Genomic DNA, 56,376 nt, shown 5'->3' with positions numbered 1-56,376 from the left:
TCGCGGCCGACGGGCGGATGCTGCACGGCGCGTCCGGCATCGCCGGGCACCTGGGCCACCTGCCGAGCCCCGAGGCGGCCGGGCTGCCCTGCACCTGCGGGGCCACCGGCCACCTGGAGGTCATCGCCTCCGGGCCCGGCATCGCCGCCCACTACGAGCGGCTGACCGGCGGCCCCGTCGACCGTCTGGAGACCGTCGCCGCGCGCGCCGCCGAGGGCGACGCCCACGCCGTCACCGCGATCACCACGGGCGCGTCGGCCGCCGGCCATGTGCTCGGCGGGCTCGCCAACGCGCTCGGCCCGGACCGGGTCGTCGTCGGCGGCGGGGTCCCGCGCATCGGCCCGCTGTACGGGGACGCGCTGCGGGCCTCCTTCGCCGCCGAGCTGATGGGCCCGCTGCGCGGGCTCGTCCCGCGCGCCCCGCTCTTCGGACAGGACGCGGCCGTGCTCGGCGCGGCGGCCCTCACCCTCACCCTTCCCCTCCACCACCCGGGAGCCCTCCGATGAACGCACAGGAACTGTCCACCACCCTCCGGGGCAAGCTGATCGTGTCCTGCCAAGCGCCCCCGGGCGACCCGATGCGGGACACCGCCACGCTGGTGCGGCTCGCGCGGTCGGCGGTCGCCGGCGGCGGCGCGGCGGTCCGGGCCAACGAGCCGGAGGTCGTCGCCGCGATCACCGCCGCCGTGGAACTGCCGGTCATCGGGCTGTGGAAGGAAGGCGACGTCGGCGTCTACATCACGCCGACCGTCCGGCACGCCCTCGCGGTGGCCGAGGCCGGGGCGGCCGTCGTCGCGGCGGACGCCACCGACCGGCCGCGCCCCGACGGCTCGACGTTCGCCGAGCTGGTCGAGGCGGTGCACGCGGCCGGCGCGCTCGTCATGGCCGACGTCTCCACCCTGGCCGAGGGCGTCACGGCCGCCCGGCTCGGCGCGGACTTCGTCTCCACGACCCTGTCCGGCTATGTGCCCGGGCAGCCGAAGCAGACCGGGCCCGACCTGGACCTGGTCGCCGCACTCGCCGCCGCGATCGACGTACCCGTCGTCGCCGAAGGCCGTATCCACACCCCCGAGGACGCGGCCGATGCCCTGGCGCGCGGCGCGCACAGCGTCGTCGTCGGCACCGCCATCACCGCGCCCACGGCTCTCACCGCCCGCTTCGTCGCGGGCATCGCCCAGCGCTGACCTGCCCCCACTTCGCGGGGCGGCTGTTCAACGACGAGCAGCGTCCCGCATCCTGGAGTCACCGTGCACCACACACCCCCCACGCTCCCCTGGTACCGCCAGGTGAGCCGCACCCAGTGGAAGTCGTTCTTCGCCGCCTGGATCGGTTACGTCCTCGACGGCTTCGACTTCGTGCTGATCACCCTCGTGCTGACCGAGATCAGTGACGACTTCGGGCTGACCACGGTGCAGGCGGCCAGCCTGATCTCCGGCGCCTTCATCACCCGCTGGCTCGGCGGCGCCGTGCTCGGGGCCCTCGGCGACCGCTACGGCCGCAAGCTGTCGATGGTGGCGAGCATCCTGCTCTACTCGCTGGGCACCTTCGCCTGCGGGTTCGCGTGGAACTACCACAGCCTGTTCGCCGCCCGGCTGGCCATCGGCATGGGCATGGCCGGCGAGTACAGCGCCAGCTCCACGTACGTGATGGAGAGCTGGCCGCCCGCCCTGCGCAACCGGGCCAGCGGCTTCCTGATCTCCGGCTTCTCGGTCGGCTCGGTGCTGGCCGCCCAGGTGTACGACTGGGTGGTGCCCTCGCTCGGCTGGCGCTGGATGTTCTACCTCGGGCTGATCCCGATCGCCATCGCGCTGTGGATGCGGCGGGCGCTGCCCGAGGCGGAGGAGTGGACGGAGTCCGTGGCGGACGAGGGCGCGAAGCCCAACCCGTTCCGGCCGCTGTTCCTGACCCCTCGCCGGGCGACCGTCAACACGGTCCTGGTGGCCGTCGCCACGCTCTCGCTGTTCCTCGTCTTCACGCCGGGCGGCGCGGGCATGGTGCCGGTGCTCTCGGTGGTCGCCGGGGTCTCGCTGGCCGCGCTCGCGGTGCAGCTGGGCGGGAAGCGCGGCTGGGTGCTGTACCTGTCGATGATCGTCACGCTGTTCTTCGCGTTCCTGTACTCCTGGCCGATCCAGGCGCTGCTACCGACGTATCTGAAGACGGAGCTGGGCTACTCGACGGACCAGGTCACCGACGTCCTCTACTTCGCGGGCTTCGGCACGATGGCCGGCTGCTGGGCGGCCGGCTTCCTCGGCGACCGGATCGGTACGAAGAAGGCGTACGCGCTGACGCTGCTGGCCTCGCTCGCCTTCGTCTACCCGGTCTTCGCGGTGGAGGACAACCTGCTGCTCCTCGGCGGCCTGCTCTTCCTGCTCCAGGCGACCAGCTTCGGCATCTCCGGGCTGCTCCCCCGCTACATCGGCGGCCACTTCCCGACCCGGAGCCGGGGCGCGGCGCTCGGCTTCACCTACAACGTGGGCGCGCTCGGCGGGGCGGTCGCGCCCGTGCTCGGCGCGCATCTGGCGTCGGGGATGAGCCTGGGGCAGGCCCTGGCCGTGCTGACCTTCGCGGGCACGGTGATCGTGGTGCTGCTGGTCGGCTTCGACGTGCCGGCCCGGCTGAACCGGCTGACGGACCCGGACGCGGAGGACGACCACCTGGCGGCGGGGGCGGTGGCGGACGAGCGGGCAACCGCGGACCGGTGACGTCCCTTCACGCGTGATAGAGGACCCGCACGACCATGGCGTCGCCGGGCAGTGCGTCGAGGCAGGCGTTGAACATCCGCTCGTAGTCGGGGCCCCCGCCCTCCACCCACCGTCCGTCGGGCGTGAGCAGGGCCGGGGTGGGCAGCACCGCGGCCACCCGGCGGGCCACGTAGGCGTCCCGGTCCTCGTCGAAGTGGAGCACCGGGTCGGAGGTGAACCGCTCCTCAAGGGCGGGGTCCGCCTCGATGGCCCGGATCAGCGGCTGCGCGCGGAAGGCCGCCACCGCCGCCTCCCCGGGCTCCGGGGTCCTGGCCCGCTCGGCGAAGTGGTGGAACGGCAGCGCGGGCGGGAAGCGGTCGGCGAAGGCCCGGTACGCGGTCCACGTATCGCCCGCCCTGCGGGCCTCGGCGGCGCGCGGCGCATCGAGGTCGAGGATGCCGCGCGGGCCGCCGTGGCAGCGGGAGGGCGGCAGGTCCCCGGGGCCGTCGTCGGTCCAGTCGTCGTACCGCACCAGTCGGGGGTCGTCCTCGTGACCGGGCAGCACGTCGAACAGACAGCCGGCCCCGGAGACGAACCAGTGGCTCCACTCCCCCACCCAGTCCGGGTGGGGGCGGTCCTCACGGTCGTACCAGAAGGGAGACATGGCCCGTCCGATCGCCTGCTTCAGCCCGTCGGGGCCGACGGGCGGCAGACAGACGGTGATGCGCTGTTTGCCCATGGTGTCCCCTTGTGGTGCGGTCCGTGCGTGGTCGTGTGGTGCGGTGTGCGGCCCACCCTGGCAGGCCGCACCGGTCAGGCGGTCGGCGGGGGGCCGCAGGAGACGACGACGTCGTCGCAGCCGCGTTCCAGGGTCTTCCATCCCTCCCAGATGAACGCCAGGTCGCCGAGAATGCCGGCGCCGTTCATCAGCTTGCCGCCGAGACCGCCGCCACCGCGCTTTCCGCTCCCGGTCTCCCCGCTGCCGCGGCCGCTCTTGCCGGTCCCAGTCCCTGGGGCGTTGCCGCCACGGAAGCCGCCGGAGGCGTGGGTGTCGAAGAAGACCGATCCCGGCTTCCCGTCTCCGGCGAAGATCACTCGGACGTTGGCGTTGCCGACGAACCGGTCCCGGACCGCCTCGGCCTGTTCCAGGCTGTGGGCGACGAAGACGACCTTCTGGCTCTGTTTCTTGCCCTCGATGTCGAGCTTGTTGTTGATGGTCTTCTCGATGCCGTCCACCGACTCCTTGCTGACGGCGCGCGTGGACTCGTTGGCGTCCCAGGTCTCCACGTCGACGATCTTGCCGTTCTTCCAGGTGACCTTGATGAAGTCCGCGGTGGCACCGGCCACACGGTGGTTGCCGTTCGCGTCGTGGACGAGACCCTTCTTGGTGATCACGGCCTGGTCGTCCTGCCAGAGGTACTCGCTGCCGTTGCCCGTCTTCGGGTCGTACAGGTCGAGCGAATTGCGCAGGTCGTCGTTCATGAACTCGATGGCGACGCGCTCCGACTTGATCTTTCCGGGTGAGCCCACGGTGTGCGGGACGCCCCGGTCGTCGTAGATGACGCGGTAGGTCTTGTCGCCCTGGGTGACCTTTGTGTCCGTGAGGGCCTTGGCCGGCTTCACGTGGTCGTTCTTGACGCTGATGATGCGTCCGCCGCGGCATACCGCGATGCCTTCCCAGCACTCGATGGGCTGGAGTCCGTCGGGGTCACTCTTGGTGACCGGGTTGTTGTTGGCGTAGGCATAGCCGTTGATCTGGAGCGGATCCGCGAAGTCGACCACGGGGTCGGCGGACAGGAACCGGCCGGTCGACTGGTCGTACTCGCGGGCGCCGAGGTGGGTGAGTCCGGACGTGGTGTCGTCGATGCCGGTGCCGAGGTAGCCGCGCGCGTTGGGCCAGGAGTCGGGCCGGGTACCGCGGACCTCGCCGTACGGCTTGAAGGAGCGGCGGGTGACGGGCTGGCCGGTGCTCTGCTCCACGGAGGTGGTGGCCGTGCCGACGGTGTCGTTGAGCAGGACGCTCAGGACGTGCGTGGCGGAACCCCCCTTGCTGACGCGGACGACGGAGGGGGCACCGGGGTGCTGGTAGATCCGGCTGGCCTTGAGGAGGTTGCCCTTGGGGTCCGTGGTGACCTCGGTCTCGCCGAGGAACAGGGTGGTGCCGGCCGCCGACTTCTGCAGGATGCGGTTGCCGCCCGCGTCGTAGACGTACGTGGTGCGGTCGGCGAGCGCCCACTGCTGTGCGGGCCCGGCGGCGCACGCGGCGACCTGGAGGTCGGTGTTCTCCGCGTCGGTCGCGCCGGGCACGGCCAGGCACTTTCCGGTCGCCGCGTGCACGAACGCCTTGTCGGAGGCGCGCAAGGTGAACTCCTGCGCGGCGCTGCCGTTGCAGGCGGCGATCTGGACGAGCGTGCCGTTGACGGTGGCGCACTTGCCGCGGATGCGCAGGGTGTCGCCGGTGGTCTGCCACGCCTGCGCGGGTGTGCTGTTGCAGGTGTGGAGCTGGAGCGGGGTGCCGTCGGTGAGGGAGTTGCTCTGGAGGTCGATGCACTTGCCGCTCAGGCCGGTGATCGGTCCGGCGCCGTCGCCCGCGCCCGTGACGGCGGCGAGCTTGTTCTCGGCGTTCCATTCCAGGGTTTGGTCGCCGCCGGCGAGGTGGCGCTCGGTGGTGTTGCCGGTGGCGTCGTTGACGTAGGTGGGGTCGGTGCCCGTGGGGCGGTCGACGCTGGTGAGCAGGTGGGGCTGGGTGAGGGCCGGGGTGCCGGAGCCCGTCACGGTTTTGCCGTAGCCGTAGGTGGTGCGGAGGTCCAGGGCCGGATTCGCCGGGTTGTGGTCGGTGAGCGAGGCCCGGTTGCCGACGGCGTCGAAGGTGAACGACTGGTAGTAGGAGTCGGCGGCGGCGGAGACCGACCCGGCGGCGGGAGCCGCGGCGTCGAGGGACGCCTTCATCTCCGCGTCGGGCGCGGCGGCGTCGGAGGCGGAGTCGGGCGCGGCGGCGTCGGAGGCGGAGTCGGGCGCCTCGGCAATGGGTCCGGCGCTGCTCTGGCCGTCGCTGCGGTAGCCCCAGGCAGTGCCGGAGGCGGACTTGCAGCCGGTGGCGGCGGTCACGGCGAGGCCGGAGGTCCAGGCATGGACCAGCTCACCGAGGTAGTCGTAGGTGAAGCACTGGTTGTCCCAGGTGGATGCGGTGCCGTCGGTCTGCTTGCGGGCCGCCGACGTGAGGTTGCCCGCGCGGTCCCAGGAGTAGTAGGAGTCGGAGATCCGGTGCGAGGACGCGGTCTCGCGGTCCCAGACGGTCCTCTGGAGGCGACCCGTCTCCTGGTCGATGAAGTTGGTGGTCCACACCCGGTAGGGCTGGGGCCCGCTGACGGTCCGCAGCGGCTCCCCGTACGGCGAGTAGGTGACGTCGGAGGTGTACCAGCTCAGTCCGGAGGTCGACTCGGCCAGGCCGTCCTCGTTGTAGCGGGTGATGATCTTCTCGGCCGCCAGGCCCCCTATCGCGGGCACGCTCACGGAGAGTTGCTTGCCGCTCTCCGTATACGCGTAGCGGTAGGTGTAGGTGCCGGCGAGCTTCGGTCCGGCCTGGGACGGGACGACGATCTCGCGGCTGATCGGGCGGTACTTGTCGTCGTAGGCGGTGATCCGGTCGGTCCAGTCGGCGCCGGCCTCATGCCGGGTGGAGCCGGCCGCCTTGCCGAGCGCCCCCGGCAGGTCGTACGTGAAGGACTTGACCGGGTCGGCGGTCGCCGAGCCCTGACGGACCTTCAGGACACGCCCGATGGCGTCGTACTCGGTGTACGTGGTCTGCCGGCGCGAGTCGGTGGCGGATGCCTGCCGGCCGAGTGCGTCGTAGGTGAAGGAGGCGCTGCCGATGTCGGGGTCGGTGGCGGAGGCCAGGAGCCCTCGGGTGTTGTAGGTGTACGTCCAGACGTTGCCCGCGTGGTCCTCGATCCGCCGCGTCCACGCCAGCCCGATCCGGGCCCGGGTGGACGGGGTCTGGAAGGCCATCGACACGGATCTGCGCCGGGTGAACGGCGGTTGGGCGCCCAGGGCGACCAACGTGGGCATGGTCTTCTCCGGCGGCGCGGGCATGCCGTCGGGCGCACAGGGTGCCAAGGGCTCCGCCGCCGGTGCCGGTGCGGACGAGCGGGCCGACCGCTCGGCCCCGAGCCGGAAATCCCTGCTGAGCACCGCCGCCACGGCCGCCGCCAACCCGTTGGTCACGCTCACGGTGGACGGTCACGACATCGTGCTGACCTGGCCGGACGCTGTACCGACCCCCATCATCGACGGGCCACGCGCCCTCTACCCGGAGATCCTGCCCGGTGCCGACCTCGTCCTGACGGCGGCCGATGGCGGGTTCGCGCAGCTCCTCGTCATCAAGAACCGTCAGGCCGCCACCGACCCGCGGGTGACCCGCCTGGTGTACGGCCTCAGCTCCCCCGACCTGAACTTCGCGCTGGATCCGGTCACCGGCATCGTCTCGGCCATCGACACGAAGGGTGCCGACATCGCGGAGGCACCGACCCCGCTGATGTGGGACAGCGCCGGCACACCGACCCTCACCGACGGCCAGGCGGGCAGCAGCGCCTCACCGCCCCCCCCCCCCCCGAGGTCATCCCCTCCGAGCCTGAGGCCACCGGCACCCCGGACGAGGAACCCTCCGCATCGCCGGAGCCGACCGACGAGATGGCGGACACCGACCAGGAGGACCCCACCCCGGAGGTTCTGCCCGCGGCGACCGACGAGGCCGCCGATCCGTCCGTGATCGCCGAGATGGAGGGCACGTCACCGCCCGTCCCGCCGGAGCCGGCCCCCCTGCCGTCGCAGACGGGCGCCGCCGCCACCCTCTCGCTGCCCGGGGTCAACGGCCCGCAGCCCGACTCGCACGGATCGCTCGTCGACGTCGATCTGGACGCCGGCAGCTGGATGTTCAGCCCGGACCGGACGTTCCTCGCCGACCCGGCTACGGAGTACCCGGTCTTCGTCGACCCGTCGGTCAAGAAGCACACCAACGACTGGACGACCGCCTACAGCCGCCACCCCACCGCCACCTTCTACAACGGCAAGAACTTCAACCGGGGCGGCACCGACGAGGCCCGCGTGGGCTTCGAGTCGGACACCTGGGGCACCTCGCGGTCCTTCTTCAGCATCGACTGGGACGCCGACCTCAAGGGCTCCACCGTGCACAGCGCCAAACTGCGCGCCCTGGAGACGTACTCCTGGTCGTGCAGCGCCCGCAGCATGACCGTCCACCTCACCGGAACGATCAGTTCGAAGACGAACTGGAAGAACGCACCGGCCATGAACAGCGGCAACAAGATCGGCGGGGGCAGCTTCGCACACGGCTGGAAGTCCGGCTCGTGCCCCGACGAGTACGTGGTCTTCGACGTCAAGGACAGTGCGCGCAAGGCCGTCGCGGGCGGGTGGAAGACGATGACGATCGGCATGCGCGCCTCGGACGAGAACTCCCAGTACGCGTGGAAGAAGTTCCAGGCCAACGGCGGCAACGACCCGTATGTCGATCTCTCGTACAACCGGCCGCCCGCCGTCCCGAGCAGCCTCGACCTGGACCCGGACCTGAGCTGTGACACCACATCGCCGTACATCAACGTCGGTGCCTCGTCGCTGACCTTCTGGGCCAGCAGCTCGGACAAGGACGGCAATCTCGCCTCCGTCGGCTTCGAGCTGTGGCCGACGGGCGGCAGCACGAAGAACCTCCTCGGCAGCAAGGGCAAGGTGTCGGTGGGCAGCCAGACCGGCTCGGCACGGGTGCACACCGACCCGTTCGCGACGGGCAGCACCGGCCTGAAACTGGTCAACGGCGCCACGTACTCGTGGCGTGCCAAGTCCGTCGACAAGTACGGCGCCGCCTCCGCCTACTCGCACAGCAAGATCCCTTGCCGTTTCGTGTACGACACCTCGAAGCCGTCGCCCCCGCTCGCCACCTCGGCCCAGTTCCCGGACGCCGACGCCTCCGACAACGGCTTCGGGAACGATTCAGAGGACTCGAAGTGGAGCACGGCCGCTTTCGGCACGGCCGGCAGTTTCGCCTTCCGGGCCCGGCAGACGGACGTGGTCCGCTACGAGTACGGCTTCAACCAGGCGTCGTACCCCTTCTCGGTCAGCCGCGCCAACGGCGCCGCGACCACTACGACGACCACTGTGTCGAACGTGAAGCCGCCGCTCGCCGGTCCCAACGTGCTGTACGTGCGTGCCGTGGACGACGCCGGAAACGTGTCCCAGCCGCTCAAGTACTTCTTCTACGTGACCCCGAGGGACAAGGCCGACGCGCCAGGCGACTTCACCGGTGACCGGCGCCCCGACCTGATGGTGGTCGACGGCAACGGGAATCTGCGCCTCTACCCGTCCGAGTCCACGACGGACCTGGCCAAGGGCACCGGCGATCTCGACTACTCCATGTCGGGCGCCTACCGCGGCAACCCCGCCAAGGACCCCAACGGGGACGACGGTCTTCCTCCCTACGCCGCCGCGCCCTCCGGGTACTGGAAGAACACCCTGATCACCCATCTCGGAGATTTCTACGGCGGTGACGGGCTCCAGGACCTCGTGGCCGTCCGCGAGAACGCGATGTGGGTGTACCCGGGCGACGGCTACGGCGCCGTCAACATCGACAAGCGCCAGCGGGTGCTGTTGCCGTCGAACGCGCCCGCCCCCTCGACGATCACCCAGATCGTGGCGGCCGGGGATGCCACCGGTGACGGGAAGACCGACTTCTTCCTCACCGTCGGTGACGCGATCTGGGCCTTCACCGGCTACAACGGCGCCAGCATCGAGCAGGCCGTCCGGCTCTCCAGTTCGCCGTGGACCGAGCGCGACATCGTCACCGTCCAGGACATCACCGGTGACGGCATCACCGACCTGATCTACCGCACGGACATCTCCAACCGGCTCCTGCTGCGCACCGGAAAGCCGGCCGCCTCCGGCGGCGGGGTCGACCTCGCCTCCCTCTCCGCGGCCGTCAACTCCGCCAAGGGCGTGGACGAGCAGTACGGCGCCTCGGGCTGGGGCAGCAACAACATCCGTCTCCTGTTCGGCACTCCCGACGCCAGCGGCGACGGCATCCCGGACATCTGGACGCTCCGCGTCGACGGCGCGGTCCGCTTCTACGCCGGTTCCCGGGGCGAGATGGCCGGCTCCGGTACGGAGATCGTGAGCAACAGCGGAGGAGGCTGGGTCAACAAGAAGGCGATCGGCTGAGCCCAGCGCGCGGCGGTTTCCCGCGCCCCTCGGCTCTCACGCCGTCACGCGCTCGAAGACCGCCGCGAGGCCCTGGCCGCCGCCGATGCACATCGTCTCCAGGCCGTAGCGGGCCTCGCGGCGGTGCAGCTCGCGGGTGAGCGTGGCGAGGATGCGGGCGCCGGTCGCGCCGACGGGGTGGCCCAGTGAGACGCCGGAGCCGTTCACGTTGATCCGCTCCTCGTGGTCCTTCTCGCCGAGGCCCATCTCGCGGGTGCAGGCCAGGACCTGGGCGGCGAACGCCTCGTTCAGCTCGATCAGGTCGAGGTCGTCGAGGGTGAGCCCGGCGCGGCCGAGCGCGGCCCGGGTCGCGGGGACGGGCCCGAGGCCCATGGTCGCGGCGGGCACCCCGGCGCGGGCGAAGGAGACCAGCCGGACGAGCGGGGTGAGGCCGAGGCGTTCGGCGGTGGCGGCGCTCGTCACCAGGCAGGCGGCTGCCGCGTCGTTCTGGCCGCTGGCGTTGCCCGCGGTGACGGTGGCCTCCGGGTCGGACTTCAGCATCACCGGGCGGAGCGCGGCCAGCTGCTCGGCGGTGGTGTCGGGGCGGGGGTGCTCGTCGGCGGAGACGACCGTCTCGCCCTTCCGGGTCTTCACGGTGACGGGCACGGTCTCCTTCTCGTACCGGCCCTCGGCAGCCGCCCGTCCCGCCCGCTTCTGCGAGCGCAGGGCCAGCGCGTCCTGGTCCTCGCGGCTGATCCCGTAGGCGCGGCGCAGGTTCTCGGCGGTCTCGATCATGCCGCCGGGGACCGGATGGTGGACGCCGCCCGCGGTGACCCGGCCCCGGGCGAGCGCGTCGTGGAGCTGGAGGCCGGGGCCCTTGATGCCCCAGCGCCCGTCGTGCGTGTAGTACGGGGCGCCGCTCATCACGTCGACGCCGCCCGCGATGACGACCTCGCTGAACCCGGCCCGGATCTGCATCGCCGCGTCCAGGACCGCCTGGAGCCCGGAGCCGCAGCGGCGGTCGGTCTGGAGGCCGGTCACCGACTGCGGGAGCCCGGCGTCCAGGGCGGCGACCCGGCCGATCGCGGGGGCCTCGGCCGACGGGTAGGAGTGGCCGAGGATCACCTCGTCCACCCGGTCGGGGTCGATGCCGGTCCGGGCGACGACCTCGGCGATCACGCGGGCCGCGAGGGCGGCCGGCTTCTCCCCGGCGAACACCCCGCCGAAGCGGCCGATGGGGGTGCGCAGCGGTTCGCAGATCACGACATCGAGGGCGTCGGGCACGGCGGGGCCTTTCCGGGGGACGGAGTGCGAGGGTCTGGAACGACCCTCGCACCCGGCGGCGTGACCGGTCCAATACCCAGTTTCCCCGGAACCGAGACGCCCGGCGTCTCAATCCCCCGCCGCCGCCTCAGGCGCGGGCCTGCGTCGAGAGCATCAGGCGCAGGGCGCGGGTCACGGCGTTGTCCGCGCCGAAGTCCACACCGGCGGGCACCTCCACCAGGTCGCCGTGGGCGAGGACGAGGACGCCGCAGGAGCCGGGGCGGGCCGTGCCGGTGCCGTCGAGCCATTCCCGGTAGCCGCCGGACGTGGTGTCCAGGTGCTCCCGGCTGCGGCGGCTGACCTGCGCCATCAGGTCGGCGACCCCGGTCAGCCCCTCGATGGAGGCGAACGGGACGGTCACCACCGGTTCCTCGACCAGGCGGACGCGGGGTTCCTCGTCGCGGCCGGGGCCCTCGGGGGCCTCGGGCATCAGTCCCCGGCCGAATCGGGCGTGGTAGAGCAGGGTGTGCGCGGCGTCGATGCCGCCGACGAAGGGGCGGTCGAAGCTGGTCCTGCGGAAGCCGGCACTGTATGCGCGCGGGATGCGGGGGTCCTCGGCCTCCGGCCAGTGCACCTCGCCGGACCGGCGGTCGCGCCAGGGCACATAGCGCCGGATGTCGTCGGAGGCGGAGGTGGGCAGGAGGTCGACGCCGAACCGGTCGGGGTCCTTGGCGACGATGGAGCCGGGGGTCAGCGCGAACAGGCCGATGCCCGCGGTCGTCCACAGCTTCTCGTGGTGGTGGAGGAACTCGTACGTCTCCAGCGCCTCGTCCCGGGTCTCGCCGGGGAAGCCGGTGAAGCCCATCATCTGCGCGGCGATGCCGTTGCGCGCCAGCTCGGCCAGGACGTCCGGGACGGCGTCGATCCTCACCCCCTTGTCGATGAGGTCGAGGACCCGCTGGCTGCCCGACTCGTAGCCGAAGGAGACCGCGACGCAGCCGGACGCCGCGAGGAGTCCGCCGACGGCGCGCTTGGGAAACGTCCGCTCCAGCCGCAGTTCGGCGGACCACCGCAGGTCGAGGGAGGATGCGGCGAGGGCGGCGGCGAGGGTGCGCAGATAGCGCGGGGACATGGCGTCCACCGCGAAGTAGAGCGTCCTGCCGTAGCGGCTCACCTCCCGCAGGTCGTCGAGGACGGCGGCGACGGGGCGTTCCCGGGAGGGCGAGGTCGGCCGGTCGGTGTTGAGGCCGTAGTCGCAGAAGGTGCACTTGTTCCAGTAGCACCCCCGGGTCGGGCTGTAGAGGATCACCGGTTCGGGCGACCAGTACCGGTCCCAGTCCCACACGTCGTACGCGGGGGAGTCGAGCGTCGCCACGCTGCTGTACGCGATGACGGGGTCCGGCCGGCTCCTGGTCATCACGCCGCCGATGCGCTCGAAGGCGTCACCGCCCCGGACCGCGCCGTTCCCGACGGCGTCGAGGATGCCGATCAGGGCGCTCTCGCCCTCGCCCGGGACGATCAGGTCGGCGTCCTGGAAGACCCGCCACGCCGCCGCCGGGTCGGATGCGTACTTGACCACGTCGCCGACCTCGGTGCCGCCGAAGACGATCACCGTGTCGGGCAGCACGGTCCGGACCAGGCGGGCCATCCGCAGGGCGACGGGCAGCTGGCTGGTGTAGTTGACCGAGAGCCCCACCACCGCCCAGGGGCGTTCGCGCAGCTTCGGGACGAACTCGTCGGCGAAGTAGCCCTCGAAGGGGCGGGCCACGGCCGCCGGGACCTCGGGGTCGGACAGGTCCGCCGTGCTGCACAGGTTGACGGCGGACTTCACCCGCATCGAGAAGCCGTCCGCCGCGCCGGGCGGCATCTCCAGGGCGATCAGCTCCCACCACCGGCTCGTCACCGCGACCGCCTGCGCGTAGGTCGGGGGGTGGTAGAAGAGCTCGGGGTCCTGGAACACACGGATTGCGTCGCGCGCCGAGGTGGCGGTCAGGCCCTCGGCGGCCAGGGCCTGCCGGTAGCGGATCTCGTCGTGGCGGCGGGGGGCGCCGGACCTGGCCTCGATCTCGGTGCGCAGGGTCCGGGCGGCCGTGAGGGCGGCGCCGAAGCGTACGGGGTCGGCGAGATAGGTGAAGGCGTCGAGATTGGCGTCCACGCAGGCGTACTCGGTGTGGCCGGCCGCCCTGGCGGCGCCCACGAGGTACGGGATCGAGTGGTAAGCGGTCGTCGGGTCGGTCACCGGCGGGTTGATCAGCAGGTACGCGGTGTCGCCGGTGCCCCGGCCCGGCCGCGGGCCGTGGTCCGGCCCGTCCTCGAACCGCGGGCTGCCCAACGGGACGAACACGCTCATCGCTGTGACTCCTGACTGTTGTCCTGCCCTGGATGCGTGGAGCGGGCGGCCGGCGCCCCGGCGGGTACGGGGACCGGCGGGGCGTACTCGGTGTCGGCGCGGTGCTCGCGGAACACCCGCTGGGTGAGCGCGCCCAGCACGGTGAGGGCGATGGCCCCGCCCGCCACCGGGAAGAAGGGGGCCGCGCCGAGATGGCGTACCCCGAAGCCGGCCACCGCGACGGAGACCGGGAAGGTGCCCATGACGGCCAGCATGACCAGGCTCATCACCCGGCCGATGAGCGCGGACGGCGCCCAGACCTGGAGCATCGTCACCACGACGATGTTCTGCCAGCCGCTGGCCAGGGCGTACACGCAGACGCACACCGCGGCACCGGCCAGGCCCCCGGCGTACGGGACGGTGGCCAGGGCGATGCCCATGACGACCGCGAGCGCGGCGAACAGGTAGGCCGGCGACTGCATCGGACGGCTGCGGGCGGCGACCAGGGAGCCGGCCAGACCGCCCAGGCTCAGGCAGGTCAGCAGGATTCCGTAGCCGGTGGCGCCCATGCCCTGGTGGGCCAGTTCGGGCAGCGCCACCTCGATCGTGCCGTTGAAGGCCAGGTTGCAGACGAGGGCCACCACCAGCACGACGTGCAGCAGCCTTCCGTGGCGCAGCAGTTCGGGAAAGGACACCTTGCGGACCGGGGCCTCGTCGGTGGCGTCGGGCCCGTCGTGTTCCGGCGCGTCCGCGCCGGTGCGTATCCGGGCGAGGACCAGCGCCGACACGAGGAAGGACGCGGCGTCGACCGTGAGCGCCGGGCCCGCGTCGAAGGCCGCCACCAGGGCGCCGCCCGCGGTGGGTCCGAGGAGCCCGCCGACCTGGTTGACCATGGTCGACAGGGCGTTGCCCCGGCCGAGGTCCTCCTTGCGCAGCAGGGCGGGCAGGAGGGTGTACGAGGCGGGGATGAACATGCCGGAGCAGGCGCCCAGGACGACGGCGATGGGGGCGAGCTGGCCCAGGGTCGGGGTCCCGGCCGAGGCGAGCACCGCGAGGATGCCGACGGCCGCGGCGCGCACCAGGTCGGCCATGAGCATGACCCGCCGGCCGCCGATCCGGTCGGCCACCACCCCGCCCAGCGGAATGGTGACGACGCGGGGGATGCCGTAGCAGGCCAGAACCGTGCCGAGCAGGACCGGGCCGCCGTCGCCGGAGAGGATCAGCCAGGGCAGCGCGACGGCGTAGCAGTAGTCGCCGACCGTGGAGGAGAGCTGTCCGGCGAGCAGCAGCCGGAAGCCGCGCACGGACATGGGTCCGCCCGTCAGTGCCGTACGGAGCCTCTGTCCGGCTGCTGCCACGTCTCCTCCTTCTGCTGGTGGGTTCAGCCGCCGAGTGGGCCGACCGGCATGTCCAGGAACTCGCCGATCACCGCCGTCACGGTAGCGGGCGGCGGCAGCCCGAGGTTCTTGCGCACGTCGCCCGCGGCGATCTGCCAGCCGGCGGCGGGCACCGGGTCCACGACGGCGTGGCCGTCCGCGCGCAGCCGGTCCACGTTGCGGCGGACGGCGGGGCGCTCCCACATCAGGCTGTTCATGCTCGGGAAGAACACCACCGGGCGTTCATGGGCGAGCAGGGCGGAACTGAGGAGTCCGGAGGCGAGTCCGTTGGCGGCCTGGCCGAGCATGTTGGCGGTGGCGGGCAGGACGACGAACCGGTCCGCCCAGACGGCGGGGGCGACATGACCGATCGTCAGTTCGTCCTCGCCGTCGCAGTAGACGTCCCGGCACAGCAGCCGCATGGTCGCGGCCGGGATCAGCGCGGCGGCGGAGCGGGTCATGGCCATGCGGATCTCGACGCCGGGTCCGAGGCCGGTGCGCAGGGCCATGAGGTACTGCGGAACGGCGAGTACGTTGCCGGAGCCGCAGACCCCGATGAGCAGCCGGCGCGGGGCGTCCGGGCCCGTCTCCGCCGTCATCACCGGGCCCCGGCGGGCTCACCGGCCACGCGCAGACCGCATTCGGCGGCGATGAGGTCGAACCGGTCCTGGACGTTGTACTTGTAGGAGGGGCAGGGCGGATGGCCCTCTTGCCACGCCTTGGGGCAGGAGCCGCCGCAGGTGGGCATGAAGACGCAGCCCTTGCACCAGGTGGTGCCCTCGGCGATCTCGTCGTTCCAGCCGTCGAAGGGGCCCAGCGGCCGGACCGGTTCGGTGCCCGCCCGGTCGATGTGCGTCAGCGCGAGGGTGCGCTCGGCCTCGGGGACGAGGGGGTACTCGCTGCACGAGAAGATGTTGCCGGTGCTGCTGATGATCTCGGACGAGCGGGTCGTGGCGGGGCACAGGACCTTGTGCACGTCGGTCGGCAGCAGCTGCGTGTGCAGCCCGTGCTCGGTGAGCAGCCTGAGCCACCCCGTCTCGCGGTCGGCGAAGCCCTGTTTGGACACCTCGATCGCCGATACGTCGTTTCCCCACGAGTGCACGGGACGGATCGAGAAGGAGACGCGCGGATGGCTGAATCCCAGCTCCGCCATCAGCTCGACATAGCGGGGAACGGAGTCCTGGTTGTGCACATCGACATTCGTCCGGAACGAGAAATGCGTGGGGCCGAGATCCGGTTCGTCGAGTACGGAACGCACGGCGCGCACGATGTTCCAGAAAGATCCGCGTCCGCTTTTCAGCGGCCGGTGTTCGTCGTGTATTTCCGGCGGCCCGTCGATCGTGATCTCGAAATGGGTGACGCCGCAGGAGCGGATGAGCGTGTTGATTTTCGCGGGGGTGAGGAGGGATCCGTTGGTGACGATCACCGAGGAGTAGGCGACCCCGCGCTCGGCCGCGGCGGCGACGAACCGGGGGGCGAGGTCGCGGATGACCGCGTAGCCCATCATCGGTTCGGCCCCGAACCAGTCGATGCGGGCGCTGCGGGTCTCCGGGGCCGTCACGGCGCGCAGTACGCGGTCGTGCACCCGGCTGCGGTGGTTGCGGGAGAGGCCGCCCCGGGTGTGCTCCTGGCCGCAGTAGGCGCAGCCCATGTTGCAGTAGGAGGTCGGCAACAGGGCGATGTGCACCGCCGAACGGTCCGCCGAGGCGCGCCGGTTGCGGTCGAGCACGGTGGCCAGCTCGTCCTCGCCGGCCGGTACGAGCAGCCCGGCCGCGCGCAGGGTGCCGGTCCAGGCGGGGCTGATCGCGGCGGCGTCACCGGCCTCCAGTGCCCGCGCGGTGTGAAGGTCGACCGCCACGGTGCTCGCGGTGCGGGTGCCGTAGGCGAGCCGTACCGGGACGCCGGTGGTGTCGGCGTACGCGCGGTCGCTCAGCACCAGGTATCTGCTGACTTGGTCCATCTTCACGCTCCACTGGGTGTCCGGACGCACGGCGGTCGGGCGCGTCGTCTCCGGTGGGTCCGGCGGCCGGTGCCGCCGGACCCACCGGAGCCGGTATCAGCAGAGAACGTTGACCTGGTTGTCGTTCACCTGGCCCTCGACCGCGGCGGACACGGCGTTGAGCCGGGCCTGGATCGAGCCGAGGACCGCGACCTCGTCCGGGCTGAGGCCGTTGAAGATCTCGCGCTCGGAGTCCGACAGCAGGTCGACCGGGGTGCCGGCGCTGCGCAGGGCGTCGAGGGGTGCTTGCGACATGGGTCACTCCTTCGTGGAGACGGTCACGGGCTGGTGCAACGGCAAGGCTGCTCCGGCGCTCCCCGGCTTCACATCCCTCGATCGACTATGAATCCGGTGGGCGGGAGATCCCGCTCAAGGCGTTCTTGTCCGGAACATGACCCGCAGCTACTCTGACCCCGGGAGTGAGGAAATCCCCGTGCCGGCCCATGCTTTGCTCACCGAAATGAGGGGTAAAGGGTTTGACCAGGCGTGAAATTCTGATCGCTTCGCTCGTGGCCGCCGGCTCCTCGAACCGGGATATCGCCGAAGCTCTCTGCATCAGCCCGCACACGGTGGCGGCCCACTTATGCAACATGCTCCGAAGAACGGGCGCGTCCAACCGTACGGAAATGATTGCGCGGCTGTACGCCCAGGGTGTTCTGGTCCAGGGGATCTGGCCGCCGCTGCCCGCCGACGAGCGGAAGCGGCAGGAGGCTCCCGAGACCGTCGGCGCCCTGGCGGCAGCGGTCGCGGAGTGCTCGATCGGACCGGCCGGCGTCACGCTCGACTGGCCGCACTACGGGAACGAGGTACCGGTAGCCATGACCTTCGACGCCCTGCACGCACTACGTGAGGCCGGCCACCCGGTGGACCTGCTGGCGGTCGAGCAGCGCTCGGTCCTCTCGGGGCTCAGCGAGCACGAGGTCCAGGTCCTCAACTCCGTCAAGGAGCGGCTGGAAGCCGTGTCCGGTGAGGTGGAGGGACAGGACATCAAGCTCCTGTGAACGCGGCCGCGCGGTGCGGCGGCTGCCGGGCCGCGGTGCCGGACGGGGCCCGGTTCTGCCCCGAGTGCGGCACACCGGTGGTCGCGGGGGCGCCGTCGTCGGACAGCCGCAGAATCGTCACGGCGGTCTTCATCGACCTCGTCGGCTCGACCGTGCTGGCCGAGACCCTGGACCCCGAGGCGCTGCGGCGCACGATGGACCGGTACTACCGCGCCTGCACCACGGCGGTCACCGAACACGGCGGTGTGGTCGAGAAGTTCATCGGCGACGCGGTGATGGCCGTCTTCGGGGCGTTCGTCACCCATGAGGACGACGCGCTGCACGCGGTCCGGGCGGCCTGCGCCGTCCGCGAGTCCGTGGCGGCCATCGCGACCGGTCCCGGGGTGCGGCTGGACATCCACTGCGGGATCGCCTCGGGAGAGGCCGTGGTGGCGGGGGTGCTCGGCGGCGCGGCCCGGGTGGTCGGGGACGTCGTGCACACCGCCGCCCGCCTCCAGTCGCACGCCGGGCCGCACGAGATCCTGATCGGTGAGGAGACGGCCGGGCTGGTCGGCGGCCGGGTCCGCATGGAGGCCGTCGCACCGCTGCGGGTGAAGGGCAAGCGCGAACCGGTCGCCGCCTGGCGGGCCCTGTCGGTCGCCGAGGGCGCGAGCCAGGAGGATCTGGTGCCCCTCGTCGGGCGGGACGCCGACCTTGCCGCGCTGCTGCGTGAGTTCCAGGCGGTCCGCCGCGAGCGCCGCAGCCGTCCCGTCACGGTCACCGGTCCCCCGGGCATCGGGAAGTCCCGCCTGGTGCGGGAGTTCCTGGCGAGGCACGGCGCGGAGGGGGCCGTCGTGCTGCGGGCCGGCTGCCAGGCGTACGGTGCCGGGCTCGCCCACCGCCCGCTGGCCGACGCGGTCTGGTCGCTGCCCGGCGGCTGGGAGCAGGCGCGGAGCGCGCTGGAGGCGCTGCGCCCGAGCGCCGACCGCGCCGTCACCGCGCTCGCCGCGGCCCTGGGCATCCGCACCGGGGACGGGCTCCCGGTGAGCGTCGAGGAGATCGGATGGGCGTTCCGGCGGCTGCTGGAGGCCCTGGGCCGGGGCGCCGCCGTGATCCTGGTCCTGGAGGACTTCCAGTGGGCGCAGCCGACGCTCGCCGGCATGGTCGCCGATCTGTGCGAGGGGATCCGGGACGCGGAGGTGCTGGTCGTCAGGGTGGCCAGGAACGAGGCCGCGGCACCGTCCGGCGGGGACCTCGTGCTGCACCTCGACCCGCTGCCCCGCGCCCACACCGAGCGGCTGGTGGGGCTGCTCGCGGACCGGGCGGAGGTCGCGGCGCAGGAGGCGGTCGCCACCGTCGACGAGCTGGCCCGGGTCGTCCGGGAGTGCGACGGCAATCCGCTGTTCGCCGAACTGCTGCTGGAGAACCGGTCCGGTCCCCGGTCGGTGGACCAGGGTGTCCCCACGTCGATCCGGGTCCTGCTGACCGCCTGGCTGGACCGGCTGCCGGCCACCGACCGGGCCGTGCTCGAACGGGCCGCGGGGGTGGGCGGGTCGTTCACGGCCGGCGACGTGCGCGCGCTCGCCGAGGACGAACCGGCCCTGGCCGGCGGGGCGTTGGACGACGCGCTGAACCGGCTCCTGCGCTCCCGGGTGATCCACCTGTACGGGCCGCCCGGCGCCTACCGGTTCACCCGCGTCCTTGCCCGGGACACCCTGTACGAGATGACCTCGAAGGCCCGGCGCGCGGCCTGGCACACCGTGCTCGCCGACCGGCTCGACGGGCGGGCGCCGCGCCCGGCCGCGGAGGGCGACCTCGCGCACCACCTGGAGTCCGCGTGCCGGCTGCTGTCCGAGGCGGACCCGGGTGACCCGGGGCTGCCCGCGCTGACCGGCCGCGCGGCCCGCGCCCTGGTGGCCACCGGCTATCGGGCGCTGCACCGCCGTGACCTGCCCGCCGCCGTCTCCCTGATGGAGCGCGGCCGCGGCCTCACCCCGGACGGCGATCCCCAGCACCGGGTGCTGGCCGCCCGCATCACCGACGCGTATGCGGCTCTGGGCCGTTGGGACAGCGCCCGGCGGGCCGTGGCCGAGGCGGAGCGCAGGAGCGCCGACGACGTCCCGACCCGGGACACCTGCGCCATCCTGCGGCAGCTGATCGCCCTGCGCTCGGGCGGCCCGGTGCCCGCCGGCGTCCCGTACGGGCCGGGCACCGGGGCTGCCGCGCCCGGTGCGGCGGACGACCTGAGCTGGTGCAGGCTGCATCAGCTGTCCTCGCTGCGGAGCTTCGCCGAGGGCCGGACCGGCGCGGCGGAGAGCGCCATGCGCGACGCGCTCTCCCGGGCGCACGGCCTCGGCGACCCTTATGAGGGGAACCGCATCCTGGCGTCGATCTGCGAGCTGACGCAGTGGTCGCCCACCCCGCTCGGCCAGGCCATCGCGCTCTGCGAGGACCTGGTCCGGCGGTTCGACGGCGACCGGAGTCTGCTGGTGCCGGTCCTGCTGACCCGGGCGCGGCACCTGGCCCTGTCGGACCGGGTGGACGCGGCCCGCGAGGACATCGCGCTGGTCCGCGTCCACTGCGACGACCTCGCGCTGGCCCTCGGCACCCTGGCGGCCGACCAGACGGCGGGGTTCGTGGAGTCCCTGGCCGGCGCGCACCCGGCGGCCGCCGGCCATTACGCGGCGGCGGCGGACGGGCTCGCCGCACTGGGGCAGACCCGGACCGCGGCCACCCTGCGGCTGTACGCGGCCCGTGAGCGGTTCCGGGCCGGGACCGACGGCCTCCTCGACGCGCCCGAACTCACCGAGCCGCCCGCGGACCCGCCGGCGGAGACGCGTACCCGGGCCGTCCGGCTGGTCCTGCGGGCGCGGGTGCGGGCGCGGGCCGGGGCGTACGGGGAGGCGGTCGGGGACGCCGAGCGCGCCACCGCCGCCGTGGACGGCACCGACGACCCGTGCCTCATCGGTGACGTCTGGTCCGAGGCGGCCCGGGTGCTGGACGCCGTGGGCGAACCGGTGCGTGCCCGGCGCGCGGCCGGGCGCGCGCTGGCCGCGCTGACGGCGAAGGAGGCCGTACTCCCCGCCCGGACGGTGCGGGCGTGGCTGGCCGAGCTGGAGGAGAAGTGATGAGCGATCCGCCCTGGAGACGGCCTCCGAGGGCCTACACCCCGGGCGTCCCGGCCTGGGGGGCGACCCGGGAGCAGACGGCGGAGGGGTTCTCGTCCGTCCCCATGGAGTCGGTCTCGCCCGAGTGGGCCTGGGGCGGCGCCGACGGTTCCGGGGTCCGGGTGTGCGTCGTGGACAGCGGGGTCGAGGGCGGTCATCCGATGGTCGGCCCGGTCGACCTCGCCGTGACGGCCGTGCCGGACGAGGGCGGCGAGGTGCGGATGCTGCCGTGCGAGGCCACCGACCGCGCCGGACACGGCACCGCCTGCGCCGGGGTGATCCGGTCCGTCGCGCCCGGGGTCTCGGTCTCGTCCGTCCAGGTGCTGACCGACGGGAAGACCGGCAGCGGCCCGGCCCTCATCGCCGGTCTCTCATGGGCCATCGAGCAGAACTTCGACGTCATCAACCTGAGTCTGGCGACGACCCGGCCCGCCCTGACCGCTCAGCTCCACGAGCTCGCCGACCGGGCCTACTTCCGCCGGTGCGCGCTCGTCGTCTCCGCGCACAACCGGCCGGTGCCCAGCTATCCCTGGTCGTTCTCCTCGGTGATCTCCGTCGCGAGCCACGACGAGGACGACCCGATGACGTACTACTACAACCCCTCGCCGCCCGTGGAGTTCCACGCGCGCGGGGTGCGTGTGCCCGTGGCGTGGCCCGGTGGCGGCACCATCCGCTCGACCGGCAACAGCTTCGCCGCGCCGCACATCTCGGGCCTGTGCGCGCTGATCCTCGGCAAGCACCCCTGGCTCACGCCGTTCCAGCTGAAGACGGTGCTGTTCCTCTGCGCCGGGAACACCACCGGTCGACTTGGAGGTGCGCATGACGAAACCCGTTGACGCCGCGACGCCCGTGGAGCGCCGCCTGCTGCAGTCCGTCGTGGAAGTCGCGCGCCACGCCTTCGGCGCGGCGGCCTCCTCGATCTTCCTCATCGATCCGGAGACCGGCGACCTGGTCTTCGAGGCCGTGGCCGGTGAGGGCGACGGCCAGTTGGTCGGTACGCGGTTCCCGGCGGGGACCGGCATCGCGGGCTGGGTCGCCGCCTCCGGTCAGTCGATGCTCGTGGACGACCTGCGCGAGTCGCGGCACTTCTCGGGCGAGGCCGCCGCCTCCACCGGGTACGTGCCCGACAGCATCATGGCCGCGCCGCTGTTCGGCGACGACGAGTGCGTCGGGGTCCTGGAGGTGCTGGACCGGGGAGCGGGCGGCGTACGGGAGATGGCCGACGTCGAGCTGCTCGGCCTGCTCGCCGACCAGGCCGCGATCGGCCTGGAACTCCTCACCCGGCTGCGCGCCGCCGAACCCACCAACCGTTCCGACAAGGCGCTGCGGCTCCTGGAAATGGCGGAATCGCTGCTGGCCCCGACCCATGGCTGAGCGCTGCGTCCTGCTCCTCAGCAGACGCGGCGACGGCGAGGCCACCGAGGCGGCCGCCCTGCTGCGGCGGATCGGTGTGCCGGTGCACCGGCTCGACGCGGACCGCCTGGCGGACGTCCGGGCGGTCCACGGGCCGGACGGCGTACTGACCCTGGACGGGCACCGGTTCACCCCCACGGTGACCTGGCTGCGCCACTTCTCGCTGCGGGCCGCGCCCCTGGCCGGGGCGGCCGGCGGGCGGATGGTCTACCGGGACGCGTGGGCCGCGCTGGCCCAGCAGCTGGCCCTCGCCTCCCCGGCCGCCATCGGCGCGGCCGACCCGGGGCAGCTGGTGCAGCGGGACCGGGCGCGGGCACTCGGCGTGCGCGTTCCGCGCGGGCTGGTCACCACCGACCCCGCGGACGCGGCCGGGCTGCTCCCCGCCGAGCGGTACGTACTCAAGGTGCTCGACCGGCACTACGTGGAGCCGGCGCCCGGCCGGCTCGCCTGGTACCTGCCGCGCGTCCTGGACCGCGACCGGCTCGCCGGCGTGCCGGGGCTCCCCCGCGGCACACCGGTGGTGGTCCAGGAGTACGTCGAGCACGACGCGGAGTACCGGGTCTACCTCGCCGGGGACGAACTGCACGCCTTCGAGGTGGCCAAGGAGCAGCCCGAGGACATCTGGACCCGCCCCGACGAGGTGCGGGTACGGCGGGTCCGGCCTCCGGACGCCGTGGCGTCGGCGGCGCGCGCCCTGGCCGGGGATTCCGGCGCCGTCTACGGGGCGTTCGACTTCCTCTGGGCCAACGAGGAGCCCGTGTTCCTGGAGATGAACGCCCACGGCGACTGGCACTGGTTCGAGCGCAAGGCCGGTACCGACGTGGTGACCCGGGCCGTCGTACGGACCGTGCGGGACCTCCACCGGACCGCCGTCGGCGACGCCCGCCCGGCGGCCGTCAGCCTGCTCGCCTTTCTGGGGGCGGGCCGGGGCGGCTGAGTCAGCGGACCGGGGTGGGCAGCGCCCGCTCCGCGACGGCGAGCACCGCGCGCAGGGCGGCCGACGGGTTGTCCGTCCGCCAGGCGAGCGCCGGCTGCCGCCGGATCGGCGGCCCGGCCAACGGGCGGTAGACGAGGCCGCTGAGCTGGATGTGCTGGACCGAGGTGACGGTCAGCGTCACCCCGACACCCGCCGCCACCAGCGCCAGGATGGTGTACGAGTCCGGCGCCTCCTGCACCACGCGCGGGGTGAACCCGGCCGCCTCGCACGCCTCGGTCATCGCGTCCCGCACGGTGGAGCCGGTGTTGGCGGGGAACGCGACGAACGGCTCCCCGGCCAGCGCGTCCAGCGGGATCTCGGAGCGGCCGGCGAGCGGGTGGTCGAGGGGCAGCGCGCACACCAGCTCCTCCTCGTCGATCACCCGGCAGCTGACGCCCGGCCGTGTCACCGGCAGCCGGACGAATCCCAGGTCGAGCGAGCCGTCCGCGACCCGGGCGAGCGCCACGTCGGCGTAGGTCTGGCCGGTCATGACGAGCTCGATGCCCGGGTGGGCGGCCCGCACCGCCCGGGTCAGCAAAGGCAGCGTCTCGTGGCTGGAGGCGCCCGCGAAGCCGATGCGGACCCTCCCGTACGCGCCCTGTCCGGCCGCCCTGGCGGCCCGTACCGCCGTGTCCAGGTCGTCCAGCACGGTCCGCACCGGCTGGAGGAAGGACTCCCCCGCGCTGGTGAGCCGCACCGAGCGGGTGTTGCGTTCGAAGAGCTGGACGCCGAGCTCCTTCTCCAGGCGGCGGATCTGCTGACTCAGCGGCGGCTGCGCCATCCGGAGCCGTTTGGCGGCGCGGCCGAAGTGCAGTTCCTCCGCCACGGCGAGGAACGCGGCGAGGTGGCGCAGCTCCATGCCGCCTCCCTCCCCGGGTCCGCCCGCGTCATTGATTCCTCCGGCGTCTCGGTCCGAGCCTAATTCGGTATTGGACGGCGATCAAAGCCGCTGAAAGCGTCGGCAGCGCGGGCACCCGGCCCGCCCCAGTGAGAGGACCGTGACCCGCATGCGTATCAGGATCGTCGGCGCCGGAGCCATGGGCCGTGGCATCGCCCAGTGGGCGGCCTCGGCCGGACACACCGTCGAGCTGTGCGACGTACGCGCCGAGGCGGTGGCGGACGCCGTCGCCTTCGTACGCTCCATGCTGGACCGGGCCGTGGCCAAGGGGCGGATGGCTGCGGCGGACGCGGAGTCGGCGGCCGGGCGGCTGGTCCCGCTGGACGATCCGTGGGCGGCGGGCCCCGACGTGGAGCTGGTGATCGAGGCCGTTCGCGAGGACCTGGCGACGAAGACCGAGGTGTTCGGCCGGCTGGAGCAGGCGCTGCCCGGGTCCGCCGTGTTCGCCACCAACACCTCCTCGCTGTCGGTGACCCGGATCGCCGCCGCACTGAAGGACCCGACACGCCTGGCCGGGCTGCACTTCTTCAACCCGGTGCCGCTGATGCGGATCGTGGAGGTGGTGCCCGGCGCGGCGACCCGGCCGGAGATCCCGCCGCTGCTCACCTCGCTCGTGGAGGGCTGCGGCCACCGCGCGGTGACGGTCGCGGACACCCCGGGCTTCCTCATCAACCACGCCGGGCGCGGCCTGGTGACGGAGGCGCTGGCGCTGCTGGAGGAGAGCGTCGGGGAGCCCGCGGACATCGACCGGATCGCGCGCGATGTGCTGGGGCTGCGGATGGGCCCGTTCGAGCTGATGGACCTCACCGGGCTCGATGTGACCGCCGCCGTCATCGACTCGATCTGGGAGGGCTTCCGTTACGAGGACCGGCTCCGCCCCTCCTTCCTCACCCCGAACCGGGTGGCGGCCGGGCTGCACGGCCGCAAGACCGGTCGCGGCTGGTACGCGTACGGCCCCGGGGCCGCCGGCCCCGCGCCGGAGCCGCCGGTCACCGGGGACGCGGGCCGACCGGTGCACGTCTTCGCGCCGGACCCCGCCCGGGAGGCCGAAGCCACCGCGCTCCGCGAGGCGCTGGCCTCGGCGGGCGCCGCCGTGGAGCACGGGGAGCGGCCGTCCGGCGCGGCGGTCGTCCTGGTCCCGGTCTGGGGCACCCCGGTCGCCTCGGCGGTCGCCGCGCACGGGCTGCCCGCCGGGCGCACCTTCGGCGTCGACCCGCTGCCCGCGGCGGGGCGGCGGCGCGTGCTCGCGGTGACCCCGGCGGCCGACGCGGCGGCGGCGCGGGACGCCCGCGCGGTGCTGGCCCGGGCGGCGGACGGCGGGGAGCCGTTCGCGGTGTCGGTGGTACGGGACACGGCGGGCTCGGTGGCGCAGCGGCTGCTGGCCTCCATCGTGTCGGTCGCGGCGTCCATCGCGGAGCGCGCGCTCGCCGCCCCGGCCGACATCGACGTGGCCGTCACGACGGGCCTCGGCTACCCGGTGGGCCCGCTGGCGTGGGGCGACCGGGTCGGCGCGGTCCGGATGCTGGAGCTGCACCGGGCGCTGCACGCGTCGACGGGCGACCCGCGCCACCGCCCGACGCGCTGGGTCACGGAGCGCGCGGCGCTGGGGCTGGCGCTGACGGACCCGGGGACGTCGCCGGGGGATGTGCTCGGGGCGCCGTGACCGATTCGTACAAGACGGCGGGCCGCGGGCCCGCCTACGTTCGGTCCATGACTCCACGACTCGACGCTGTCGGCATCACCGCCGCCGATCTCCCCGCATCCCTCGCCTTCTACCGCCGGCTGGGGCTCGACATCCCGGACGGTGCGGAGTCCGCGCCCCATGTGGAGGTGACCCTGCCGGGCGGCGGGCGCCTGATGTGGGACACGGAGGACGTGGTCCGCTCCTTCGACCCCGACTGGAACCCGCCGGCCGGCGGGGACCGCCTCGGGCTCGCCTTCCTGTGCGACAGCCCGGCGGAGGTCGACGCGGTCTACGAGGACCTGACCGGCGCCGGCTACCGGGGCCATCTGAAGCCCTGGGACGCGGTGTGGGGGCAGCGGTACGCCGTCGTCCTCGACCCGGACGGCTGCGCGGTCTCGCTGTTCGCCCCCTCGGAAGCCTAGGAACGGCCGAAGTACGCGGTCAGGGTGGTGCCGGCCAGGTCGCGCATGTCCCGCGCCAGATGGGCCTGGTCGGCGCAGCCCGCCGCGAGTGCCGCTTCGGCGTACGGCAGCCCGGAGCGCACGAGGGCCAGGGCGCGCTGGAGGCGCAGCACCCGGGCCAGCGTCTTGGGCCCGTAGCCGAAGGCGGTCAGCGAGCGCCGGTGCAGCTGGCGGGGGCCGAGCCCGGCGCTCCGGGCGGCCTCGGCGACGCTGCCGCCCGCCTCCAGCCGCGCGGCGACCGCGCGCATGACCGGGTCCGGGGGCTCGGTGCGGGACGCCCGGTCCAGGGCGATGTCCTCCAGTGCGGCGGCCGGGTCCGCCGCTTCGGCGAGGCGTTCGGTGAGGCGGCGGACCGCGGCCCCGGGCCACAGCGCCGCGAGCGGGACCCGGAGATCGCGCAGCTCGTCGGCGGGGACGCCCAGCAGGGCGGGGGCGGCACCGGGGGCGAAGCGGATGCCGGACCAGTTGCCGCCGGTTCCGGTGGAGCGCGCGGTGTGGGTGTCGGGCCCGGCGACGAGCAGCCGGTCCCCGTTCCACAGCAGGTCCATGCAGCCGTCGGGCAGCACCGGATGGGCGGTGCCCGGCTCGACGGTCAGGGCCCACACCCGTGCGCCGTCGAGCCCCGACGCGCGCTCTGTGTAGCTGTCGCCCATGCCACTAGTGTCGTCCACGGACACGGCAGCGTACGTATCGGCTACGGGGGCGGTCATGGCGGCACTGATGGAGTTCACCACGGACAACGGGGCGACGGTGACCGTGGAGGTCGACCGTCACGCGCCGGGGGCGCAGTTGGTGTCGCGGGACGGGCAGCACGCCCTGGCGCGCGCGGGGCGCACGTTCGACAGCGCCCTTGAGGGCATCCGGTCGGCGGCCGAGTCGGCGCTCGCCGTGTTCCGGGACGGGCGGCTGCAGCCGGACGGGGTGGAGCTGGAGTTCGGCGTGAAGATCACCTCGGAGGCGGGCGCGGTGATCGCGAAGAGCGCGCTGGAGGGGCACCTCACGGTGAAACTGTCCTGGTCGCCGGGGTCGCAGGGCACGACGGCCGCCGACTGAGCGCTCACTCGTCGTACGGGTTCGACCGGTCGGCGTCCTTCTCGCGGCCGGGCTTCTGTAGCCGGGACTTCACGTCGTCCGGCGGCAGGAACCGCGACCAGCGCTCGGGGAACTCGGAGGGCATGTACGGGCTGTCGCCCTCGTCGCCGTCGCCGTCGTCCTCGTCGTCGTCCTCGTCGGGCAGCGGGCCGCCGTGCCAGCTCTCCGCCTGGGTGCGGGCCACGAACTCGGCGGCCTGGGCGGCGCGCACCCGGTCGTTGGCGGCGCGGGCGGCGGCCGTCGCCACCGAGGGCCAGACCCGGTCGATGGCCGCGTTGACGGCGGCGCCGACCAGCACCGCGAAGGCGGAGACGCCGATCCACAGCAGCACCGCGATGGGGGCGGCCAGCGATCCGTAGATCGTGGGGCCCTCGACCGTACTGGTCAGGTAGATCCGGAGCAGGAAGCTGCCGAGCACCCACATCGCCAGGGCCACCAGGGCGCCCGGCGTGTCCTCGATCCACGGCGAACGGACCGGCACGGACACGTGGTAGAGGGTGGTGAGGAAGGCGACCGAGAGCACGATGACGAGCGGCCAGTACAGGACGCTTATGACCTCGGTGCCCCACGGTATGAGCTCCACGACCCGGTCCGGGCCCACCACGAGCAGCGGCAGCACGACCGCACCGAGCAGGAGCGCCACCACGTACAGCAGGAAGGCGAGCATCCGGGTCTTGACGATGCCGCGCTGGCCGTCGAGCCCGTACATGACGGTGATCGTGTCGATGAAGACGTTGACCGCGCGGGAGCCGGACCACAGGGCGATCGCGAAGCCGATGGAGATGACGTCGGGCCGGGCCCCGGTCGTGACGTCGGCCAGGAGCGGCTTGGCGAAGTCGTTGACGCCGCGCTCGGAGAGCACGGTGTGGGCCGCGCTGAGGATGTTGCGCTCGATGGACGCGACCGTGGCGGTGCTGGTCCACTCGTCCACGTAACCGAGCAGGCCGATGAGGCCGAGGAGCAGCGGGGGCAGGGACAGCAGGGTGAAGAACGCGGCCTCGGCGGCGAGTCCGAGGATGCGGTACTCCATGCACGAGTTGACCGTGTCCTTGAGCAGCTGCCAGGCGAGCTGCCGCTTGGAGACGTTGCGGTAGAGCACTCGGGCCCGGTGGAGCCGGCCCGGTGGCCGCTCGGGTGTTTCGTCTGCTGCCTGCACGTCCTTACCGTATCGGCATGGCGACCACCACCCACACCGTGTCCAACCAGCCCCCTCCCCTGCTCGGCCATGACGTCTTCGGCGCGGACCGGGCGCTCGGCGAGGCCGTGGAACGTCATCTTCCGCCCGAGGTCCTGGACGAGGCCCGCGAGGGGCTCACCGCGCTCGGCCGGTCGGCCGGCTCCGCGCAGGCCGCGTCCTGGGGCGCCGAGGCGAACGCGTACCCGCCGAGGCTGCGCACCCATGACCGCTACGGGCACCGGATCGACGAGGTCGACTTCCACCCGGCCTGGCACCGGCTGCTCGGGCACGCCGTGGGCGCGGGTCTGACCGGCGCCTGGGACCGGCCGGGCGGACATGTCCGCCGGGCGGCGGGCTTCCTCGTGTGGACGCAGGCGGAGGCGGGCCACGGCTGCCCGCTCTCCATGACGCACGCGGCGGTGCCGGCCCTGCGCACCGAGCCGGAGGTGGCCGCCGAGTGGGAGCCCTTGCTGACCTCGCGGGTGTACGAGGAGGGGCTGCGCCCGCCCGGGCTGAAGGCCGGGGCGCTGCTCGGGATGGGCATGACGGAGAAGCAGGGCGGCTCGGACGTACGGGCGAACACCACGCGGGCCGAGCCGCTGTCCGAGGACGGCGGGTACGTGCTGACCGGGCACAAGTGGTTCTGCTCGGCGCCGATGTCCGACGGCTTCCTGGTCCTCGCTCAGGCGCCGGACGGGCTGACCTGCTTCCTGCTGCCCCGGGTCCTGCCGGACGGCACCCGCAACCCGTTCGCGATCCAGCGGCTCAAGGACAAGCTGGGCAACCGGTCCAACGCCTCGGCGGAGGTCGAGTTCGACGGGACGTGGGCGCGGCGGATCGGTGAGGAGGGGCAGGGCGTCCGCACGATCATGGGGATGGTGGCGGCGACCCGGCTGGACTGCGTGACCGGTTCGGCGGCGCTGATGCGGCAGGCGGTGGCCCAGGCGGTCCACCACACGACGCACCGGTCCGCGTTCGGCGGCCCGCTCGTGGACAAACCGCTGATGCGCAACGTACTGGCCGATCTGGCGGTGGAGTCGGAGGCGGCGACCGTGCTGGCGATGCGGCTGGCGGCGGCGTACGACGACGACGGCGAGAGCGAGGCGGCGTTCCTGCGGATCGCGGTGCCGGCAGCGAAGTACTGGGTGACCAAGCGGTGTACGCCGCTGGTGGGCGAGGCGCTGGAGTGCCTGGGCGGCAACGGCTACGTGGAGGAGTCGGGGATGCCCCGGCTGCTGCGGGAGGCGCCGCTCAACTCGGTCTGGGAGGGCTCCGGGAACGTGCAGGCGCTGGACGTGCTGCGGGTGCTGCGGCGCGAACCGCTCGCGCTGAACGCGTTCCTCCAGGAGGTCGGGCGGGCCCGGGGCGCCGATCACCGGCTGGACGCGGCGATCCGGGACATGCTGACGGAGCTGGCCGACCTGGCGGGGATCGAGGCGCGGGCGCGCCGGGTCGTGGAGCGCATCGCGCTGGTGCTCCAGGGCTCGCTGCTGGTGCGCTGGGCGCCGCCCGAGGTGGCCGACGCCTTCTGCGCTTCGCGCCTGGGCGGGGACGGGGGCGCGGCGTTCGGGACCCTTCCGCACACCCTGGATCTGGCGTCGGTCGTGGCCCGGGCCCGGCCGGTGGAGCACTGACCGGGTGCAGCGACGGGGGGTGGTGCTGCGCCGACACGGCACCACCCCCCATGCTGTACACACCGCACGTGAGGGCCGGGGGCCCCGCGGTGCGGTGTGCCCGCCACTCTTGTACGGTCCGGGGACCCTCGCCAGAGTTGCAGAGGGTTGCAACCATTGTGTGGAGTTGCGGTATCGCGGCCCGGGCGGCGGCAGGATGGGGGCGCGGCCCGCGCACCGGGCCGGCACTGGGTGAGGGGGAACCGGCGTGGAGACGACTTCGGCCGACGCGATGCGGCCGGCCGCTCAGGAGAGCGCGCAGGCCAGGCGGCTGGTGCACCGGTCCCGTGAGGCGCGGATGGCGGGCGACCGCATGCCCGCCGTGCCCCGGGCGGAGATCGGCGCTTCCTGGGACCGGGTGCTGCGCAGCGGCCTCGATCCCGAGCAGCCGACGCACAGCAGGCTGCTGGAGGCGGACGAGATCGAGCACCGGCGCCGCAGCTCCGCGCTGGGCGAGGTGATGCCGCTGCTCAGCGACGGGCTGACGAGCATCGCGGACGCCTCGCAGCAGATCATGGTCGTCACCGATATGGAGGGCCGGGTCCTGTGGCGCGAGGGCAACACGGGGGTGCTGCGCCGGGCCGACGACATCTGCCTCGCGGAGGGCGCGGCGTGGTCCGAGGAGATCACCGGCACCAACGCGATCGGTACCGCGCTCGCGGCCCGCGCCCCGGTGCAGGTGCACTCGGCGGAGCACTTCGTGCGCAGTCTGCACGGCTGGACGTGCGCGGCGGCCCCGGTGCGCGATCCCCGGGACGGCCGGCTGATGGGGATCGTGGACATCAGCGGGCCCGCGTCCACGTTCCACCCGACGACGCTGGCCCTGGTGCGGTCGGTGGCCCGGCTGGCGGAGAGCGAGATCCGGGTGCGCCACCTGGAGGCGGTGGACCGGCTGCGCGCGGTGGCCGCCCCGGTCCTGAGCCGGCTCGGCGGCCGTGCGGTGGCGGTGGACGGCCACGGCTGGACGGCGGCGGTGACGGGGATGCCCCCGGTGGACCGGCTGCCGCTGCCGAAGTCGCTGGGGCCGGGCCGGGTGTGGCTGCCGTCGCTGGGGATGTGCCGGGTGGAGCCGCTGCCGGGCGGCTGGCTGGTGCAGGTCGCGGACGGGGCGATGGACAGCCCGCCGCGCCGGGTGGTCCTCGATCTGAGCCGGCCGCGTGGGCTCGCGGTGAACGTGGTGAGCCCGGTGGGCACCTGGACCCAGCGGCTCTCCCCGCGCCACGCCGAGCTGCTGTACGCGCTGGCGCTGCACCGCGAGGGGCGTACGGCCTCCGAGCTGGCGCAGGACCTGTTCGGCGACGCGACCAGGACGGTGACGGTCCGGGCGGAGATATCGCGGCTGCGGCGCCATCTGGCCGAGGTGCTGGCGCACCGCCCGTACCGCTTCGGCGAGGGCGTGGAGGTGGAGGTGGTCCACCCGGAGCACCCGGCCGATCTGCTGCCGCGCTCGCAGGCCCCGGTGGTGGCGGCGGCGCGGGCGGCGCGTGAGCGGGAGGGGCCGGGGGCGCGGTGACGAGGCCCCGGTGACCAGGGGCGGGGTTCGCGAGAGGCCCCGGTGACCAGGGGCCGGGTGGGGCGGGAAGGGCGGGGCATGGTTGTCTGGCAGCCATGAGCGACCCCGTACGTCCTGATGCGCCGGCCCGCGAAGAGGTGACCGTCTGGTCCCTGGAGCAGACCTCCCCCGACGATCTGCGGCCGTCCGCCGTGCCGGACGCGGGGGTCCGGGTCGTGCGGTCCGAGGTGCCGCTGCCCGAGTTCAGCCGCTTTCTGTACACGGCGGTCGGCGGTGACATCCGGTGGACGGACCGCCTCGGCATGACGTACGCGCAGTGGCGGGAGGCCCTGGAGCGGCCGGGCGCGGAGACGTGGGTGGCGTACGCGAACGGCACGCCCGCGGGCTACATCGAGCTGGACCCGCAGGAGGATGGCGTGGTCGAGATCATGTACTTCGGGCTGATCCCGGCCTTCCGGGGACGGCGGATCGGCGGTCACCTGCTGTCGTACGGCACCGCCCGCGCCTGGGACCTCGCCGAGCGGTGGCCGGAGCGGCCGGCGACGAAGCGGGTGTGGCTGCACACCTGCTCCAAGGATGGTCCGCACGCGATGGACAACTACCTGAGGCGCGGCTTCCGGCTGTTCGACACGCGGACGGAGCTGGAGGAGCCGGTGCCCACCCCCGGCCCGTGGCCGGGCTCCGGCCGCTGAGCCGCACCCCGCACACCCCCGTAACCGTTTCGGCGGCAAATCCCCTTGCTTGTCCTGTTCTACGCCCCACGCGGCGCCCGTCACATGCGTGACGGGCGCCACAGCGTCTCATCAAGCGGGACCAGGCCGTCCACATCATGGATAGTGGTGGACTGCCGCGAGATCCCCATGACACGCTTCCGTCATGTCCGGAACTGGAATTGCCTTGGTGAGTCGACGCCACGTCGACCTCGGCCGCATGTCCAGCGCCATCTGTCCGGCGAGCTGAGAGTCCAGCACCGCCGAGATTCCCTTGCTTCAGTTCAGCCCTGCGCACCGCCGCGCCTCACGCGAGTGTGCCGTTCAGAGCCGCCCTCCCGCAGTCCCGAAGGACGTACTGTCATGGCCGCAACCCCGGAAAAGCCTGCGCCCGCCGCGCCTCGCCGCAAGGTGGGCCGCCACCGCGGCGAAGGCCAGTGGGCGCTGGGGCACTACACTCCCCTCAACGGCAATGAGCAGTTCAAGAAGGACGACGACAGTCTCAACGTGCGGACACGCATTGAGACGATCTACTCCAAGCGCGGATTCGATTCGATCGACCCCAACGACCTTCGTGGGCGCATGCGTTGGTGGGGGCTCTACACCCAGCGCAAGGCCGGCATCGACGGCGGCAAGACCGCGGTGCTGGAGCCCGAGGAGCTGGAGGACAAGTACTTCATGATGCGGGTCCGCATCGACGGCGGGAAGCTGACCACCGAGCAGCTGCGCGTCATCGGCGAGATCTCGCAGGAGTACGCGCGGGGCAGCGCGGACATCACCGACCGGCAGAACGTCCAGATGCACTGGATCCGGATCGAGGACGTCCCGGCGATCTGGCAGAAGCTGGAGGCCGTCGGGCTCTCCACCACCGAGGCGTGCGGCGACTGCCCCCGTACGATGATCGGCTCCCCGGTGGCGGGCATCGCCGCCGACGAGATCATCGACGGCACCCCGGCGCTGGAGGAGATCCACGCCCGGTACATCGGCAGTCCCGAATTCTCCAACCTGCCCCGCAAGTTCAAGACCGCGATCTCCGGCTCCCCGGTCCAGGATGTCGTCCACGAGATCAACGACATCGCCTTCGTGGGCGTCGAACACCCCGAGCACGGACCGGGCTTCGACCTCTGGGTCGGCGGCGGCCTGTCCACCAACCCCCGGCTCGCCGAACGCCTCGGCGCCTGGGTGCCGCTGGACGAGGTCGCGGACGTCTGGGCCGGCGTGGTGGGCATCTTCCGGGACTACGGCTACCGGCGGCTGCGCAACCGGGCCCGGCTGAAGTTCCTGGTCGCCGACTGGGGCGTCGCCAAGTTCCGCCAGATTCTGGAGGACGAGTACCTGAAGCGCCCGCTGCTGGACGGGCCCGCCCCGGCGGAACCGAGCAGCCGGTGGCGCGACCACATCGGCGTCCACCAGCAGCAGGACGGCCGCTTCTACGTCGGGTTCGCCCCCCGGGTCGGCCGGGTCGACGGCTCGACGCTCTCCAAGATCGCGGAGCTGGCCGAGGAGCACGGCTCCGGCCGGGTCCGGACCACCGTCGAACAGAAGATGATCATCCTCGACGTCGAGCAGGACCGGGTCGAGTCCCTGTCCGCCGGTCTTGAGTCGCTCGGCTTCCAGGTGAAGCCCTCGACCTTCCGGCGCGGCACGATGGCCTGCACCGGCATCGAGTACTGCAAGCTGGCGATCGTCGAGACGAAGGCGCGCGGCGCCTCCCTCATCGAGGAACTGGAGCGCAGGCTCCCCGACTTCGACGAGCCCCTGACCATCAACATCAACGGCTGCCCCAACGCCTGCGCCCGCATCCAGACCGCGGACATCGGTCTCAAGGGCCAGCTCGTCCTGGACGAGAACGGCGAGCAGGTGGAGGGCTACCAGGTCCACCTGGGCGGCGCCCTCGGCCTGGACGCCGGCTTCGGCCGCAAGGTGCGCGGCCTGAAGGTCACCTCCGCCGAACTTCCCGACTACGTCGAGCGGGTGCTCGGCCGGTTCCAGGAGGAGCGCGAGGCCGACGAGCGCTTCGCCACCTGGGCGGCACGCGCCAGTGCGGAGTCGCTGTCATGAGCGAGCGCGCCGCCCCGTTCCACTGCCCGTACTGCGGCGACGAGGACCTGCGCCCGCACGAGGCCGGGCACGGGGCATGGGAATGCGCCTCCTGCAATCGGGCGTTCCAGCTGAAGTTCCTGGGCCTGCTGAGCCGGGGACTGACGCCCGACAATGCTGGAGGGGACGGGATATGACGGTCGCTCAGGACATCGACAAGCTCACCGACGAGGAGCTGCGGGAGCTCGCCGAGCGGGCCGGACGCGAGCTGGAGGACGCCTCGGCGCCCGACATCCTCAAGTGGGCCACCGACACCTTCGGCCCCCGGTTCTGCGTCACCTCCTCGATGGAGGACGCGGTCGTCGCGCACCTCGCCTCCCGGGTGATGCCCGGCGTCGACGTGGTGTTCCTCGACACCGGCTACCACTTCGAGGAGACCATCGGCACCCGGGACGCGGTCGACGCCGTGATGGACGTCAACGTCATCACACTGACCCCGCGCCAGACGGTCGCCGAGCAGGACGCCGAGTACGGGCCGAAGCTGCACGACCGCGACCCCGACCTCTGCTGCAAGCTGCGCAAGGTCAAGCCCCTGGAAGAGGGCCTGACCGCGTACGCGGCCTGGGCAACCGGGCTGCGCCGCGACGAGTCCCCGACCCGGGCGAACACCCCGGTCGTCGGCTGGGACGAGAAGCGCCGGAAGGTGAAGGTCTCGCCGATCGCCCGCTGGACCCAGGACGACGTGGACGCCTACGTCGCCGAGCACGGGGTGCTCACCAACCCGCTGCTGATGGACGGTTACGCCTCCGTGGGCTGCGCGCCCTGCACCCGCCGGGTGCTGGAGGGCGAGGACGCCCGGGCCGGCCGCTGGGCCGGGCGGGGCAAGACCGAGTGCGGGCTGCACGGCTGATGACGACTGATCAGGAGATCTCGATGAGCGTGACGGAGACGGGGGCCACCGTCTGGCTGACCGGTCTGCCGAGCGCCGGCAAGACCACCATCGCCTATGAACTCGCCGGGCGGCTGCGCGCCGAGGGCCACCGCGTGGAGGTGCTCGACGGCGACGAGATCCGCGAGTTCCTCTCGGCGGGCCTCGGTTTCTCGCGCGAGGACCGGCACACCAACGTGCAGCGGATCGGCTTCGTCGCCGAACTGCTGGCGGCGAACGGCGTCAAGGTGCTGGTCCCGGTCATCGCCCCGTACGCGGACAGCAGGGACGCCGTCCGCAAGCGGCACCAGGCCGAGGGCACCGCGTATCTGGAGGTGCACGTCGCCACTCCGGTCGAGGTGTGCTCGGAGCGCGATGTGAAGGGGCTTTACGCCAAGCAGGCGGCGGGCGAGATCAGCGGGCTCACCGGGGTGGACGACCCCTACGAGGCACCCGAGTCACCCGATCTGCGGATCGAGTCGCACCGCCAGACCGTGCAGGAGTCCGCGGCGGAGCTGTACGCGCTGCTGAGCGAGAGGGGTGCGGCGTGACGACCGTCGCGACTGTGCAAGAGGGCACCGGCCATCCGTACGCGCTGAGCCACCTGGACTCGCTGGAGTCCGAGGCGGTGCACATCTTCCGCGAGGTGGCGGGCGAGTTCGAGCGGCCGGTGATCCTGTTCTCGGGCGGCAAGGACTCGATCCTGATGCTGCACCTGGCGCTCAAGGCGTTCACGCCGGCGCCGGTGCCGTTCGCCCTGCTGCACGTGGACACCGGGCACAACTTCCCCGAGGTCCTGGCGTACCGCGACCGCGTGGTCGCCGAGCACGGGCTGCGGCTGCACGTCGCCTCCGTGCAGGAGTACATCGACGCCGGCAAGCTCCGCGAGCGCCCCGACGGCACCCGTAACCCGCTCCAGACCGTGCCGCTGACCGAGGCCATCCAGCAGCACCGCTTCGACGCGGTGTTCGGCGGCGGGCGGCGCGACGAGGAGAAGGCGCGCGCCAAGGAGCGGGTCTTCTCGCTGCGCGACGAGTTCTCCCAGTGGGACCCGCGCCGCCAGCGCCCCGAGCTGTGGCAGCTGTACAACGGCCGGCACGCGCCCGGCGAGCACGTCCGGGTCTTCCCGATCTCCAACTGGACCGAGCTGGACGTCTGGCAGTACATCCAGCGCGAGGGCATCGAGCTCCCGTCGATCTACTTCGCCCACGAGCGCGAGGTGTTCAACCGCTCCGGCATGTGGCTGACCGCGGGCGACTGGGGCGGGCCCAAGGAGCACGAGAGCACCGAGACCCGCCAGGTGCGCTACCGCACGGTCGGCGACATGTCCTGCACCGGCGCCGTCGACTCGGACGCCACCACGCTGGACGCCGTGATCACCGAGATCGCCGCCTCCCGGCTCACCGAGCGGGGCGCCACCCGCGCGGACGACAAGATGTCCGAGGCCGCGATGGAAGACCGCAAGCGCGAGGGGTACTTCTAAATGACCACCACAGCTGAGCAGTTGAGCGCCACCACCCTGCTGCGCTTCGCCACCGCCGGGTCGGTCGACGACGGCAAGTCCACCCTCGTGGGACGCCTGCTGCACGACTCCAAGTCGGTCCTCACCGACCAGCTGGAGGCCGTCGAGCACGCCTCGCGCAACCGGGGCCAGGAGGCGCCGGACCTGGCGCTGCTCACCGACGGGCTGCGCGCCGAGCGCGAGCAGGGCATCACCATCGATGTCGCCTACCGCTACTTCGCCACGCCCCGGCGCCGGTTCATCCTCGCGGACACCCCGGGCCATGTGCAGTACACCCGGAACATGGTCACCGGCGCCTCCACGGCCGAGCTGGCCGTGGTCCTGGTCGACGCCCGCAACGGGGTGGTCGAGCAGACCCGCCGGCACGCCGCCGTCGCCGCCCTGCTGCGTGTGCCGCACGTCGTCCTCGCCGTCAACAAGATGGACCTGGTGGACTACGCGGAGCCGGTGTTCGCCGCGATAGCCGAGGAGTTCACCGCGTACGCGGCATCGCTCGGGGTCCCCGAGATCACCGCGATCCCGATCTCCGCGCTGGCCGGCGACAACGTCGTGGAGCCGTCCGCGCACATGGACTGGTACGGCGGCCCGACCGTCCTGGAGCACCTGGAGACGGTCCCGGTCAGCCACGACCTGACCGGCTGCCACGCCCGCTTCCCGGTCCAGTACGTGATCCGGCCGCAGACCGCGGAGCACCCCGACTACCGGGGCTACGCGGGCCAGATCGCCGCCGGGGCGTTCCGGGTCGGCGAGTCCGTGACCGTGCTGCCCTCGGGCCGCACCTCCACGATCGAGGGCATCGACCTGCTCGGCGACTCCGTGGACATCGCCTGGGCGCCCCAGTCGGTGACCCTGCGCCTGGCGGACGACATCGACGTCTCGCGGGGCGACCTCATCGCGCCGGTGGACGACGCGCCGGCCGTCACCCAGGACGTCGAGGCGACCGTCTGCCACGTCGCGGACGAACCGCTCACCGTGGGCCGGCGGGTGCTGCTCAAGCACACCACGCGCACGGTCAAGGCCATCGTCAAGGACATCCCCTCGCGGCTGACCCTGGACGACCTCTCGCAGCACCCGGCCCCGGGCAAGCTGGTCGCCAACGACATCGGCCGGGTCGTGGTCCGGACCGCCGAGCCGCTGGCGCTCGACGCGTACGCCGACTCGCGCCGCACCGGTTCCTTCCTGCTGATCGACCCGGCGGACGGCACCACGCTGTCGGCGGGCATGGCGGGCGCCTCGTTCGCCGCCGTCGATGAGCCGGCGGTCGCGGACGACGACGCGGAGTGGGACTTCTGATGGGCGTCGACGTCTTCTCGACCTTCGCGAAGGAGGGCGGCCGCGTCGGCAGCGGCGCGCTGGGCAGCGGCCAGGGCGGAGTCGGGCGATGTGCGCGATGACGTACGCGCACTGCCTGCGCGCCCGGCTGCACCGCCCGCACCGCCGAAGACCTGCCGACTTCCCGGCCGCGCCCCCGCACGTACGAGGGGCGTGAGCTCCGGGCCTCCGAGAGGAAGACCTCCCGTGCCTGCCCCCCGTACCACGCTGCGCCGCAGCATCGCCGCCGTCGCCTCCCTGCCCCTGCTGGCCGTGGCGCTGACCGCCTGCGGCTACGGCTCCGAGTCGACGGACGACGACGCCAAGAAGGTCAACGCGGCCAGCGGCAAGAAGCTCTCCGCCGACACCGTGCGCATCGGGTACTTCCCGAACCTCACGCACGCCACCGCGCTCGTGGGCGACCAGGAAGGTCTGTTCCAGAAGGAGCTGGGCGGCACCCAGCTCAAGACCGCCACCTTCAACGCCGGCCCGTCCGAGATCGAGGCGCTGAATGCCAGCTCGATCGACATCGGCTTCATCGGCCCCTCGCCGTCCATCAACGGCTACACCAAGTCCAAGGGCAAGAACCTGCGGATCATCGGCGGCTCCGCGTCCGGCGGCGTGAAGCTCGTCGTGAACCCGAAGAAGATCAAGACCCTGGACGACATCAAGGGCAAGAAGATCGCCACCCCGCAGCTCGGCAACACCCAGGACGTGGCGTTCCTCAACTGGATCTCCGAGAAGGGCTGGAAGGTCGACGCCCAGAGCGGCAAGGGTGACGTCTCCGTCGTCCGTACGGACAACAAGGTGACGCCCGACGCCTACCGCTCCGGTTCCATCGACGGCGCCTGGGTCCCCGAGCCGACCGCCTCCAAGCTGGTCGCCGAGGGCGCGAAGGAACTGCTGGACGAGTCGACGCTGTGGCCGGACGACAAGTTCGTGATCACGAACATCATCGTGTCGCAGAAGTTCCTGAAGGAGCACCCGGACGTCGTCGAGGCCGTGCTGCGCGGTTCCGTCGCCACCAACGCCTGGATCAACGCCAACCCGGACAAGGCGAAGGACTCCGCGAACGCCGCGCTGAAGAAGCTCACCGGCAAGGCGCTGCCGCCCGAGGTCCTCGACCCCGCCTGGAAGTCGATCCAGATCACCGACGACCCGCTGGCCGCCACGCTCGATGCCGAGGCGCGGCACGCGGTCAAGGCCGGTCTGCTGGAGGAGCCCGACCTGAAGGGCATCTACGACCTGAAGCCGCTCAACAAGATCCTCAAGGCCGCGGGCAAGCCCGAGGCCGACGACGCCGGCCTCGGCGTCAAGTAACCAGCCGCCCGAAGACCCCCAGGAGGTGACGACCATGGCGAACACCCTCACCAAGGCCGAGGACCGTGTCTCGGTCGGGCACGCCGCTCGTATCGCGCATGTCTCGAAGTCCTTCGCCGGGCCCGCGGGAACGCAGCTGGTCCTGGACGACATCACGCTCGATGTCGCCCCGGGCGAGTTCGTCACCCTCCTGGGAGCCTCCGGGTGCGGCAAGTCGACGCTGCTCAATCTGGTGGCCGGGCTCGACCGGCCGACCGGGGGCAGCATCGAGACCCCCGGCGGGCGTCCCGCCCTGATGTTCCAGGAGCACGCCCTGTTCCCGTGGCTCACCGCGGGCAAGAACATCGAACTGGCCCTGCGCCTGCGCGGGGTGCCGAAGTCCCAGCGCCGTGAGGAGGCGGAACGGCTGCTGGAACTGGTCCGGCTCGGCGGGGCGTACGGGAAGCGGGTGCACGAGCTGTCCGGCGGTATGCGGCAGCGCGTGGCGATGGCCCGCGCGCTCGCCCAGGACAGCCAACTGCTGCTGATGGACGAGCCGTTCGCGGCGCTCGACGCCATCACCCGGGATGTGCTGCACGACGAGCTGACCCGGATCTGGCGCGAGACGAACGTCTCGGTCCTCTTCGTCACACACAACGTGCGCGAGGCCGTGCGCCTCGCCGAGCGCGTGGTGCTGCTCTCGTCCCGCCCCGGCCGGATCGCCCGTGAGTGGACGGTCGACATCGAGCAGCCGCGCCGTATCGAGGACACCGCCGTCGCGGAACTGTCCGTCGAGATCACCGAACAACTGCGTGGGGAGATCCGCCGTCATGGCCAGCACTGACATCAAGTCGGACGAGGCGGGGTCCGGCGGGGGCGGGAAGCCGGACGACCTGGCCGGCCTCGAAGCCGGTCTGGACGCCCTGGACGCGGTGCAGGTGCAGCGCACCCCGGTGCGCGAGGTCCTGCTGCGCAAGGTCCTGCCCCCGCTCACCGCGGTGGCCCTGGTCCTGGTCGTCTGGCAGCTCCTCGTCTGGGGCGAGGTGACCGAGGACTACAAGCTGCCCTCGCCGTCCGCCGTCTGGGACAGCGCCCACGACATGTGGCTGCGGGGCACGCTGCTGGAGGTGGTGTGGACCAGCGTCTCGCGGGGTCTGCTCGGCTTCCTGCTGTCGGTGGCGATCGGCACCCCGCTGGGGCTGCTGGTCGCCCGGGTGAAGTTCGTCCGGGCCGCGATCGGCCCGATCCTGTCCGGGCTCCAGTCCCTGCCCTCGGTGGCCTGGGTGGCGCCGGCGGTGATCTGGCTCGGGCTGAACGATTCGATGATGTTCGCGGTCATCCTGCTCGGCGCGGTGCCCTCGATCGCCAACGGGCTGGTCTCGGGCGTCGACCAGGTGCCCCCGCTCTTCCTGCGGGCCGGCCGCACCCTGGGCGCGACCGGGATGCGCGGCACCTGGCTGATCGTGATGCCGGCCGCCCTGCCGGGCTATCTGGCGGGCCTCAAGCAGGGCTGGGCGTTCTCCTGGCGTTCGCTGATGGCCGCCGAGATCATCGCCTCGTCCCCGGACCTCGGCCTCGGGCTCGGCCAGTTGCTGGAGAACGGCCGCAACAACGCGGACATGCCGGGGATCTTCCTCGCCATCATCCTGATCCTTTTCGTCGGCATCGCCATCGACCTGCTCATCTTCAGCCCGCTGGAGCGGTGGGTGCTGCGCAGCCGCGGCCTCCTCGTCAAGAACTGAGCCCCCATGTCCTCTCCGGTCCTCCTCGTCATCGCCCACGGCAGCCGCGACCCTCGGCACGCCGCGACCGTGCACGCGCTGACCGCGCGGGTACGGGCGCTGCGCCCCGGGCTGCGCGTGGAGACGGGGTTCCTGGACTTCAACGCGCCCTCGGTGCCGCGGCTCCTGGAACGGCTGGCGGCCGAGGGGGCGTCCGAGGTGGTGGCGCTGCCGCTGCTCCTCACCCGGGCCTTCCACGCCAAGTCGGACATCCCGGCGGTGTTGCGCGAGGCCCGTGCGGCACTGCCCCGGCTGCGGGTCCGGCAGGCCGAGGTGCTCGGCCCGTCGCCGCTGCTGAACGCCGCGCTGGAACGGCGGCTGTACGAGGCCGGGGTGCGCCCCGGCGACCGTGGCTCGACCGGGCTCGTCCTGGCCTCGGCGGGCTCATCAGACCCGGAGGCGAACGCAGTGATCGCTGAAATCGCGCGGGAGCTGCGGCACACCGGTTGGTGTTCCGTGCGGCCTGCGTTCGCCTCCGCTGTTGGTGCCGGTGACCGTACCGAGGACGCGGTACGTGCCCTGCGGGCCGAGGGGGTCGGCCGGGTGGCGGTCGCCCCGTATGTGATCGCGCCCGGCCGCCTCCCGGACCGCATCGCGGCGGGGGCGGCCGAGGCCGGCGCGGACGTGCTGGCCGGGGTGCTGGGCCCGGCCCCGGAGCTGGCCCGGCTGCTGCTCGACCGGTACGACGAGGCCCACGCGACGGCGGCGCGGCCGGTCGCGGTCAGCGCCTGAGGCGAGCGGCGCGGCGGACCCGGTTCAGCCGACGTCGATGCCGCCGGTCCGGGTGCGCTTCAGCTCGAAGAAGTCGGCGTGGCCGGCGAGCACCCGGAAGCTGTCGAAGAGCCGGGCCGCCTCCTCGCCGCGCGGGACCGCCCGGAGCACCGGCCCGAACCACACCGTGCCGTCGACGTGGAGGGTGGGCGTGCCGACGTAGCCGCCCGCCTCCGGGTCCCGGCCGGCCTCGTGGCTGCGCCGCACGGCCTCGTCGTACGCCTCGCCGTGCGCGGCCTTCGCGAGGTGTGCGGGCAGGTCGAGCTCGGCGAGGGACTGGGCGACGACCTGGTCGAAGTCCTCGTTCTTCTGCTGGTGGATGCGACTGCCGAAGGCGGTGTAGAGGTCGCGCAGGATCTCCTCGCCGCACTCCTCGGCCGCGGCGGCGGCGACCCGGACGGGGCCGATCGACCGGTCGACCAGGTCGCGGTACCAGTCGGGGAGTTCGTTGCCCTCGTTGTGCAGGTAGAGGCTCATGACGTGGAAGCGCAGCTCGATGTCGCGGTGCTGCTCCACCTCCAGCATCCAGCGGGAGGTGATCCAGGCGAACGGGCAGGCCGGGTCGAAGTAGAAGTCGACGACCGGCCTGCCCGGTTCCGGGGCGGGGTGAGTGGTCATGGAGCGAGCCTAGCCAGCCGGTGGCGCACTCCCCCGGGCCATTCGGCGCCCGTCCGCCTGGGCCAATCTCAGCCCGCGCGCCACTGGGGGTCGCGCCCGCTCAGCGCCAGGGCGCGGGTGAACCCGGTGGCGCCGGGGACGTCCACCTCTTCGGTGAACCCCTCGTACTGGCGGTAGAGCGCGGCCGTCTTCTCGATGGTGGCGAGGAGGTACGCGGCTGCCTCGTCGGAGATCCGGAACTCCTGGCCGGTGGCCCGGGCCACGTCCCAGCCGTGCAGCGCGATCTCCTCGACGAGCATCGCGGCGGTGTCGGCGGCCGGGGACGCGGAGTCGCCCTCGCCGATGGTGCCCTCCCAGACGGCTGGGTCGGACCAGGCGGCGACGGCCCGGTCGAGCTGGGCGGCGTACCGCTCGGCCCAGTCGGCGTCGGCGGTGAAGTCGCGGGCGATCAGCTCCTCGGGGAGCTCGGTGCGCCGGGCGCGGTGCTCCATGCCGTGCGAGGTGTAGAGGACCCAGTGGTTGACGAGGGTGCGCAGGTCCCAGTCCGCGCAGGGCGTGATGGTGGCCTCCAGCTGTGGTGCGGTGACGCCCCGGGCCACGCGGGCGGCCTCGGCGGCGCATTCGGTCATATGGGCGTGCTCGGTCTTCATGCACCCCAACCTAGGCAGGTGCGCGCGGCCGGTATTGAAAAAAGGCGACAGGTGCCGGGCGCGGAGGGTGTACGGGCCACGGATAGGCTTTCCGGTGCGCGGATGAGCGCTCGCGCCCGTACGAAGGAGCAGCCGCACGTGACCACCACCGCACCCCTGTCCCCCTCCGTCGTCACTGCCCCCGTCCCGGTCATCCGGGCCGACGAGGTCTCGCTCGTACGCGACGGCAGCGTCCTGCTCGACGCGGTGTCGCTCACCGTGCGCGGCGGGGAGCACTGGGCGCTGCTCGGCGCGAACGGGGCGGGCAAGAGCACCCTGCTCGGGCTGCTCGGGGCGGTGACGCATCCGACGCGGGGTTCGGTCGAGGTGCTGGGCCGCACGCTGGGGCGGGTCGATCTGCGGGAGTTGCGGACGCTGCTCGGCCATGTCAATCCGCGCCATCCGCTGCGTTCCCCGCTGACGGTGAGCGAGGTGGTGCTGACCGGGCTGACGAACTCGGTGGAGCCGGTGCCGCGCTGGTCGCCGGGTCCGGGGCAGCGGGAGCGGGCGGAGCGGCTGCTGAAGATGCTGGGCATGGGCGGCAAGACGGGCTCGCGCTGGCCGGCCCTGTCGCAGGGCGAGCGCGGCCGTACGCTCATCGCGCGCGCCCTGATGCCGCAGCCCCGGCTGCTGCTGCTCGACGAGCCGGCGACGGGGCTCGACCTGGCCGCCCGGGAACAGCTGCTGGACAGTCTGGACGCGTTGCGCGAGGAGCATCCGGAGCTGGCGACCGTGCTGGTCACCCATCATCTGGAGGAGCTGCCCGCCTCCACCACGCACGCGATGCTGCTGCGCGGTGGGCGGTGCCTGGCCTCGGGTGCGGCGGACGAGGTGCTGACCACGGACCTGGTCAGCGAGTGCTTCGGCCACCCGGTCCGCATCAGCCGGACGGACGGCCGGTGGGCGGCCCGGGCACGGCGGACGCCCCGGGGCTGACGTCGGAGGGCGTGGCGTCGAAGGGCGTGGCCTGGTGGTAGTAGAGGAGCCAGCCCGTCCCGGTGAGCCGCCACAGTGAACTCCGGTGCGCGCGCCTGCCCTTGGCCTCGGTGTCGAAGGTGAGGTGGACGAGCCCGTCGGCGAGGTGCACGCCGCGCATGCGTGAGGCGGTGAGCCGGCCGGGGCCCGGGGCCCGGCCCGAGACGAGCAGGTCGGTGATCGTCGTCCGGTCCCAGTGGCGGCCCGTCGTGTCCACCTCGCGGTAGTCGGGGTGCAGCACCTCGTCGAGGAGGTGGGCGGAGGCCCGGACCAGGGGGTCCAGGAGCCGGAGCTCCCCCTCGATGGCCGCGGCCACGCCCGGCGCCGGTCCGGTCATGGCCGCCTCCCGTCCGCATCGGTCGTCATGGTGCAAGCGTAGGACGGTATACGCGGACCGGGCGGCCGCCGCGCCCCGTGGGGGAGAGCGCGGGGGCCGCCCGGCCGGTCGCGCTGTTACTCGACGATCTTCAGGAGCTTGTTCGCCGTTCCCTCGGTGGCGTTGCCGATGGCGTCCGGGGTCGCCCCTTCGGTCAGGGCCGTGGCGACATCGGCCGGGGTGGCGTCCGGGTGCCCGGCCAGGTAGACGGCGGCGGCGCCGACGACGTGCGGGGTCGCCATCGACGTACCGGAGATGGTGTGGGAGCCGGTGTCGCTGTCGTTCCAGGACGAGGTGATGTCGGAGCCCGGGGCGTAGAGGTCCACGACCGAGCCGTAGTTGGAGAACGACGACTGCTCGTCGTCCACGGTGGACGAGGCGACGGTGATGGCCTCGGGGACGCGGGACGGGGAGCCCTCGCCCGCGTCGCTCGACTCGTTGCCCGCGGCGACCGCGAAGGTGACGCCGGAGGCGATGGCCTTCCGGACCGCCGCGTCGAGCGCTTCGTCGGCGCCGCCGCCCAGGCTCATGTTGGCGACGGACGGGCCCTGGTGGTGCTCGGTGACCCAGTCGATGCCGGCGACGACCTGCTCGGTGGTGCCGGAGCCGGAGTCGTCCAGGACGCGGACGGCGACGATCTTCGCCTTCTTGGCGACGCCGTACGTCGACCCGGCTATGGTGCCGGCGACATGGGTGCCGTGGCCGTTGCCGTCGTCGGCGCTGTCGTCGTTGTCGACGGCGTCGAAGCCGGAGCTCGCCCTGCCGCCGAACTCCTCGTGGGTGGTGCGGACCCCGGTGTCGATGACGTACGCGGTGACGCCTTCGCCCGCGCTGTCCGGGTAGGTGTACGCGTTGTCGCCGGCGGTCTCCGTCTGGTCGATGCGGTCCAGGCCCCAGGAGGGGGGGTTGTCCTGGGTGGCGTCGATGTGGAACTTCTTGTTCTGGACGACCTTGGAGACGGCCGGGTCGGCGGCGAGCCGCTTGGCCTCGGTCTCCGAAAGGCCGCTGGCGGAGAAGCCGTTGATGGCGGAGCTGTAGTTGCGCTTCAGCTGTCCGCCGTACTCCTCGGCGAGCTCCGCCTTGTCCGCCTTCTGGTCCAGCATCACGATGTAGCTGCCGGAGACCGCGGTCGCCGCGTCGGCGCCGTAGACCTTGCCCATGGCCGGAGCGGGTGTCGCTCCGGCGAACGGGGTGCCCAGCAGGGTGACGCCGGCGGCGGCCGCGGCCGCGGTGATGGAGGCGGTCAGCTTGAACCGGCGTGCGCGCTTGTGAATGGCCATGAAGAGGGGTCTCCTCGTCATTCTTTGTGGGGGGATTGGCCCCCGGCCGGAAGATCTCCGGGGGTTGGCTCGAAACCCTGACCGATTGACGCGCCCAGATCAATAGCTCCCTACAGCTCCGACGCACTCGCCAACTTTTCGTCACAGGACGGTCGCAGGAGCCCCTCGATACGCCGATCACCTTTACGTGTAAGGGGCTTCGGCCCTCCTTCTCGGGGGCACGGCCCGTCCCCAGGGCGGAGAGGAAGCGCCCCCGGCTCGCCGGAGAGCATGACGAACTCGCTTTATCCCGCCCCTACCTTCGAATCGGGAGGCGGCGGCGGTGGGCCGGTGCCGGTCACGAGGGGGCAGGCCCGTCATGGGGAATGTGGATGCGGTGCGGACGCGGGGGCCGCGGGTGCGGGGCGTCGCGGCCCGGGCGGGCGGCTGGAGCGCCCGGCACCGCTGGGCGGCGGTGACGATCTGGGTGCTGTTCGTCGTCCTGGCCATGGGGCTCGGCTCCGCGGCCGGCCGGGTCGACGTCAAGGAGAGCGAGCAGATGTCCGGCGAGGTGGGCCGGGCCGTGCAGATCATCGAGGACGCGGGGCTCAAGGACCCGGCCGGCGAGAGCGTGCTCATCCAGTCGGAGGGCGAGGGCGGGGCCGTGGCCGGGTCGGCCGAGTTCCGGGCGGCCGTGAAGGACGTCATCGAGGCCGTGCAGAACACCGGTGAGGTCACCGCCGTCACCTCGCCGTACACCACCAGGACCATTTCGGCCGACGGGCACAGCGCGCTCGTGCAGTTCGAGATGAGGGGCGACCCCGAGACGGCGAGCGAGCGCGTCGCACCCGTGCTGAAGGCCGTCGAGAAGGTGGACGGCGCGCACGACGGGCTGCTGATCGAGGAGATCGGCGGTGCCAGCATGGGCAAGACGTTCGACGACGCCTTCGGGAGCGACTTCCAGCGGGCCGAACTCTCCGCCGTGCCGGTCGCGCTCGGCATCCTGCTCATCGCCTTCGGCGCGCTGGTCGCGGCGCTGCTCCCGGTCGCCCTGGCCCTCACCGCGATCATCGCGACCATGGGCCTGATGGGCGTGGTGAGCCACTTCCAGCCGATGAGCGACACCGCCAACTCGGTGATGCTGCTGGTGGGTCTGGCCGTCGGCGTCGACTACTGCCTGTTCTATCTGCGCCGGGAGCGCGAGGAGCGGGCCAAGGGCCGGGACGCCCGGACCGCGCTGATGATCGCCGCCGCGACCAGCGGACGCGCCATCGTCGTCTCCGGTGTGACGGTCTGCGTCGCGATGGCAGGCATGCTCTTCACCGGCATCGCGGAGTTCGAGGCGATGGGCCTGGCCTCGCTGATGGTCGTCGCCGTCGCCATGGTCGGCTCGGTCACCGTGCTGCCCGCGCTCCTCTCACTGCTCGGCGAGCGCGTCGAGAAGGGCCGGGTGCCGTTCCTGAACCGCCTGAAGCGCTCGGAGCGGGGCGGTGCCGACGGCGAGAGCCGGGTCTGGCGCGCGGTGCTCACCGCCGTGCTGCACCGCCCGTGGACGGCGCTCGTGGTCGCCGCCGGTGCGCTCGCCGCGATCGCCCTGCCGGCGCTCGGCATGCACACCCAGAACCTCACCCTGGACCAGGAGTTCGGCGACTCGCTGCCGATCGTGCGGACCTACGACCGGCTGAACGAAGCGTTCCCCGGAGGCGCCGACCCGGCGCAGGTCGTGGTGAAGGCCGACGACATCGGCGCCGCTCCGGTGCGCAAGGCACTGGAGGAGTTCCGCCGGCAGGCCGTCTCCTCGGGCGCCTCGAAGGGCCCGGTGGACATCGTGACGCACGACGCGGAGAACGTCGCGGTCATCGACGTACCGCTGGTCGGCGGTTCTGACCAGGCCGAGGCCGAGAAGAGTCTGGACCTGCTGCGGGACACCGTGCGTCCGGCGACGCTCGGCGAGGTCGCGGGGGTCGAGGCGCCGATCACCGGGCAGGTCGCCGGGTCGAAGGACTTCAACGACCAGATCGTCGGCTCGGTCGTACCGGTCTTCGCCTTCGTGGTCGTCTTCGCCTTCCTGCTGATGCTGCTCTGCTTCCGCTCGCTGACCGTGGCCATCACCTCGATCATCCTCAACCTGCTGTCGGTGGGCGCCGCCTACGGCATCCTGACGGCGGTCTTCCAGCACGGCTGGGGCGCCTCGCTGGTGGGCGCCGAGGGCGTCGGCGCGATCATCTCCTGGCTGCCGCTCTTCCTCTTCGTGATCCTCTTCGGGCTCTCGATGGACTACCACGTGTTCGTGGTCTCCCGTATCCGTGAGGCCCGCATCCAGGGCCGTAACACCCGGGACGCCATCGCCCACGGCGTGGTCACCACGGCCGGGGTCGTCACCAGTGCCGCGGTGATCATGGTCGCCGTGTTCGCGATCTTCGGGACGCTCTCCATGCAGTCCATGAAGCAGATGGGCGTCGGCCTGGCGGCGGCCGTGCTGATCGACGCGACGATCATCCGCGGGGTGCTGCTCCCGGCCGTGATGGCCCTGCTGGGCGACCGCAACTGGTACTTCCCGAAGTGGCTGCGGTGGCTGCCGGACATGACGCACGACGAGCCGTACGACGACGAGCCGGCCCTGTCGGCACCGGCACGCGGCGGCGAGGAGCCGGAGCGGGCCGGCGTCTGACCCCGCTGTACGTGGGCCCTCCTCCCGGACCGCCGGGAGGAGGGCCCACGCCGTTCAGCGCTGGTAGCGGGCCAGGACCCGGTTGCCGTCGGTCACCAGACGCTTCTTCAGCTCGGCCGCGTCGATCGCCCCGCTGTAGAACTCCTGGAGCGCGGGCGTCGCCACCTTGTCCTTCCACTCGGGGTAGCCGCGCACCGACTGGGCCGGGGCGGACCGCAGCGACCCGGCGAGCGCGGCGCCGGTCGCCCAGCCCCGGTCCGCGGTGTGCAGCGAGGGGTCCGCCAGCGCCTCGGTGCCGGTGGGCAGCATCCAGTCCCCCTTGGCCAGGCGCACCATGTTGGCGGGCTTGAGCAGGAAGTCGATGAACCGGACGGCCTCCTTCTTGTGCGGGCTGTCCTCCGCGACGGACAGGGTCTGCGGGCTCACCCCTTGCGCCAGCCCGTCCCGGCCCGCCGGGGCGGGCAGCACCGTCCACTCGAAGCCCTTCGGCGCCTGCTCGACGACCTGCTGGCGGTAGGAGAACCCGAGCGGCACCATCACGTACTTGCCGCCGAAGAATCCGGGCAGGGTGTCGCCGCCGCCCATGCCGAGCGCGGTGCGGGCGGCGCTGTGGTCGGTGTTGACCTGGTCGTGGATGGTGCCCGGGACGACCTGGTCGCCCTCCCCCATCGCGACGGTCACCTTGCCGTCGGCGCCCCGGTGGAAGAGCTCGCCGCCCGCCGAGAGGCCGAGGTTGAGGGTGACGGAGACGGGCTCCTTGAGCGGCCAGGCCACCCCGTAACGGCCCTTGCCGGTCAGCTTCTCGGTCACCTGGCGGAACTCCGGCCAGCTCCACGGCTTCCCGGGCGTCGGAATGCGGACCCCGGACTCCTTGAGGATCTTGGTGTTGGCGATCAGGACGCGGGGCTCCTGGAGGAAGGGCACGCCGTACACCCCGCCGTCGAAGGTGGCCGTCTCCCAGCTGTTGCGCGGGATGCCGTCGGTCAGCGCGTCCGGGAGGAGGGGGCGGAGGTCGGCGAGGTAGCCGCCGTACGCGAAGTCGGCGAGGTCGTCGGACGCGTCGTGGATGATGTCCGGCGCCTCACCGCCCTCGAAGGAGGTGAGGAGCTGGTCGTGGACGCTGTCCCAGCTGCCCTGGACGTACTCGACCCGGATGTCGGGGTGGGCCGCGTTCCACTCCTTCACCAGCTGCTTGTTGATGTCGACGGACTCCTTCTGCCAGGCCAGCGACTGGAAGCGGAGGGTGATCTTCCCGTCCGCGTCGCCGTCGCCGTTCCCGCCGCAGCCGGTGAGCAGCAGGGCGAGCGCGGTGGCCGTCGCGGCTGCCGTACGTACCAGCGCGCGCATCAGCTCTTCACCGCCCCGGCCAGCATGCCGCCGGTGATCCGCCGCTGGATCACGGCGAACAGCACGAGCGAGGGGAGGGTGGCGAGGAACGCGGCGGCGGCGAGCGGCCCGAGGTCGGCGGCGCCCTCGGCGCCGAGGAAGTGCGTCAGTACGACCGGCAACGTCTGCTTCTCCGGGGTCTTGAGGAGGACGAGCGCGAAGAAGAACTCGTTCCACGCGGTGATGAACGCGAAGAGGGCCGTGGCGACGATTCCGGGGGCCAGCAGCGGGGCGGTGACCGAGATCAGCGTCCGCAGCCGCCCGGCCCCGTCGACCGCCGCCGCCTCCTCCAGCTCGCGCGGCACGGCCCGTACGTAACCGACGAGCATCCACAGCGCGAAGGGCAGCGCCCACACCACGTACACCAGGATCAGGCCCCAGAGGGTGTTGATCAGATGCAGGTTCTTCAGCACCAGGAAGAGCGGAATGATCAGCAGGACGAAGGGGAACGCCTGGCTGACCACCACCCAGCCGGTGGCGGCCGTGGCGAGGCGGGTGCGGTGGCGGGCCATCACATAGGCCATCGGAGTCGCGATCAGGACGGCGACGAGACCGGCCGAGAGCGCGGCGATCAGCGAGTTGGCGGTGGCCCGCAGCAGCGGCTGCTCGTCGAAGGCCTGCCGGAAGTTGTCCAGCGTCGGGTGCTCGGGAATCCAGGTCGGGTGCAGGGAGCCCAGCTCCTGGGCGGGCTTGAAGGCGGTGGAGATCAGCCACAGGAAGGGGAACGCCAGGAAGACCAGGTAGCACAGCAGCGCCACGTACTGCCCGGCGCGCACGGACCGTTTGGTGCGCATGCTCATCGGTCGTCGCCTCCCCTGAGCCGCCCGGCGAGATACACGGCGAGGATCACGGAGATCACCGCGACCATCACACAGCCCATCGCCGCCGCGTAGCCGAACTGCCCGTAGCGGAACGCCTCCTCGTAGGCGAAGAGCATCGGCAGCCGGGTCCGGCCGCCGGGGCCGCCGTTGGTCAGGACGTAGACCAGCGCGAAGGAGTTGAAGTTCCAGATGAAGTTGAGCGCCGTGATGGACAGGGCGACCGGCCTGATGGCGGGCCAGGTCACCGTCCTGAACCGGCGCCAGGCACCCGCCCCGTCCAGCGCGGCGGCCTCGTGGAGCTCGTGCGGGGTGTTCTGGAGCCCGGCCAGCAGGGCGACCGTGGTCTGCGGCATGCCGGACCAGACGCCGACGACGATCACGGCGGGCAGCGCCGTCGCGAGCCCGGTCAGCCAGTCCCGGCCGTCCCCGAGCCCCAGGTCCCGGATGGTCTCGTTGAGGATGCCGGCGTCCGGGTTGTAGACCAGCCGCCACATGATGCCGACGACGACCTCGGGCATCGCCCACGGGATGATCGCCAGGGCCCGGGCCAGCCAGCGCATCCGCAGGTTCTCGTTGAGCAGCAGGGCCAGGCCGAGGGCCAGCACGAACTGCGGGACGGTGACGCCGACCGCCCACACCAGGCCGATCCGGAACGACTCCCAGAACAGCCCGTCGTGCAGCAGGTCCTGGAAGTTCAGCGTGCCGATCCACTGCGTGGCGCGGGTGCGGCCGGACTGCGCGTCGGTGAAGGCCAGCGCAACGCCGTAGAGCAGCGGGCCGACGCTGAGGACCAGGATCGGGATGAGGGCGGGGAGCACCAGGAACCAGGTGCCGGCTCCCCGGTCGAGCCGGCCGTCGGTGCGCTTGCCGGGCTTGCCCGGCGGTCCGTGGCGTCCGGATCCTACGGTTGCACTCGCCAATGTCATGCTTACGCCCCCTTTGCGTCGTTCGACCGGCTACTTGCCGTTCTGGCCGCTCAGGTGGCCTCCGTCATCGTGCTGACGGGCCGCCGGTTCGTCAAGGCAACCTGCACGGATGCGAAAATCGGACCATGAACGAGATGGAAGCGCGCGAGGTGCTGGCCGCCGCCGGGTTCCCCGGGGGCGCGGAGCTGCTGGCGCTCGGCGAGAACGCGGTGTTCACGGCCGACGGCGTCGTCGTCAAGGTCGGCCGGGACGCCGTGGCCCACCCCGAACTGCTGGAACGGGCCGAGCGCGAGGTGGCCGTCGCCCGGTGGCTCGCCGCGTCCGGCGTCCCCGCGGTGCGGGCCGCCGAGGACGGGGCGCGGCTGGTCGAGGGTCACCCGGTGACCGTGTGGCACCGGCTGCCCGACGCGGTGCGGCCGGCCGAGCCGCGCGATCTGGCCCCGCTGCTGACCGCCGTCCACGCGCTGCCCGTGCCGGAGGACATCGCGCTGCCGCGCCGGGAACTGCTGGGCGGCGTCGAGCGGTGGCTGCGGCTGGCGGGCGACTCCATCGATCCGGCCGACGCGGCGTATCTGCGCGAGCGGCGCGACGGGTTCGCGGCGGCGGCCGCGGCGCTGGTCCCGCATCTGCCGCCGGGGCCGATCCACGGGGACGCGTTGGCGCGCAATGTCCACGTCGGGGCGGACGGGCCGGTCCTGGTGGACCTGGAGACCTTCTCCTGCGATCTGCGCGAACACGATCTGGTGGTCCTCGCGCTGTCCCGCGACCGGTACGGGCTGGCGGCCGACGCGTACGACGCGTTCACCGAGGCGTACGGGTGGGATGTGCGGGAGTGGGACGGGTGCGGGGTGCTGCGGGGGGCGCGGGAGACGGCGAGCTGTGCGTGGGTCGCGCAGCATGCGCCCGTCAACGGTGCCGCGCTCGCGGAGTTCCGGCGCAGGGTGGCGTCGCTGCGGGACGGCGACCCTGCGGTGCGGTGGTATCCGTTCTGAACCGGTGAGGTCCCCCCGGCGCGCCGGACCAGCCGTTCGTCCTCGATCGCCGGACGGGCTTGATTCGGCGGTCCTCACCGCGGGCGCCCCGACCGTGTCCTCGATCGCCGGACGGGCTTGAATTTCGGCCCGGACCCCCGCCGCGGGCAGAACGCGGCCGGCCACATCGAGCCCGTCCGGCGATTGAGGACGACGCACCGACGAGCGTGACCGCCGCCCGCTTCAGGCGGTCGTCCGCGCCGGCTCCCTGACCGGCCACTGGCCGTCCACCACCGCGTCCGGGGAGCCCTTGCGGCGGAGGAAGTCCTGGAAGTCCGCGGCCCACTCCGCGTGCCACGTGATCTGGCGGTCGTGCAGGGCGGGCGCCGGGAGGCCGGCCACCGCGGGGTGGCGGGCGGCTATCGCGTAGGCCACCCGGACCGCGGCCAGGGCGTCCGCCGCCGCGTCGTGGGCGCCGCCGTGCACCACGCCGTATTCGACGCAGACCGCCTCCAGGTTCCGCTTGCCCTTGCGGTAGCGGTCGACCGCCCGGTCGATGGTGTACGGGTCGATGACGGGGCCGACGGGCGCGCCGCCCAGCCGGTCGGCGAGCGGGGGGAGTCCGTGGCGGTCCAACTCGGCTGTGAGCAGCGTCAGGTCGAAGGCGGCGTTGTACGCGACGACCGGGAGGCCCCGGCGCCAGTAGCCGGCCAGCGTGTCGGCGATCTCGTCGGCCACCTCGCGCGCGGGCCGGCCCTCCGCCGCCGCCCGCTCGCTGCTGATGCCGTGGATCGCGGACGCCTGGGCGGGGATGCGGATGCCCGGGTCGGCCAGCCAGGTGTGCCGGGCCGCCGGCTCACCGTCCCGGTCGTCCACCGCGATGACCGCGGCCGTCACGATCCGGGCCTCCAGCGGGTCCGTCCCCGTCGTCTCCAGATCGAAGCCGACCAGCGCGTGCCGGTGCCAGCTCATCCCGTACCTCCTTCATGGTGCTCCCCCGGATGACGACCACCCTCGCACGGGCCACTGACAACGCCGCTCAGGAGACCGGCCGGGAGTCCGTCCAGACCGACTCGAACTCCTCGCGGTACGTCTCGAACAACCCGTGCTCGTACCCCTGCCCCGCCCGGACCACCGCACGCCCGCCGCCGCGCAGCACCAGCACCGGTGCCTCCATGCCGCGCGCCCGGCGCAGATAGGTCTGGACGACCCCGACCGCGTCGGCCCCGTCTCCGTCCACCAGGTAGGCCGTGAAGCGCGGGGTCTCGTCGAAGACGTGGATCTGGAAGGCGTCCGGGTCGCGGAGCTTGGCGCGTACCCGGCGCGTGTGCAGGATGTTCATCTCGACGGACCGGCTCAGCTCGCCCTTCTTCAGGCCGAGCTCCCGCTCGCGGCGCTTGACCGCGCTGCTGGCCGGGTTGATGAAGAGCAGCCGGATCCGGCAGCCCGACTCGGCGAGCCGGATGAGCCGGCGTCCGGAGAAGTTCTGCACCAGCAGGTTGAGCCCGATGCCGATCGCGTCGAGCCGGCGGGCGCCGCCGAACAGATCCTCGGCGGGCAGCTGGCGCTGGAGGCGCACCCGGTCGGAGTGGACGGAGACCACGTCCGCGTACCGGTCGCCGACCAGATCCTCGACCGCGTCCACCGGGAGCCGGTCGGCGGAGGGCACCCCCGCACCGCTGCCCAGCATCTCCAGGAGCCGGGCGGAGGCCCGCTCGGCCTGGGCGAGCACCGCCTCGTTGAGCGCGCGGTTGCGGGAGACGACGTTGCGGGCGACCTCCAGCTCGTCGAGCGCCAGTTCGACATCGCGGCGGTCGTCGAAGTACGGCTCGAAACAAGGCCAGTGCTGGACCATCAGCTCACGGAGCTGGGGCAGCGTGAGAAAGCTGAGGACGTTGTCGTCGGCCGGGTCGAGCAGATAGCCCTTGCGGCGGGAGACCTCGCGCACGGCGACCGCGCGCTGCACCCACTCCTGGCCGGCGGGCCCGGCGGCGGCCACCACCCAGTCCTCGCCGTGGACGGGCTCGTAGATCGGCCGGAGCACCGCCGCGACGACGGCGCGCAGCCGCTGTTCGACCAGATTCAGCCAGATGTAGGCGCGCCCGGCCCGCTGCGCGCGCGTGCGCACCTCGCTCCAGGCGTCGGCGCCCCAGTCCAGCTCCGCACCGATCTCCAGGGGCTGTGCCAGCGATACCGCCCCGGGCGGGACCTCGGCCACGTCCCCCTCGTGACCCGCGTCACCCGGGGGCAGCTCGAACCCTCCCGAGCTCACCCACGCACCGCCTTCCACTCCCCCACCAACGATCAAGGAAGGGTACTCCGGGAGCGGGAGCCGGTGCAGCCGGATGCGCAGGCTCCTTTACCAACTCCCCATGTAATCAAACCTGTTCCGGTCGGCAGCTTCGACGGGAGTGAGCGGATTCATAGGGATTAAACACCCCAGCGAGGGCCGTGAACCGGACAGCTCGGGCGAGGGGCCGGGCGACGGCCGGTTCCGGGCGACACGGAGAGGCACGAGGTTGACCGACAGGCCGACGTCCTAGGTAAGGGGCCCTCTTTCGGGGAAGATCGGGGCCGGGGACCAGGCGGCCCGCATTCCCCAGGGCGACCGCGGCAGGACGGGAAGAGTCGAATCCATGCAGGTGTGGCCGGGACAGGCGTACCCGCTCGGTGCCACGTACGACGGCGCCGGGACCAATTTCGCGGTCTTCTCGGAGGCCGCCCACCGAATCGAGTTGTGCCTCCTGCACGACGACGGTTCCGAGACGGCGGTGGAGCTGAGAGAGACCGACGCGTTCGTCCGGCACGCGTACCTGCCCGGGGTGATGCCCGGTCAGCGCTACGGATTCCGCGTGCACGGCCCGTACGAACCGCAGCGGGGCATCCGGTGCAACTCCGCCAAGCTGCTCCTGGACCCGTACGCCCGCGCGGTGTCCGGGCGGATCAAGTGGGGGGAGGCGGTGTACGGCTACCCGTTCGGGAAGCCCGACGCGCGCAACGACCTCGACTCCGCCCCGCACACCATGACCTCGGTCGTGGTGAACCCGTACTTCGACTGGGGCGACGACCGGCGCCCCCGTACGGACTACCACCGCACGGTGATCTACGAGGCCCATGTGAAGGGCCTGACGATGCTCCATCCGGGGCTGCCCAAGGAGCTGCGCGGCACGTACGCCGGGCTGGCGCATCCGGAGATCATCGCCCATCTGACGGAGCTGGGCGTCACCGCGATCGAGCTGATGCCGGTGCACCAGTTCGTGCAGGACCACCGGCTCGCGGACGCGGGGCTCGCCAACTACTGGGGCTACAACACGATCGGGTTCTTCGCCCCGCACAACGCGTACGCCTCCTGGGGCGACCGGGGCGAGCAGGTCCTGGAGTTCAAGCAGGCGGTGCGCGCCCTGCACCAAGCGGGCATCGAGGTCATCCTCGACGTGGTCT

At 72.5% G+C, this 56,376-nt stretch carries 51 protein-coding genes and 1 pseudogene (2 of these 52 running past the window's edge); 32 read left to right on the top strand and 20 right to left on the bottom strand.

Translation table 11 applies throughout. The features are described 5' to 3' along the window. The 3 genes from ABZ565_RS18350 to ABZ565_RS18340 form a co-directional block, all read left to right on the top strand. A protein-coding gene (locus ABZ565_RS18350) for an ROK family protein (protein WP_361027407.1) crosses the window boundary here: on the top strand, positions 1-506 show its 3' portion. It extends 445 nt beyond the left edge of the window; the window shows 506 of its 951 coding nt (coding positions 446-951); the start codon falls outside the window, past its left edge; the stop codon is at positions 504-506. Beyond that, on the top strand, positions 503-1,183 hold the full coding sequence (locus tag ABZ565_RS18345; RefSeq protein WP_361027404.1) for an N-acetylmannosamine-6-phosphate 2-epimerase: 681 nt from the start codon (positions 503-505) through the stop codon (positions 1,181-1,183). The genes ABZ565_RS18350 and ABZ565_RS18345 overlap by 4 nt, the downstream gene beginning before the upstream one ends. 63 nt (positions 1,184-1,246) lie before the next feature. Continuing rightward, entirely contained in the window at positions 1,247-2,701 is a 1,455-nt protein-coding gene (locus ABZ565_RS18340) for a sialate:H+ symport family MFS transporter (RefSeq protein ID WP_361027401.1), read from the top strand. 7 nt (positions 2,702-2,708) lie between these two features. Here ABZ565_RS18340 and ABZ565_RS18335 read toward each other — a convergent pair whose 3' ends face one another. Next, positions 2,709-3,419, bottom strand: coding sequence for a hypothetical protein (locus tag ABZ565_RS18335; RefSeq protein ID WP_361027398.1), 711 nt, complete (start codon positions 3,417-3,419; stop codon positions 2,709-2,711). 74 nt (positions 3,420-3,493) lie between these two features. Further along, positions 3,494-6,748, bottom strand: a complete 3,255-nt coding sequence (locus ABZ565_RS18330; protein WP_361027395.1) for a ricin-type beta-trefoil lectin domain protein — start codon at positions 6,746-6,748, stop codon at positions 3,494-3,496. Here ABZ565_RS18330 and ABZ565_RS18325 point away from each other — a divergent pair. Both ABZ565_RS18325 and ABZ565_RS18320 read left to right on the top strand, forming a co-directional pair. Further along, positions 6,741-7,448, top strand: a complete 708-nt coding sequence (locus ABZ565_RS18325) for a hypothetical protein (RefSeq protein WP_361027392.1) — start codon at positions 6,741-6,743, stop codon at positions 7,446-7,448. The two genes, ABZ565_RS18330 and ABZ565_RS18325, sit on opposite strands and share 8 nt — an antisense overlap. Continuing rightward, entirely contained in the window at positions 7,370-9,901 is a 2,532-nt protein-coding gene (locus ABZ565_RS18320) for a DNRLRE domain-containing protein (protein WP_361027389.1), read from the top strand. Before ABZ565_RS18325 ends, ABZ565_RS18320 begins: the two co-directional genes overlap by 79 nt. 36 nt (positions 9,902-9,937) lie before the next feature. On the opposite strand, the gene ABZ565_RS18315 is transcribed toward ABZ565_RS18320, so the two are convergent. The 6 genes from ABZ565_RS18315 to ABZ565_RS18290 all read right to left on the bottom strand — a co-directional run bounded on the left by ABZ565_RS18315 (position 9,938) and on the right by ABZ565_RS18290 (position 17,102). Beyond that, complete coding sequence (locus ABZ565_RS18315) at positions 9,938-11,164, bottom strand: acetyl-CoA C-acetyltransferase (protein WP_361027386.1); 1,227 nt, start codon at positions 11,162-11,164, stop codon at positions 9,938-9,940. Between the two features lie 127 nt (positions 11,165-11,291). After that, a complete protein-coding gene (locus ABZ565_RS18310) occupies positions 11,292-13,493 on the bottom strand; it encodes a radical SAM protein (RefSeq protein WP_361027383.1) in 2,202 nt (733 codons plus the stop codon). Then, the gene (locus tag ABZ565_RS18305; protein WP_361027380.1) at positions 13,490-14,830 is read right to left on the bottom strand and encodes an MFS transporter; all 1,341 of its coding nucleotides are present in this window, start codon (positions 14,828-14,830) and stop codon (positions 13,490-13,492) included. Before ABZ565_RS18305 ends, ABZ565_RS18310 begins: the two co-directional genes overlap by 4 nt. Before the next feature lie 23 nt (positions 14,831-14,853). Then, positions 14,854-15,447 (bottom strand): flavoprotein, encoded by a 594-nt coding sequence (locus ABZ565_RS18300; protein ID WP_361027377.1) that lies wholly within the window; start codon positions 15,445-15,447, stop codon positions 14,854-14,856. Beyond that, a complete protein-coding gene (locus ABZ565_RS18295) occupies positions 15,447-16,808 on the bottom strand; it encodes a radical SAM protein (protein ID WP_361027374.1) in 1,362 nt (453 codons plus the stop codon). Before ABZ565_RS18295 ends, ABZ565_RS18300 begins: the two co-directional genes overlap by 1 nt. A 96-nt stretch (positions 16,809-16,904) precedes the next feature. Further along, the gene (locus ABZ565_RS18290) at positions 16,905-17,102 is read right to left on the bottom strand and encodes an aroma-sacti cluster domain-containing protein (protein WP_018100617.1); all 198 of its coding nucleotides are present in this window, start codon (positions 17,100-17,102) and stop codon (positions 16,905-16,907) included. Between the two features lie 221 nt (positions 17,103-17,323). Between ABZ565_RS18290 and ABZ565_RS18285 the strand changes: the two are divergent. From ABZ565_RS18285 to ABZ565_RS18260, 6 genes and pseudogenes are all read left to right on the top strand, one after another. Continuing rightward, positions 17,324-17,470, top strand: a pseudogene (locus tag ABZ565_RS18285) (helix-turn-helix transcriptional regulator); the annotation flags it as partial. Between the two features lie 3 nt (positions 17,471-17,473). Beyond that, positions 17,474-17,848 carry an aroma-sacti cluster domain-containing protein gene (locus ABZ565_RS18280; RefSeq protein ID WP_361027518.1) on the top strand — a complete coding sequence of 125 codons (375 nt, stop codon included), beginning with the start codon at positions 17,474-17,476 and terminating at the stop codon, positions 17,846-17,848. Next, the gene (locus tag ABZ565_RS18275) at positions 17,845-20,955 is read left to right on the top strand and encodes an AAA family ATPase (protein ID WP_361027370.1); all 3,111 of its coding nucleotides are present in this window, start codon (positions 17,845-17,847) and stop codon (positions 20,953-20,955) included. The genes ABZ565_RS18280 and ABZ565_RS18275 overlap by 4 nt, the downstream gene beginning before the upstream one ends. Then, positions 20,955-21,830 (top strand): S8 family serine peptidase, encoded by an 876-nt coding sequence (locus ABZ565_RS18270; RefSeq protein ID WP_361027367.1) that lies wholly within the window; start codon positions 20,955-20,957, stop codon positions 21,828-21,830. The genes ABZ565_RS18275 and ABZ565_RS18270 overlap by 1 nt, the downstream gene beginning before the upstream one ends. Next, a complete protein-coding gene (locus tag ABZ565_RS18265) occupies positions 21,814-22,368 on the top strand; it encodes a GAF domain-containing protein (protein ID WP_361027364.1) in 555 nt (184 codons plus the stop codon). The genes ABZ565_RS18270 and ABZ565_RS18265 overlap by 17 nt, the downstream gene beginning before the upstream one ends. After that, entirely contained in the window at positions 22,361-23,344 is a 984-nt protein-coding gene (locus ABZ565_RS18260) for a hypothetical protein (protein ID WP_361027361.1), read from the top strand. The genes ABZ565_RS18265 and ABZ565_RS18260 overlap by 8 nt, the downstream gene beginning before the upstream one ends. A 1-nt stretch (position 23,345) precedes the next feature. Here ABZ565_RS18260 and ABZ565_RS18255 read toward each other — a convergent pair whose 3' ends face one another. Then, positions 23,346-24,242 carry a LysR family transcriptional regulator gene (locus ABZ565_RS18255; RefSeq protein ID WP_361027358.1) on the bottom strand — a complete coding sequence of 299 codons (897 nt, stop codon included), beginning with the start codon at positions 24,240-24,242 and terminating at the stop codon, positions 23,346-23,348. Positions 24,243-24,390: 148 nt separating this feature from the next. On the opposite strand from ABZ565_RS18255, the gene ABZ565_RS18250 reads away from it, so the two are divergent. After that, entirely contained in the window at positions 24,391-25,944 is a 1,554-nt protein-coding gene (locus ABZ565_RS18250; protein ID WP_361027355.1) for a 3-hydroxyacyl-CoA dehydrogenase, read from the top strand. 47 nt (positions 25,945-25,991) lie between these two features. Further along, positions 25,992-26,387 (top strand): VOC family protein, encoded by a 396-nt coding sequence (locus ABZ565_RS18245; RefSeq protein ID WP_361027352.1) that lies wholly within the window; start codon positions 25,992-25,994, stop codon positions 26,385-26,387. Here the strand turns inward: ABZ565_RS18245 and ABZ565_RS18240 are convergent. Beyond that, positions 26,384-27,079: a helix-turn-helix domain-containing protein gene (locus ABZ565_RS18240; protein ID WP_361027515.1), complete on the bottom strand. Its 696-nt coding sequence runs from the start codon at positions 27,077-27,079 to the stop codon at positions 26,384-26,386. The two genes, ABZ565_RS18245 and ABZ565_RS18240, sit on opposite strands and share 4 nt — an antisense overlap. Before the next feature lie 55 nt (positions 27,080-27,134). On the opposite strand from ABZ565_RS18240, the gene ABZ565_RS18235 reads away from it, so the two are divergent. Next, the gene (locus ABZ565_RS18235; protein ID WP_361027349.1) at positions 27,135-27,479 is read left to right on the top strand and encodes a CU044_2847 family protein; all 345 of its coding nucleotides are present in this window, start codon (positions 27,135-27,137) and stop codon (positions 27,477-27,479) included. 4 nt (positions 27,480-27,483) lie between these two features. Here ABZ565_RS18235 and ABZ565_RS18230 read toward each other — a convergent pair whose 3' ends face one another. Further along, the gene (locus ABZ565_RS18230) at positions 27,484-28,617 is read right to left on the bottom strand and encodes a YihY/virulence factor BrkB family protein (RefSeq protein ID WP_361027512.1); all 1,134 of its coding nucleotides are present in this window, start codon (positions 28,615-28,617) and stop codon (positions 27,484-27,486) included. A gap of 74 nt (positions 28,618-28,691) precedes the next feature. On the opposite strand from ABZ565_RS18230, the gene ABZ565_RS18225 reads away from it, so the two are divergent. The 14 genes from ABZ565_RS18225 to ABZ565_RS18160 all read left to right on the top strand — a co-directional run bounded on the left by ABZ565_RS18225 (position 28,692) and on the right by ABZ565_RS18160 (position 42,204). Continuing rightward, the gene (locus tag ABZ565_RS18225) at positions 28,692-30,329 is read left to right on the top strand and encodes an acyl-CoA dehydrogenase family protein (protein ID WP_361027346.1); all 1,638 of its coding nucleotides are present in this window, start codon (positions 28,692-28,694) and stop codon (positions 30,327-30,329) included. A gap of 271 nt (positions 30,330-30,600) precedes the next feature. Further along, the gene (locus ABZ565_RS18220; RefSeq protein WP_361027509.1) at positions 30,601-31,881 is read left to right on the top strand and encodes a GAF domain-containing protein; all 1,281 of its coding nucleotides are present in this window, start codon (positions 30,601-30,603) and stop codon (positions 31,879-31,881) included. Between the two features lie 95 nt (positions 31,882-31,976). Next, a complete protein-coding gene (locus ABZ565_RS18215) occupies positions 31,977-32,573 on the top strand; it encodes a GNAT family N-acetyltransferase (RefSeq protein WP_361027343.1) in 597 nt (198 codons plus the stop codon). A 184-nt stretch (positions 32,574-32,757) separates the two neighbouring features. Beyond that, a complete protein-coding gene (locus tag ABZ565_RS18210) occupies positions 32,758-32,841 on the top strand; it encodes a putative leader peptide (RefSeq protein ID WP_309486338.1) in 84 nt (27 codons plus the stop codon). Between the two features lie 113 nt (positions 32,842-32,954). Then, entirely contained in the window at positions 32,955-34,652 is a 1,698-nt protein-coding gene (locus tag ABZ565_RS18205) for a nitrite/sulfite reductase (RefSeq protein ID WP_361027340.1), read from the top strand. Beyond that, positions 34,649-34,828, top strand: a complete 180-nt coding sequence (locus ABZ565_RS18200; RefSeq protein WP_361027338.1) for a hypothetical protein — start codon at positions 34,649-34,651, stop codon at positions 34,826-34,828. The genes ABZ565_RS18205 and ABZ565_RS18200 overlap by 4 nt, the downstream gene beginning before the upstream one ends. Further along, complete coding sequence (locus ABZ565_RS18195; protein WP_361027336.1) at positions 34,825-35,541, top strand: phosphoadenylyl-sulfate reductase; 717 nt, start codon at positions 34,825-34,827, stop codon at positions 35,539-35,541. Before ABZ565_RS18200 ends, ABZ565_RS18195 begins: the two co-directional genes overlap by 4 nt. Then, positions 35,541-36,110 (top strand): adenylyl-sulfate kinase, encoded by a 570-nt coding sequence (gene cysC / locus ABZ565_RS18190; protein ID WP_361027333.1) that lies wholly within the window; start codon positions 35,541-35,543, stop codon positions 36,108-36,110. The genes ABZ565_RS18195 and cysC overlap by 1 nt, the downstream gene beginning before the upstream one ends. Then, a complete protein-coding gene (gene cysD, locus ABZ565_RS18185; protein WP_361027330.1) occupies positions 36,107-37,042 on the top strand; it encodes a sulfate adenylyltransferase subunit CysD in 936 nt (311 codons plus the stop codon). The genes cysC and cysD overlap by 4 nt, the downstream gene beginning before the upstream one ends. Beyond that, positions 37,043-38,374, top strand: coding sequence for a GTP-binding protein (locus tag ABZ565_RS18180; RefSeq protein ID WP_361027327.1), 1,332 nt, complete (start codon positions 37,043-37,045; stop codon positions 38,372-38,374). Positions 38,375-38,599: 225 nt separating this feature from the next. Continuing rightward, positions 38,600-39,712, top strand: a complete 1,113-nt coding sequence (locus tag ABZ565_RS18175; protein ID WP_361027324.1) for an aliphatic sulfonate ABC transporter substrate-binding protein — start codon at positions 38,600-38,602, stop codon at positions 39,710-39,712. A gap of 34 nt (positions 39,713-39,746) precedes the next feature. Beyond that, entirely contained in the window at positions 39,747-40,535 is a 789-nt protein-coding gene (locus ABZ565_RS18170; RefSeq protein WP_361027321.1) for an ABC transporter ATP-binding protein, read from the top strand. After that, positions 40,522-41,433, top strand: coding sequence for an ABC transporter permease (locus ABZ565_RS18165; RefSeq protein WP_361027318.1), 912 nt, complete (start codon positions 40,522-40,524; stop codon positions 41,431-41,433). Before ABZ565_RS18170 ends, ABZ565_RS18165 begins: the two co-directional genes overlap by 14 nt. Positions 41,434-41,439: 6 nt before the next feature. Beyond that, positions 41,440-42,204: a sirohydrochlorin chelatase gene (locus ABZ565_RS18160; protein ID WP_361027315.1), complete on the top strand. Its 765-nt coding sequence runs from the start codon at positions 41,440-41,442 to the stop codon at positions 42,202-42,204. 24 nt (positions 42,205-42,228) lie between these two features. On the opposite strand, the gene ABZ565_RS18155 is transcribed toward ABZ565_RS18160, so the two are convergent. Together ABZ565_RS18155 and ABZ565_RS18150 are read right to left on the bottom strand one after the other, a co-directional pair. Continuing rightward, a complete protein-coding gene (locus ABZ565_RS18155) occupies positions 42,229-42,861 on the bottom strand; it encodes a DsbA family protein (RefSeq protein WP_361027312.1) in 633 nt (210 codons plus the stop codon). Positions 42,862-42,929: 68 nt separating this feature from the next. After that, positions 42,930-43,511 carry a TIGR03086 family metal-binding protein gene (locus ABZ565_RS18150; RefSeq protein WP_361027309.1) on the bottom strand — a complete coding sequence of 194 codons (582 nt, stop codon included), beginning with the start codon at positions 43,509-43,511 and terminating at the stop codon, positions 42,930-42,932. Positions 43,512-43,649: 138 nt separating this feature from the next. Between ABZ565_RS18150 and ABZ565_RS18145 the strand changes: the two genes are divergently transcribed. Continuing rightward, positions 43,650-44,486, top strand: coding sequence for an ATP-binding cassette domain-containing protein (locus tag ABZ565_RS18145; protein ID WP_361027306.1), 837 nt, complete (start codon positions 43,650-43,652; stop codon positions 44,484-44,486). On the opposite strand, the gene ABZ565_RS18140 is transcribed toward ABZ565_RS18145, so the two are convergent. Further along, complete coding sequence (locus ABZ565_RS18140; RefSeq protein WP_361027303.1) at positions 44,431-44,862, bottom strand: nuclear transport factor 2 family protein; 432 nt, start codon at positions 44,860-44,862, stop codon at positions 44,431-44,433. The two genes, ABZ565_RS18145 and ABZ565_RS18140, sit on opposite strands and share 56 nt — an antisense overlap. A 116-nt stretch (positions 44,863-44,978) precedes the next feature. Further along, complete coding sequence (locus ABZ565_RS18135; RefSeq protein WP_361027301.1) at positions 44,979-46,181, bottom strand: S8 family peptidase; 1,203 nt, start codon at positions 46,179-46,181, stop codon at positions 44,979-44,981. A gap of 358 nt (positions 46,182-46,539) precedes the next feature. Between ABZ565_RS18135 and ABZ565_RS18130 the strand changes: the two genes are divergently transcribed. Continuing rightward, positions 46,540-48,831 (top strand): MMPL family transporter, encoded by a 2,292-nt coding sequence (locus ABZ565_RS18130; RefSeq protein WP_361027298.1) that lies wholly within the window; start codon positions 46,540-46,542, stop codon positions 48,829-48,831. Between the two features lie 54 nt (positions 48,832-48,885). Here the strand turns inward: ABZ565_RS18130 and ABZ565_RS18125 are convergent, their stop codons facing one another. From ABZ565_RS18125 to ABZ565_RS18115, 3 genes are read right to left on the bottom strand one after another with little or no spacing between them, the layout of a single operon-like run. Next, positions 48,886-50,178, bottom strand: a complete 1,293-nt coding sequence (locus ABZ565_RS18125; RefSeq protein ID WP_361027295.1) for an extracellular solute-binding protein — start codon at positions 50,176-50,178, stop codon at positions 48,886-48,888. Then, entirely contained in the window at positions 50,178-51,017 is an 840-nt protein-coding gene (locus ABZ565_RS18120; protein ID WP_361027292.1) for a carbohydrate ABC transporter permease, read from the bottom strand. The genes ABZ565_RS18125 and ABZ565_RS18120 overlap by 1 nt, the downstream gene beginning before the upstream one ends. Beyond that, positions 51,014-51,964, bottom strand: a complete 951-nt coding sequence (locus tag ABZ565_RS18115; RefSeq protein WP_361027289.1) for a sugar ABC transporter permease — start codon at positions 51,962-51,964, stop codon at positions 51,014-51,016. Before ABZ565_RS18115 ends, ABZ565_RS18120 begins: the two co-directional genes overlap by 4 nt. 125 nt (positions 51,965-52,089) lie before the next feature. On the opposite strand from ABZ565_RS18115, the gene ABZ565_RS18110 reads away from it, so the two are divergent. Next, a complete protein-coding gene (locus tag ABZ565_RS18110) occupies positions 52,090-52,956 on the top strand; it encodes an aminoglycoside phosphotransferase family protein (protein WP_361027286.1) in 867 nt (288 codons plus the stop codon). A gap of 222 nt (positions 52,957-53,178) precedes the next feature. Here ABZ565_RS18110 and ABZ565_RS18105 read toward each other — a convergent pair whose 3' ends face one another. Then, complete coding sequence (locus tag ABZ565_RS18105; protein ID WP_361027283.1) at positions 53,179-53,907, bottom strand: 3'-5' exonuclease; 729 nt, start codon at positions 53,905-53,907, stop codon at positions 53,179-53,181. Positions 53,908-53,974: 67 nt separating this feature from the next. Beyond that, the gene (locus ABZ565_RS18100) at positions 53,975-55,207 is read right to left on the bottom strand and encodes an SAV2148 family HEPN domain-containing protein (protein ID WP_361027280.1); all 1,233 of its coding nucleotides are present in this window, start codon (positions 55,205-55,207) and stop codon (positions 53,975-53,977) included. A gap of 364 nt (positions 55,208-55,571) precedes the next feature. Between ABZ565_RS18100 and glgX the strand changes: the two genes are divergently transcribed. After that, on the top strand, positions 55,572-56,376 hold the 5' portion of the coding sequence (glgX, locus tag ABZ565_RS18095) for a glycogen debranching protein GlgX (RefSeq protein ID WP_361027277.1). The gene runs 1,364 nt beyond the window's last position; 805 of the gene's 2,169 nt are visible here — the first part of the coding sequence; its start codon is at positions 55,572-55,574; its stop codon lies off the right edge, out of view.

The sequence above is a fragment of the Streptomyces sp. NPDC016469 genome, from assembly GCF_040632905.1.
Classification (GTDB): domain Bacteria; phylum Actinomycetota; class Actinomycetes; order Streptomycetales; family Streptomycetaceae; genus Streptomyces.
The sequence above is the reverse complement of the archived record's forward strand: the minus strand, read 5'-3'. Positions and strand labels throughout refer to the sequence as shown.

Coding starts and splice junctions, on each gene's coding strand:
- ABZ565_RS18310 (WP_361027383.1), bottom strand. CDS start 13,493: ATGAGCGTGTTCGTCCCGTTGGGCAGCCCGCGGTTCGAGGACGGGCCG.
- ABZ565_RS18165 (WP_361027318.1), top strand. CDS start 40,522: ATGGCCAGCACTGACATCAAGTCGGACGAGGCGGGGTCCGGCGGGGGC.
- ABZ565_RS18150 (WP_361027309.1), bottom strand. CDS start 43,511: ATGAAGACCGAGCACGCCCATATGACCGAATGCGCCGCCGAGGCCGCC.
- ABZ565_RS18120 (WP_361027292.1), bottom strand. CDS start 51,017: ATGAGCATGCGCACCAAACGGTCCGTGCGCGCCGGGCAGTACGTGGCG.
- ABZ565_RS18215 (WP_361027343.1), top strand. CDS start 31,977: ATGAGCGACCCCGTACGTCCTGATGCGCCGGCCCGCGAAGAGGTGACC.
- ABZ565_RS18125 (WP_361027295.1), bottom strand. CDS start 50,178: ATGCGCGCGCTGGTACGTACGGCAGCCGCGACGGCCACCGCGCTCGCC.
- ABZ565_RS18210 (WP_309486338.1), top strand. CDS start 32,758: ATGTCCGGAACTGGAATTGCCTTGGTGAGTCGACGCCACGTCGACCTC.
- ABZ565_RS18160 (WP_361027315.1), top strand. CDS start 41,440: ATGTCCTCTCCGGTCCTCCTCGTCATCGCCCACGGCAGCCGCGACCCT.
- ABZ565_RS18290 (WP_018100617.1), bottom strand. CDS start 17,102: ATGTCGCAAGCACCCCTCGACGCCCTGCGCAGCGCCGGCACCCCGGTC.
- ABZ565_RS18300 (WP_361027377.1), bottom strand. CDS start 15,447: ATGACGGCGGAGACGGGCCCGGACGCCCCGCGCCGGCTGCTCATCGGG.
- ABZ565_RS18235 (WP_361027349.1), top strand. CDS start 27,135: ATGGCGGCACTGATGGAGTTCACCACGGACAACGGGGCGACGGTGACC.
- ABZ565_RS18260 (WP_361027361.1), top strand. CDS start 22,361: ATGGCTGAGCGCTGCGTCCTGCTCCTCAGCAGACGCGGCGACGGCGAG.
- ABZ565_RS18135 (WP_361027301.1), bottom strand. CDS start 46,181: ATGGCCATTCACAAGCGCGCACGCCGGTTCAAGCTGACCGCCTCCATC.
- ABZ565_RS18140 (WP_361027303.1), bottom strand. CDS start 44,862: ATGACCGGACCGGCGCCGGGCGTGGCCGCGGCCATCGAGGGGGAGCTC.
- ABZ565_RS18105 (WP_361027283.1), bottom strand. CDS start 53,907: ATGAGCTGGCACCGGCACGCGCTGGTCGGCTTCGATCTGGAGACGACG.
- ABZ565_RS18115 (WP_361027289.1), bottom strand. CDS start 51,964: ATGACATTGGCGAGTGCAACCGTAGGATCCGGACGCCACGGACCGCCG.
- ABZ565_RS18320 (WP_361027389.1), top strand. CDS start 7,370: ATGGCGGACACCGACCAGGAGGACCCCACCCCGGAGGTTCTGCCCGCG.
- ABZ565_RS18295 (WP_361027374.1), bottom strand. CDS start 16,808: ATGGACCAAGTCAGCAGATACCTGGTGCTGAGCGACCGCGCGTACGCC.
- ABZ565_RS18130 (WP_361027298.1), top strand. CDS start 46,540: ATGGGGAATGTGGATGCGGTGCGGACGCGGGGGCCGCGGGTGCGGGGC.
- ABZ565_RS18110 (WP_361027286.1), top strand. CDS start 52,090: ATGAACGAGATGGAAGCGCGCGAGGTGCTGGCCGCCGCCGGGTTCCCC.
- ABZ565_RS18265 (WP_361027364.1), top strand. CDS start 21,814: ATGACGAAACCCGTTGACGCCGCGACGCCCGTGGAGCGCCGCCTGCTG.
- ABZ565_RS18250 (WP_361027355.1), top strand. CDS start 24,391: ATGCGTATCAGGATCGTCGGCGCCGGAGCCATGGGCCGTGGCATCGCC.
- ABZ565_RS18330 (WP_361027395.1), bottom strand. CDS start 6,748: ATGCCCACGTTGGTCGCCCTGGGCGCCCAACCGCCGTTCACCCGGCGC.
- ABZ565_RS18180 (WP_361027327.1), top strand. CDS start 37,043: ATGACCACCACAGCTGAGCAGTTGAGCGCCACCACCCTGCTGCGCTTC.
- ABZ565_RS18270 (WP_361027367.1), top strand. CDS start 20,955: ATGAGCGATCCGCCCTGGAGACGGCCTCCGAGGGCCTACACCCCGGGC.
- ABZ565_RS18245 (WP_361027352.1), top strand. CDS start 25,992: ATGACTCCACGACTCGACGCTGTCGGCATCACCGCCGCCGATCTCCCC.
- ABZ565_RS18205 (WP_361027340.1), top strand. CDS start 32,955: ATGGCCGCAACCCCGGAAAAGCCTGCGCCCGCCGCGCCTCGCCGCAAG.
- ABZ565_RS18240 (WP_361027515.1), bottom strand. CDS start 27,079: ATGGGCGACAGCTACACAGAGCGCGCGTCGGGGCTCGACGGCGCACGG.
- ABZ565_RS18155 (WP_361027312.1), bottom strand. CDS start 42,861: ATGACCACTCACCCCGCCCCGGAACCGGGCAGGCCGGTCGTCGACTTC.
- ABZ565_RS18195 (WP_361027336.1), top strand. CDS start 34,825: ATGACGGTCGCTCAGGACATCGACAAGCTCACCGACGAGGAGCTGCGG.
- ABZ565_RS18255 (WP_361027358.1), bottom strand. CDS start 24,242: ATGGAGCTGCGCCACCTCGCCGCGTTCCTCGCCGTGGCGGAGGAACTG.
- ABZ565_RS18345 (WP_361027404.1), top strand. CDS start 503: ATGAACGCACAGGAACTGTCCACCACCCTCCGGGGCAAGCTGATCGTG.
- ABZ565_RS18225 (WP_361027346.1), top strand. CDS start 28,692: ATGGCGACCACCACCCACACCGTGTCCAACCAGCCCCCTCCCCTGCTC.
- ABZ565_RS18200 (WP_361027338.1), top strand. CDS start 34,649: ATGAGCGAGCGCGCCGCCCCGTTCCACTGCCCGTACTGCGGCGACGAG.
- ABZ565_RS18170 (WP_361027321.1), top strand. CDS start 39,747: ATGGCGAACACCCTCACCAAGGCCGAGGACCGTGTCTCGGTCGGGCAC.
- cysC (WP_361027333.1), top strand. CDS start 35,541: ATGACGACTGATCAGGAGATCTCGATGAGCGTGACGGAGACGGGGGCC.
- ABZ565_RS18280 (WP_361027518.1), top strand. CDS start 17,474: ATGATTGCGCGGCTGTACGCCCAGGGTGTTCTGGTCCAGGGGATCTGG.
- ABZ565_RS18335 (WP_361027398.1), bottom strand. CDS start 3,419: ATGGGCAAACAGCGCATCACCGTCTGTCTGCCGCCCGTCGGCCCCGAC.
- ABZ565_RS18220 (WP_361027509.1), top strand. CDS start 30,601: ATGCGGCCGGCCGCTCAGGAGAGCGCGCAGGCCAGGCGGCTGGTGCAC.